The sequence below is a fragment of the Chitinophaga sp. H8 genome (assembly GCF_040567655.1).
Classification (GTDB): Bacteria; Bacteroidota; Bacteroidia; order Chitinophagales; family Chitinophagaceae; genus Chitinophaga; species Chitinophaga defluvii.
Window position 1 is genome coordinate 1 of record NZ_JBEXAC010000004.1, and the last position, 57,671, is coordinate 57,671.

Genomic DNA, 57,671 nt, shown 5'->3' on the forward strand with positions numbered 1-57,671 from the left:
GAGCCGGAAAAGCCTGAATCCAATAAATTCAGGCCTATTTCGGCTCTTTTTATTTATCTATTTGCGGATTTAAGGTATTCAATTGCTAATCTCAGATGCGGTTAATGTTGCAAGTAGGCTAAATTTTAACTGTACGCCTCGTGAGAACTTTCTTGATCTGCCTGTAAGCGGCAAAAAGGTGGCTTTTTCCGAAAAAATGTATTCTACCAGTTTCGTGAGAATAAGATTGAACAAGTATGGTCAGTTATAGATAAAATGGCTATCGAAGCGCAACTTTAGTAAACAGACTAAAATGTATTTGTTCAATAGTCGCTTATCCTTTTAATCATCTGTTGAAGGGTTTCTATCACAATCTCCTTATCCCTCGTTTCCGCTGAATAAGATTTGCTTCTCATGCTATCATACGATATATTTTCCTGGTAAGGGGTTGACAAGTAGGGAACAATATTTTTAAATACACTGTTTAGAGAACGTGCCATAACGATTTTCAGATCGTCTGCTGCCCTTAATATCAGTGCCATTTGATCAACGGAAAGTATAGATAGGAGTTTGATCTTTTCTTTCTGAACAACTTCTTTCGGAGTTGCAACTCCCTTTATGGGCACTATTGAATAATGTATTTGCTTTTCAAGGTAAAATACCTCCTGTGTAAACCAATTGGAAACCTGCTTATGCAAATCCGCATCTTTCCGATTAAATATTATACCTGGTTTTTTGTGGTATTGCTTAAACAGTTTGAGATAGAATAGGAGACTATCCATTTTTGCATCGGGTTGCTCAATATCATTAACATTCGTAGCCAATCTTTCTGTTAAGTTATAGATATAAGTTTTGCTATTGAAGTTCATGTTAATAAGCAATTCATCCAGTTTGGAGTAAGCCGCATTACTATCCACAGGTTCAAGCCGCTCCAATTCTAAACACAGGTCTTTTATATACAGTATTTCCTGAAAAATATAGGTGTGCTTGTCTGAAGGCTGATTGAGAAACTTTTCCAATTCTTGCCTCAATATTGTAAAGCTCGGTTGATAAGCCGCATACCCACGTAGCTTTTTATCAATTACTGACAGCCGCTTACTGAGTTCCTTTTTAACACCATTAAGATAAGTAGCAGGTACTCTTTCCTCTATGCTTAGGTAACTTGTAAATCTGTGCTCAATGAGAGTGAGCAGCTCGTCCAGGCAGGAGACAATGGTACTTAATACCTGTCTTATAGGGCCGTTATCTGCTATAAGCGCCATATCTTCCAATGCCTGATCCAGCAAAGTAATCAGGCTCGAATGATACTTCTTTATCAAGCACTTGATTTTCGCTTCGTCATCAAGGGTGAATACAGTTGACTTAATGGCAGACTGAACCTTGTTTTTTTGAACGATTACCTGATCCTGGATCGTTGCTACATCATCCGTAATAGCAATACTTATTTTGGTTTTCACCGGATTTAATGTAACGGTAACCAAAGTATCCAGCCATTCTAATACATAACCTTCACACATACCCCTTTACTTTAGTTTTCGGCGACTATTCGCCATCAGCAAAGGTAGGTCGGGCTACCACGGAAACCTATACGCTATTTCTACTATTCCCGTACTCAATTAATAGTAAATCAGTTGTTTGTAGCTTATTTACTCAGTTTATTTATAAGCTCTACTTTATTGGAAACCTCAGCTTTCGCAAAAATGTTTTGGATATGCTTCGTTACGGTCTTTTCTGAAATAAACAGCTCTTTTGCTATATCTCTATATGTTTTTCCTTTGACTATTAGCCGGGCTATTTCTATCTCCCTTGTTGTGAGGTGCAACAACTTGCAATTCTGTTCAAACTTTGAAAGTGCAGGCTGAGCCATATTGTCAGTTTCCGGGCCTTTCCCTGCATTCAGGGCTGCAATGGATGTGCTAATGATCGCCTGTTGCTGCCGTAGCATGTTATCAAGTACCGTTTCGATTTTCTGACTTAATTCCTCAAATGAAAATGGTTTAGAAATGAAGTCTATCGCCCCAAGCCTTAAACCCTTCAGACGGTCGGTAGGTGTAGATTTAGCGGTTAAAAAGATGATGGGTATATGGCTGTACTTATCCTGTTCAGAAAGCGTTTTTGCAAAAGCAAACCCATCCATTTTATCCATCATCACGTCAGACAAAATCAGATTTGGCGTTACAACCATTTCAAACAATTTCTTTAACGCTTCAGAGCCATTCCGTGCACAAAAAACATTGTAGGTAAGCCGGAGCTTATTGGAAAGGAAGTTCATCATCGCAATATTGTCCTCTACCAATAAGATCGTTCTCTTTTTCGCATCATAATCTCCGTCGCTTACCTCACCGCGATTAAAACTATAATTTAGCTTGCTTAATTTATCTACAGCCTTTTCAATGGTATCTTTTTCAGTTGGCTCATATCGAGGTAAAGTAACCATGACTTTTGTGCCACGCCTCTGTGACGGATCGCTCTCTATACGGACCGTTCCGCCAATCCCTTCGACAACTTTTTTTACTATTGGCAGTCCAAGCCCCATGCCCTGGAGACTGGTATTTTTATATCCTATTTGGTAATATGGCTCAAAAATCTTCTTTTGCAAATCTTCAGGAATACCTACACCAGTGTCTGTAACAGAAAAAGATATTTCATTGTCCTCCACTGTCAATGAAATAAGCACTTCGCCATCGGGATCTGTGAACTTAATGGCATTCTCAATTATATTATTTACTATGCGGTAAAGGGCATTGGGATCAGCTTTGACAAAAATGTTATCATCTATGCAGGTCGAACATTCGATATTATGCTTGACACAATAATGCTTGAACAAAGGGAGGCTATCTCTAAGAATACCGCTAAAATCAGAAATCTGATTATGCTTATAAGTATCTATTCCCTTTGAGAAGCGTTCAATATCAAAAAGGTTAATAACATCTGCCGTCAGTTTATCTACACCACCTTTGATGACATCCAATTCTTCAACAGTACCATATTTACTGATATACTCATCCAGATAATTTTTTATCAGGGTGAGAGGCGTCTTTGTTTCATGAACAAGGTTGATAAAATTATTCGTTTTCTGTTCATTGATTTTTTCCAGTTCTTTAGTGCGTTTGTTTACCTCATCTTTGAGATCAGCATTCCAGTTCCTTAGTCGTTGTTCGGATTCTATCAATTTTTCATGTTCATTTCTCAGCTCTGTAATATGCCTGCTTACCTGTAAACCAAATAGGAGAAGAAACCCAATATTGGTAATCAATGCCTCTACCGCCTGCCCCAAATTGAAATAAGTAATTACGGGCAGGCCAACCCAGGGTGTTATACTAAAGAGTAATACAACTAATTCCTGCCGGGCCTCTATGGTGGAGAAGTCGTTGTTGTATTTAAACCGGATTGCCTTCGTTAACGAGATGATTACCCAAACTGCATATAGTACCGGAAGTATCAGCAGGTTTTGTGCATCTTTTAAATCCCCGGTGAACCAAAAGACCATAACGAACAAGCAATACGGTAAAATCAGGAAAAGATACACGCCTCTGTAAGCATGAAATTTTAATTTCGTTAAGCCGAATGCTTTATATACATAGTATGGAAAATAACAGGGAGTAATAAAGCCAGTCGCATATGCTATTATATTCTGCAAAAAATTGGAGCCAGGCAATTTCGGATCAGGTAGTAATCCGCCTGTGACGTTGTAGGTAAGTAACAAAAAAATGAGAACAAGATTTAACGTAGCGTTCTTATCATCAGGCCGTGCTAAGCGAAATATCCCCAGGTAGAAAAAGATAACTATTTCTATGCTCACAAAAATAAATGTGACAATGTGCATTTGCGTTCCAAATACTAACATTGCCTATTATTTTACATTCCTCTTGAAAAAATACAAATGGTATGTCAAATCTTGTTCGTTGTAAACTTCAAAGCCGAACTTGTCGTACCAGGGCAAATTCTTAACCGTTGAAGTTTCCAAATAAATAGGTCTGTTATTACTATTACTGTAATCAATAATTTCCTGAAGTAGTTTACTGCCGATTCCACCGCCTTGTGCATCAGGATCAACGCCGATGAACCATAGATAGGCCATCTGTACTTTAGGCTGAATGCTGCTTATGAGCTTTTCTCTTTTTACAGTCTTACTTATATTACCTAAGCCTACTGCTTTTAGGATAAGTTTTATATCCAGCAATGTTGATTTTAAGGTAGCTTTCTTTTTATCGGGATATACGATGAGTGCGCAGGCTTTATTGTCATCTGAAATAAATACATCACCAAAAGCGGTACAGACTTCAAAAGAATAATCCATTAACGCCCTTATTCTTTTTTCTCTTTCAGCGTCTTGCTTAATTATATAGTTGACGCTTAAATTTGTGTCAAAAGACTTGGTGAGTATATCCACCACCAAAGCCTTATCATTTCGTTGTGCCTTTTTCATAGCTTGGATGTTTTATGAATAATAATGCTTCACTCGTTTATTAATACCTTATTTCTCCTGCTTATATACCAATAGTCGCAGCGCATTAAATACAACCAATAAGGTTGAGCCTTCATGAGCAAAAATGGCAGGGCCAATAGATGCTATTCCCAATATTGTTAACGGTATTAATGCTGCAACTACTCCTAAGCTGACTATCAAATTCTGCTTGATAATACTTTTGGCCTTCCGGCTCAACCCTATGGCAAATGGCAGTAATTCCAATTTATCTCCCATCAGGGCAATATCTGCCGTTTCCAAAGCAACATCTGACCCGGCTGCGCCCATTGCAATTCCCACTGTGCTGTTTGCCATTGCCGGAGCATCGTTTACACCATCGCCAACCATCGCCACCCGCTTCTCATCAACACGGAGTTTTTTAATAGCTTCTACCTTCTGTTCCGGTAAAAGGCCACCCCAGGCATCGGTAATACCTATCTCCTGTGCAACTGCCTCAGCCACTTTTTGATTATCCCCCGTTAACATGATCATCCGGCGTATGCCTATACCTTTCAATGCCTGTAACGAAGCCTTCGCCTCCTTTCTTGGTGTGTCCATTACAGCGACGATACCAATGTATTCACTGCCTTTTCTTGCAAGCATGGAAGTATTGCCTTTGCCTTCCAATTCCCGAACCTTTTTTACGATTTCCTCTGAAGGATGGTTACCATCTAATGATTCAAACAAAGCCAGGTTACCCATTAATACTGTTTCGCCATTCAGTTGCGCTTCAATGCCTTTACCTAAAACAGCTTTCATATTGGTTGCAGAAGGAATTTGATCATCTTTCAATCTTTCTTTGCCATCTCTCACAATTGCTTTGGCAATAGGGTGGTCGCTTAGCTGTTCTACAGCTACCACTATTTTCAAAAGTTCAGTTTCATCAATATTTGACAGAGAGACTACTTCTGTTAATTTTGGCTTTCCTTCTGTAAGTGTGCCGGTTTTGTCGAAAGCTAATGCTGTCAATGTGCCGAGATCCTCTAACGGTTTTCCTCCTTTTATCAGCACTCCGGCTTTTGCAGCCCTGGCCACACCACTAAGAACAGCACTTGGCGTAGAAATAGCTAATGCACACGGAGATGCCGCCACTAATACAGACATTGCCCTGTAAAAACTTTTGCTAAATGGCTCATCAATCACCAAAAAAGAAAAACAGAGAAGAGCTGCCAGTATAAGAATAGCCGGAACAAAATATTTTTCAAACTTGTCTGTGAACTGTTGTGTTGGCGATTTTTGCGTTTGTGCCTCATTTACCATCTTTACAAGACGGGACAGGGTGGAATCACTCGCTTCCTTAATAACTTTAATTTCGAGAGAATCATTTCCATTAATCGTACCTGCAAAGACCCTGAATTTCGCATCTAATTTGGCTGCTTCATCCATATTGAAATTGCTATCTGCAATCGCTTCTTTATCAACCGGAATACTTTCACCTGTTATTGGAGCTTGATTTACACTGCTTGTTCCCTTAACAACAATACCGTCTGCGGAAATTTTCGTGTTAGGGCGCACCAGAATTACATCACCTTTTTTCAATTCCTCGATTTTAACTTCTTTTGTCTGGTCACCTTGTTTTAACAAGGCAGTTTTAGGAGCAAGGTCAGTTAATGCAGCAATAGATTTGCGGGCTTTCTCCATTGCAAAATGTTCTAAGGCATGGCCTAAGCTGAATAGAAACAGTAATAAAGCCCCTTCGGCCCAATTCCCTAATATTGCTGCACCGATGGCAGCTACCAGCATCAGAAAATCAATCTCAAACCCACCTTTGCTGATTGTCTGTATAGCTTCTTTGGTAGTATAAAAACCACCAAAGAAATATGCGCCGATATAAAAGCAAATCGGAACAATTTCCGAAATGCCAGCGATGTAAGAAATACCGAAGCCAGCGCCTAAAAACACTCCACAAAGAATGCTGAAGATCAATTCTGTATTTTTCCCGAAAATACCGCCGTGGGAATGCGCCCCATCTTCATCATGCCCCCCATCTTCATGAGAATGGTCGTGTTCACCGTCTTTATGCTCGTGCTGCGAAAGTTTAACGACTTTGGATTGAGAAGGCTTATCGCTTTCAGCAACCTTCAACCCCTCTTTGGTTAGTAAACGGAAGATAGCGTCCTTATCAATGAGTTGCGTGTCAAACTCGATCATTACTACACCACTTGCAGAAGCGGAGACAGCGAGTATCCCTTTTGTCTTATTAAGTAATGTTTCGATTGACCTGGTTTGACGCTGATGCCTTATACCATCCACCTCAACTAAAAGATGATGGTATCTGCTTGTTATGTTAGCTCCGGCTTGTTGAGCTAACTTTTGAATTTTCTCTATTGTAATACTTTCCGGATCGTAGTGAAAGCATAATTGAGCTTGTGAAGCATCGGTTTTATTCACAATATGAACTTCTTCAATTCCGTGCCTTCCGTTCAATTCACTGATAATTCGTTGAACACATTCGTCTTTCTCATCTGGAATATCAGGTAGTACCACATCCAGATTAATTTTAGTTTTCTCCATAATCAACTATTTTTAAATTTTTTCAAAGCTGGTTCATATTTAATGTTCATGCCCACCTGTATTGCTCAATTTGGCATTGATAAAGAAGGCTCCCTTACTAACAATTTTTGCATTGGCTGGTATCTCAGTGACTGGCGTAATAGCAGTATAACCCAGTTCTGACACACCTTTCATTACCTCAATCTTTTCAAAGTTTTGCTGGTTTTTATGTTCCTGATTTTCGCCTCCTTTTTCCTCGTGATTTTCTTCCTTATGTTCTTTGGCTTCCTTATCGGTCAGAATGAAAATGTAAAATTTGCCATCGGCTTCTACAATTGCATCGTTAGGAACCGCTGGTGTTACTACATCATCTATACTCACTAAAGCGGTTATATTCATTCCATCTATCAATCCTGCTTTATTACCTACAACAGTGCAGTGTACAGCAACTGTTTTACTTTCGTTTTCAAATGATGAACCTATATTAAAAACCTTCGCCGTATAGCTCACTTTGGGGTTATTGGTAAGTGTGAAGTACACGGTTTGCCCTACGGTTATATTTGGCAAATCTTTTTCAAACACCTGCAAATCCAGGTGCAATAGGCCGTTATCAACAATTTCCACTACCGGCGAAGAAACATCCACGTAACTGCCAATCTTGGCAAATTCATTACTTACCGTGCCGCTTATTGGGCTTGTGACCACCAAAGCAGATCTCAGATTGGAGGCAGTGATGTTATTGGGATTAATGCCCATCATGCGTATTTGCTGCTGTAAAGAGGCTTTCCTGGCTCTGAGTGAGGTAAGTTCGGCAGTAGCACTTTGCAGGTTTTTCAAAGCACCGGCATTGCCTTCGTTCAGTTCCTTCTGTCGTTGCACTTCTTGCTCTGCCAACGTTATCCTGCTCCCAATAGTCAGGTATTCCTCCTGCAACTGGACGAACTGCGGATTTTCAATTGTTGCAATTACCTGTCCTTTCCGAACGTAGTTGCCTAACTGGACACTCAATGATTTAACTACACCCCCATACGATGATGTTGCGTTAGCTTTTCTATTGTTAGGAACTCTTAGTGCACCATTTACTTTAATAGTAGCAGCAAGATTTTTACGTTCAATATTCCCCAACACAATTCCTGCAGCTTGCATTTGTTCCTGGGTGAGTGAAGCGATAGTAGATGATTGCTCATCGCCATGATCTTCTGTTGCAGATTCTGCTCCCTTTGTTTCTTCGGTTCCATGGTCATGACCATCGCCCTCTTTGTGTTTACCGCCACAGCTATTCAGTAGTGTAATAGCAACTATGGCAAAAACTATTTTATTTATGATTCTCATTTTATCTTATTTGTTATTATAGTAGTAGAATTGAATGGCAGATTGGTTATACGTATTCAGTGCATCTAAATAATTCTGACGGATGCTAATCGCCTGACTTAGAAACTGGCTTAGATCCGCAAAACTGATTTCTCCTGACCTATAACTTAATGTTGCGGCACTGATGATTTCATCGGCCTGCCTCAATCCTGATGATTCATAAAAATTCAACAAAGACATATTCTTCTGTATGTCTGCTAAAGCTGAAGCTCTTTGTGTTTGAAATACTTGCGTTTGATAAGCTAAAGTCCTCTCCTGTACATCTTTCTCGGCCACTGCTGCTTTCACTTTGCTACGGTAAGCCCCCATTCCAAATAGTGGGAAAGCGGCTGTGACTGAAAAGCCGGTAAAGGGATTTTCTGCGCCCCAAAGTCTTTGACTAAACACCCTGCCCGAAAAATCAGGTTTGTTCGTGTTTCTCATTAAAGAAATATTTGCTGAAGCGATATTTACATTTTGCTGTTGCAAGCTCAAAACAGGATGGACGTTAGCAGTGTCCAATAATTCGGCATCCAATTTTCCCAAAGGCTTCGCAATAGGAAGCAACCATTCGTTCTGATTCAGTAACATCATTAACTGTTGTTGTTGAACTATCATCTCTTTTCTATTCTGTTCTATAAATGCCTGTAATTCTCTCAACTTGACTTCCGCAGCAATCTTATCAAGTTTGGGAACATCGCCCGTTCTAACCCGAACATCGGTAGCCTGGAACATTGTGGTATAAATGCTGTCAAGCCTTTGGAACAATATCTGTTTGTCCTGTAAATACCATAGCTGGTAATAGGCAGCTCTAACATCTCGTCTTATGGCTGCATTCAATACCCCTGTATTCAGTTCAGCATATTTCAATTGCTCATTAAGATATTTTCTACGTGCAGCATACAATCCGGGCCACGCTATACTTTGTGAAACCCCTATTTTGAGGATACCTACGTGATCAGATGGCCGTAAGTCTTCGTTCTCGGCAAAGACCCCTGTCTTCGGTATGTCGGTTGCTGTCTTCACATTAAGGCCCGCAGCCCGTATTTCAGCCTCATTTACGCCATATTGTAAGTTGCTTTTTAAAGCTGTTCCTATCGCACTGTCTATACTTACTCTTTGCTGTGCATTTGCCGATGCAATACCACCGATGCTTAGCAGCAAGATGATTATTGTTGTTTTCATTTTGGGTTTGCTCCCTTTCAGATTAAGTTTTGAGTTAAATATGATATATAACAAAGGCAGGACAAACAAGGTGAGGAAAGTTGCAGTCACTAAACCGCCTATCACCACCGTAGCCAAAGGCTTTTGTACTTCTGCTCCTGCGCTGGTACTGATCGCCATCGGCAAGAAACCCAAAGAAGCTACTGTTGCCGTCATTAGAACAGGGCGCAGACGGGTAAGCGTTCCTTCCCTGACACGTTGAAATACGTCCGTAATTCCTTCCTTTTGTAATTGATTGAATGTACCTATTAGTACAATTCCGTTGAGTACGGCCACACCAAACAGTGCAATAAAGCCGATCCCCGCACTGATGCTAAACGGCATTCCTCTAAGCAGTAAGGCAAATATTCCCCCTATGGCACTCATAGGAATAGCCGTAAATATTAGAACGGCCTGCTTGATTGAATGGAACGTGAAGTATAATAATGTAAAGATGAGCAGCAACGAAATCGGTACTGCTATCATAAGCCTTGCACTCGCTTCTTGAAGGTTTTCAAATTGCCCCCCATAAGTAAAGTAGTAGCCTGTTGGTAATTTTACTTTTGCCGCCAGTTGCTGCTGAATGTCTGAAACAACGCTTTGCACGTCACGGCCTGACACGTTGAAACCTATAACTATTCTTCTTTTTCCAGCCTCGCGGCTTATTTGCGCAGGTCCAAGTTTGTAACCTATGTTGGCGATTTGAGACAGCGGGATTTGATTGCCGGTAGAGGTCGGTATCATCAGGTTATTTACGTCTTCTATACTGCTTCTATGCGCACTATCCAACCTGACTACCAAATCAAATCTTCTTTCATTTTCAAAGACAACTCCAGCACTTTTTCCTGCAAAAGCGGTACTTACCACATCATTTACATCCTGAACAGTTAGGCCATAATTAGCTATTCGTGTCCGGTCGTATTCTATGTTAATTTGAGGAAGTCCTGTAACACGTTCCACCTGCGGAGCAGTGGCTCCTTGCACACTTTGAATAACCTCGCTTACCTCTTTGGCATACGCAGCAAGCGTATCAATATTTTCACCGAAAATTTTTACTGCCACGTCCTGCCTGATCCCGGTCATCAATTCATTAAACCGCATTTGAATGGGCTGGTTCTTTTCAAAGAATACGCCCGGAATAACTTCCAGCTTTTCCAATATGGCATCAGCCAATTCATTATAACTTCTGCCAGATGCCCACTCTTTTTCCGGCTTCAATACAATCATAAGATCAGATGCTTCAGGTGGCATTGGATCTGTTGGAACTTCAGCAGCTCCTGTTTTCCCAACTACCATTTTTACCTCATCGAACTGTTTAATGATACGGGATGCCTGCATAGAAGTCTCAATGCTTTGTCGCAAAGAACTCCCTTGAGGTAGAATACAGTGAAAAGCATAATCACCCTCCTGTAACTGAGGAATAAACTCACCTCCCATACCTCTGAATACAAGAAGCGAAATGCCAAAGATTACAACTGTTGCTCCTACAATAACATATTTGAAGCGGATGGCCATTTGCAACAAGGGTTGATAAACACGCTGTAGCTTCTCCATCATTCTATCACTGAAACTTTTTTTGTTGCTTGCTTTTTTCGGCAAGAACAAGGCGCACATCATTGGGATATAAGTGAGCGATAAGACCAACGCACCAAATATTGCAAAACCTACGGTTTGGGCCATAGGACGGAACATTTTACCTTCAACACCTACAAGGGTCAGGATAGGGATATATACAATCAGAATGATAATCTCGCCAAATGCAGCACTTGTCCGTATTTTGGATGCGGATTCAAATACTTCCTCATCCATTTCACCCTGGGTAAGTCTTTTCGTAGATTTCCTTAGCCCCAAATGGTGCATAGTAGCTTCTACGACGATTACCGCTCCGTCAACTATCAATCCAAAGTCAATCGCACCTAAACTCATAAGGTTGGCGCTTACGCCAAATACATTCATCATTCCCAGGGCAAAGAGCATAGCTAACGGTATTGCAGAGGCTACAATAAGACCAGCACGTAGATTACCGAGGAATAACACCAGTACGAAAATGACAATCAAAGCACCCTCTATAAGATTTTTTTCAACGGTGCTTATAGCACGTCCCACCAGATCAGTACGATCTAAGTATGGTTCAATCACTATATCATTGGGTAAAGAATTTTGAATGGTTGGCAGCTTTTCTTTGATGCGCTTAACCACTTCATTACTATTTTCACCTTTCAGCATCATCACCACACCACCAACAGCATCTACTTCTCCATTGTAGGTAAGTGCCCCATAACGAACAGCGTTACCGAAGCGCACTTCTGCTACGTCTTTTATGAAAACAGGGACTAATCCGGTGGTTTTGACTGCGATATTTTGTACATCCTCTAAACTTGTAACCAAACCAATACCCCTTATAAAATAGGCATTTGGCTTTTTATCAATATAAGCGCCGCCGGTATTCTGATTGCTTTTTTCGAGTGCGGTAAAAATTTCAGGAATACTTACACCCATAGCCTTTAACCTGTCCGGGTTTACAGCCACTTCATATTGTTTAAGCTCGCCGCCGAAGCTGTTTACCTCTGCAATACCGGGAGTTCCGTACAGTTGTCTTGCCACGATCCAATCCTGCATCGTGCGCAGGTCTTTCGCACTGTATTTGTTTTCGCTGCCTTTCTTTGGGTGAATGATGTATTGATATACTTCTCCCAATCCGGTACTCACGGGTGCTAATTCAGGCGATCCAATGCCTGGCGGTATCTTGTCAACTGCTTCTTTAAGCCTTTCTCCAATGAGTTGTCGGGCAAAGTAAATACTCACTTCCTCTTTAAATACGACAGTAATAACTGACAATCCAAATCTGGATATACTGCGTATTTCCTCAATATCAGGTATGTTGGCAATGCTTTGCTCTATGGGGAATGTCACTAATTGCTCTACTTCCTGTCCGGCTAATGTGGGGCAAGTAGTAAAGATTTGCACCTGATTATTGGTAATATCAGGTACAGCATCAATGGGGAGTTTCGTAGCACTCCACACCCCCCAAATGATGAGTAACAAAGTCATTATTCCTATAATGATTTTGTTCTTTATACTAAATCGAATAATTCTATCTAACACGATTATTTTTATTAATAATTAATGTAGCTCTATACAGATTATAGAACTGGCTTTTGATGTATAGCGGAAATTACCAATCCATTCTACTGGTTGGCTCTTCATGCTTGTTGAAGAAATATTATGCTACGATCCGGGGTGGCTGCCAGATATTACCGACATAACGGGAAGTAAAATGGAAATCCCGTAATGCAACTTTTTGGCCTGAGAAGGCTGGCAAGGGGATATTAAGTTCAGGAAGGTTGAAGTTATAGGTTGCCATAGACACACTACAGCAATTACAGTGACAAAAAGGAGTACAATTATCATTTTTGTCCTGACTATGGTTATGCGATTCCCTTTGAGAAGTTGGCGTACCTCTTTCACAGCGATTAATTGCATCGCTACACGGCACTAAAAGAAGTGCTGAGAGATAAAATACCAATGTTAACGCAAACCACTTCATAGTTCAATGCAAAGTTATAAACAATGTAATGCAATCCGATTGCAAAGTTCAAAGTAAGGCCATGCTATTCACACCATATCTATCAGTACCGTTTCTTATCCTTTCTACGTTTTTATTCATCTTATGCCTAACAATATTTCTGAATATGAATTTTTTTATGCTGGAAAGCTCCTGTTGATGTTTGGCGTAAAATTCATCCGGGGTATCGAATATGCCGAAGTCCTGATTAATCCCTTTATCCTGAATGAATGTATTATTCAGATTCCACTCTATCGGTGGATTATCAAAATTACTGGTATAGGCGCCGTAACCGCAGAAGGTAGTTTTGCAATCATTGAACTGCTTTTGCAATTCGGTCAAATAGCCCTTATCTAAAATAACCCCCTCTAAGAAATACCATTGTTCATCCACATATACTTCTACCCAACTATGCAAAATATTTCGTGGTGAAAGGCTATACCATAATCCAGTAATAGCACCTTTTTGTAATGCTTTGTCAATAGTAAATCCATGAATCCGGTTTGGAACGCCTGTTGCTCGAAGAAGCGCCATTAACAAAGTGGCTTTGGTATTGCATTGGCCATAGCCGTCTGCCAACACCTGTGATGCTGCAATGTCGTCTGCAAGGTTGTAGCCAAATTTGATTTCATCGCGAACAAAATTGTAGGTGGCTTTTATCCGGGCGACAGTATCCAGTTTTTTCCATTGCCTTTGTTCTATCAATTGTTGAATGGAGGCATTAGAATAATCCAGGATTTTAGTTTCTGTCAAGTAGTTGTTCATATTTTTTATTCATTTGAATAGCTACTATTTGCTTTTGTTTATTCTTCCCATTTCCATCCCCGTAGCTGATAATATTTTTTCCGTGGCGTTGCTTTCAACGGGTGAATGCCATTTTTTTTACACCACACAACATGATAAATAGAACCTGGAATTACAGCCAGCACAGGAACTAAAGCTGCCCAATGCCCTAACCAGTAATAAATCCCGACAGTTATCCCATAGATCACGAACCATTTTATAATTCTGCGAGCGGCGTGTGTTTCTACTTCAAACCGGCCAAACAAGACAAAAGCGAATAGTTGCAGCAAAAGGAGTTCGGCCAATTCTATTTCCAGTCCAGCATTCATGTCTTTAAATTTTAGGTTAAGCAGTTTTAGGGCCCTTTTTAACCAGCCTGTACATACCCCACCATGCTAATGGAGCCAGTACAACAACACTTAGCATACCTGGAAAATAGCCGTATGGATCGTTTGTCATAAGCGGGAAAAAATAATGTGCAAGCTCTGATATCCCCATTGATGCGAAAAGTGTCCAGATAGCGTAATAGCCAAGTTCATGTTTACGTTTAAGAAGCAGGGGTATGACCAGCCAAGCGCCTATGGGTAATATCAACAGGCCGATAACAAGCCCAACACCAAATTCAGGAACTGTGCCGCCAGTTATTTTTTCTGAAACAACCTCGAAAAACTTCATACGGTTTTCTTCTACCTTATGAAGAAACAGAAAGGCAAGCAGCGTCAGCCAGTATGGTGTTTTAAGCAAAGCCCAGGACGTGCGGGATGGGATCAGAATCCAAAGAATAAAACCGCCGAGATATCCTATCAAAAAAATACTTGCATATAAAGTTCCAAGATAATAATACCCAATGATGGGAATAAGGAGAGAAAACAGAAATGCGACTATTATGTTAGTCAGTCCTTTTTTTGTTGCCATAACAATACGTTTTCTTTAAAATTATCAAATCTGTTTGTTTATTAAAACCCACGATCTATCGTTTGACGTGTTTTCTCTGCTTACCACTCGCGAGGCATAACTCACATATCCCTTTAGCGAAAATCTGGATCTCGTCAATTCTAAAATCAGTTTTTACATTCCCAGGAAAGGATATATCCTTTTTACAGGTAGTCTGCTTACATACTTTACAGTAAAAATGTAGGTGATGATCCTTATGTATATGCTCACTGCATCCTTCATCACACAGCCTATACTTTGTAATGTTGTTGTCCTGAATCCTATGTACTATTCCTTTTTCTTCAAAGGTCTTCAACGTTCGATAAATAGTTACTTTATCTGCCTTGTGAAAGTAGGCTTCAATCTCAGTAAGAGACAAAGCGGCAGTCTGGATATTCAGATAGTCGTACACCAAGATCCGCATACTTGTTGGCCTGGTATTCTTGCTTATTAATTTAAGCTCTGTTCCTCTTTCCATGTTACTTGTCATAGATTGGAGTGGATTATTTGTTTCATGGCATTGTCACAGGCAACCTTTTAATGGCTTACATGCGAGTACCAGTGCATAAGACGGTCTATAATCGCTGCAATTAATACTGCGCAACACAGACCTATGAATACGATTCTTAAAACCCTCGCAATAGTGGACTGAGCGGGCTTTCTTTTGCTTACTTTTTTGTTCAACGGAAAAGATTTTGAAGACAGAACACTTCAAAGCGTAGCCCCTTTGGGCCTACTACGCAAACCGATAAGAAAGTAGATTAAGAAATTTTAGGCGGTTGCCAGATAGCGTGTGAAACTTCTTTGCAGAAAGGAGTGGGATAATCAGAATAATTCTTTGTCGCAAATACCTTCTTAGCTATAATGTAGATAGGGATTTTATGGCACGACATAGATATAGAACAGCACGAACAAGTACAAAAAGGAGCGCAATGCTCAATGTCGTGATTATGCTGTTGATGATTTGCAGAGATTGTTGTTGCCCTCTGGTCATTGCACTCCCTGCTGTCACCACAAGGTAAACAGGACAGGATAAGCAACCATACGCCCATTATGAGTGCAAAAAATTTCATTGCCGCAAATATAAGGAAAAATCGAAAATTTTTCGTACATGCGCCGGATGTAATTCCAAATTGATACCTTTGTAACAAGATATTCTTGAAGCGTTTAAGCTTTAAGTCCCGTACTGAAACTTAGGAACTTTCAAATGGCAATGGGACATAAGTGAGAACGCTCATGCTACGGCGTGGGCGCACTTATCGTTGCCGGGTTTCCTAAGACCTCAGTGCGGTGAGCTGTTGCCTGCGCTCTTTTTTGTGCAGGCAACAGTCAGAGGAAACTAACTAAAAAGCAACTGACCATGACTTCAGCCGATCACTACCCCGAATTTCAATACCCTGCGGGACAATTATCGAAGTTTCTTGCTGCAAGCGACTTTTTCACCATTATGCTAAAAAATGGTGACATCGTTCATTTTACCCCTAAAGACATGCCTGCTTTCAAAAAGTGGTTAGAGCAGAATAATATAGCAAATATCAGAGCAGAGCAGGGATGGGTTGTAACTAAGAAAACATAAGACCTGTTACAATATTCCACTGTAACTACGCCCCATTACTTCCCAACTACCATCTATCCAAAATGCCAAGCAAAAATCACCGTACTTATGAAAAGCAAGTTTTTTTTATTGAAAGATTCGTACAAAATACCCCTCATTTTGACCGGTGTGGTACTGCTGTTCACTACAGCTATTTTAATGACGACATATTGCGAAAAGCGGGCAGATATATACCTGCTACCTGAAGGCTTTAATGGCACTGCTACCGTATTCTTTAACGAGCCTGCCGGAGCACCTGAAAACCGAAGTGGTGAAAAACGCACTTTTAAAATTCCCGCGTCTGGAACTTTACACACGCAAAGTAATTATAAAAAGAAGTGGAACAACTATTACTATGTAAAATCAGACGGTAGCTTACGGCAATTGATGTACGGAGACGCACGTATGGCCGGAGGGGTTTCTTATCGCGGTGATTTTGATAGTGCATGGGTTCAGGAAATGAATGTCTCTGAACTCGACACCAATGGCAAAAAGCTAACTGTTGCTACGATTATTGTAAAACGCAATTATTGACATCATTTTTAAATTACAACATAAACAAGCCACTTGGAAGGATGAGCGTTTATATCCTAAACATTCATTCTCTCCAAGTGGCTTTCTGACGTTACCCCTGCCTATTTGGTACTAAGTGCTTTTAGTTTTTCACTTAGTTCGGTTAAGCCTGCTTTTGTAAGATAATCATCAGCAATTACGTGTAATTCCTGCAATGCTTCCTGCGGAATGCTTTCCAGCAACGCAGACGATTTATCATCATCTTTCGCCATCAGCCCACGTTTGAGGACACTGTGCAATAACAATACGTTTTTGCGGGAGATCCTCATGTCAATCTTCACTGTTTCACTCATGCCAGGGATACTGAGAATAGTATCATACACTTTGGCTACATCACTTGTTGTTAGCATAATCACACGATTTTAATTAAACAATACTCACTGCACAAAAGTAAATAACACTACTCTCTGCATCCTCATCAAAATATGATGAGGATAGGTGAATCCCATATCACCTGTTTAACTTCGCTTAGAAGAACTGAATGTGTATTTGATAAATGTGTGGTTATGGATTTCAGTAAAAACAGGCTTTCCATCAGCGAAGCCAAAGAAATTGACATGGTTCATTTCCTTGCGGGCTTAGGTTATGAACCTGCAAAGATCAGGAACAACGATTATTGGTATCACTCCCCTTTACGGGATGAAAAGACACCTTCGTTTAAGGTTAACAGGAGGCTAAACCGTTGGTACGATCATGGTCTTGGCAAAGGCGGCAACCTGGTTGACTTTGCTATTCTCTTTCACGGGTGTACCGTGTCCGAATTACTCCAGAATTTAAGCGGTAATTTTTCCTTTCAAAAGCCGGTTTCCCAACAATCATTTGCGAGAGAAGAACAGGAAAAGCAGATAAAGATTTTAGGCGATTTTGTGCTGTCTTCCAACGCCCTTTTAAGGTATTTGCAACAACGGCGAATACCCGTTGATGTGGCTGATCGTTACTGCCGGGAAGTGCGTTACGAACTTAATGGAAAAGTCTATTACGGTATCGGTTTCAGGAATGATCTGGGAGGCTTTGAAATACGCAATCCTTACTTTAAAGCCAGCAGCTCTCCTAAAGGCATTACGAGCTTTGATAATAATGCCGATGAAGTAATCGTCTTTGAAGGCTTTACCGATTTCCTTTCTTTCAGGGCCATCCATCAACAAGACCCCGAAGACCGCTTTGATTTTGTAGTGCTAAACTCTGTTTCCTTCTTTGAAACTGCACGTCCCTTTATGGAAAAACATAACGCTATCAAGCTCTATCTGGACAGGGATGCAACCGGACAAAATTGCAGTCGCTATGCACTTTCCCTAAGTGCCAAATACAAAGATGAAAGCAGTCTTTATCAAAACCATAAGGACTTCAACGACTGGGTAATAAATTTCGGTAAGGCTGAGAAGAAACATATAAGACAAAAACTGAGATAAGTAATACAGAGGCTGTAAGGCAGGCTTTAGTTCATTTGAAGCTGTTTTCTTACACACTCTGGAAGCCTTTAAAATGTTTTAAAGACGTTCAAAAGGCTGAAAGATTGCAACTTTCCCGCAATCGGCCAGATGAACGGTTGTTAAACAACCGGATCTGGCTGCCCATCACTCGGAACTCGTGGGCAGGGCGTCTGGAAGGTATAAATGAGTTTGAAAACGTGAAAATGATTAGTGATGGAAGGACAAAATTCAAACAGAACACGCATTATCGGCCTGCGTCTAACGCCCGATGAGTATGCGAAAATTGAAAAGAAATGGAAGGCTTCTACCTGTCGTAAGCTAAGCGACTATGTACGCCGCAGCATCTTCGATAAGCCCGTTGTTACGACCTACCGTAACACCTCACAGGATGACTTAATGACAGAACTTACACGGCTTCGCAACGAGCTAAACGCAGTTGGAAACAACTTCAATCAGGCCGTTAAAAAGCTGCACACGCTGAGCCAGATAGCTGAATTTAGGAGCTGGTTGATTGCTTACGAGGTAGAGAAAAAGATCCTTAGCAATAAGGTTGATGAGGTCAGGAATAACGTAAAAAAAATACTGGAAATATGGTTGCAGTGATCAAAGCAGGCCACTCCATGCACCGTATTTTCAACTACAATGAAAACAAGGTAAAAGAAGGTGTAGCGGAGTGCATCGGAGCAGAAAATTTCCCTTTAAACGCAGATGAAATGAGCCTGAAAATTAAGCTGGGCTATCTGCTGAAAAGGACAGAATTGAACGAGAATGTTAAACGAAACAGCGTACACATTTCGCTCAACTTTGACCCTTCTGAAGCTCATTTGAGCAAAGAAAAGCTGATGCAAATTGCCAATGTCTATATGCAAAAAATAGGCTTTGGTGACCAGCCTTATCTTGTTTATCAGCACCACGATGCAGGCCACCCCCATATACACGTAGTTACCACCAATATTCAGCCTGATGGCAAGCGAATTGACCTGCATCACCTGGGTATTCGCAAGTCAGAACCGGCACGTAAGGAGATTGAAAAAATGTTCAGTCTTGTAGTAGCCGATGCACACGCAAGACGGGAAGCATTCAGGTTAAAGCCGGTAGATGTAAAGAAGGTACAGTACGGGCGTACTGAAACTAAAAGAGCCATCACAAATGTGCTGGATGCAGTGCTGGATAAGTACAAATATACCAGCTTGCCGGAACTGAATGCAGTTTTGAAACAGTACAATATAATCGCTGATCGTGGCAGTGAAGAATCAAGAATTTTTCAGGGAGGCGGCCTTGTTTACCGGATACTCGATGAAGATGGAAAACCTATCGGTGTACCTATAAAAGCCAGCGACTTTTACAACAAGCCTACCCTGAAATTTCTGGAAGAAAAATACAGTTCTAATGATACCCAACGCCAGCCGTTCAAAGCCCGTGTACAAACTGAAATAGACAGGTTGTTTGTTGGCAAAACTTCCACGCTTGATGAGTTAGTTGCACAACTTCAAAAGAAAGGCATTCACATTGCTTTGCGCAGTAGCGATACAGGTTTAATCTACGGGATAACTTACGTAGATCACCAGACCAAATGTGTCTTTAATGGTAGCACATTAGGAAAGCAATACAGTGCCAAAGCCATTCAGGAAAGATGCAGTTCCCCGAAACCTATCAAACAGAACCTATTACCAAATGCAGGTCAAAAAACAGGACAATCATCATTGCCTGCCCACAATACTAACACAGGTCTTTCATCCACTTTACACAACAATACTAATCCGGCTGATACAATTCCTAAAGACAACATGCTGGATGCCCTTTTACAACCGGAGCAGGCAGCCGATTACATACCCGGCCAGCTAAAGAAAAAGGGCAGAAAAAAGAAAAGAAGAAAGAACATTTCCAATAACCAATAAAACATAAAGCTATGGCAGTACAGACAGGTGAAAACGAACAGGCTCTGAGGAAAATTCTGGACATGACCAGGTTGATCAGTATCGTTATTTTAGTGATACACTTCTATTATTATTGTTATGCTGCATTCCATGAATGGGGATTGACCAGCAGTTTCAGCGACCGGATTTTAGGTAATATTTCCCGCACAGGCATATTCAGCAACTTCGTTAAAAGCAAGTTGATTTCTTTAGGCTTTTTGGCTATCTCCCTACTCGGAGCAAAAGGGCGCAAAGATGAAAAACTAAGTTATAAAACAGCATTTGCCTATCTCATTACAGGGCTATTGCTATACTTTGCCAGTTATCTTTCTCTGCTGCTTGAGTTACATGCGCAGGAGAAGACATTCGTTTATGCAGGTATAACTTCAATAGGATTTTTGCTGGTGCTTTCAGGCGGTACTTTGCTTTCACGTATTATCAAAAGCAAGTTTAACAACAAGGACATTTTCAACAAGGAAAATGAAACGTTTCCGCAAGAAGAACGCTTTCTGGAGAACGAGTTTTCGATCAATCTCCCGGCACGTTACAGGCTGAAAAATAAGGTGCGCAATAGCTGGATAAATATCATCAATCCCTTCAGGGCGATTATGGTATTGGGTACACCAGGGGCAGGTAAATCTTACTTTGTCATCAGGCACGTCATAACCCAACATATCCGTAAAGGATTTACGATGTTCGTTTACGATTTTAAGTTTGACGACCTTTCCAGGATCGCCTACAATTCATGGTTAAAAAACAAACACAGGTATCCTAAACCACCGAGGTTTTTTGTTATCAATTTTGACGACCTAACAAGAAGCCATCGTTGCAATCCTTTAGAGCCGTCTGCCATGACGGACATAACCGATGCCGCAGAATCCGCACGTACTATTTTAATGGGCTTAAACAGGGAGTGGATAAAACGCCAGGGCGATTTTTTCGTGGAATCGCCAATCAATTTTCTGACTGCGGTAATATGGTATCTGAAGAAATACAAGGACGGTGAATTTTGCACACTGCCTCACGTTATCGAGCTGATGCAAGCTGATTATGACAGCCTTTTCACGCTGTTTAGAACAGAAGCCGCTAAAGAATGCGAGGTATTGATTAATCCGTTTTTGAATGCCTACCTGAACGATGTAATGGAACAGCTTGAAGGCCAGATAGCATCCGCTAAAGTGGCTATGGCAAGGCTTTCTTCCCCTCAATTATACTATGTTTTATCAGGCAACGATTTCAACCTCGATGTAAATAATCCCGATGATCCCAAAATCGTGTGCATGGGTAATAATCCGCAGAAAATACAGATCTACGGAGCGGTACTTTCTTTATATGTAACCCGTTTGGTAAAACAGGTCAATAAAAAGGGAAAATTGAAAAGCAGTTTGGTGTTTGACGAGTTTCCTACAATCTATCTGAACAATATGGATAGCCTGATTGCTACGGCGAGAAGTAATAAAGTTTCTACGTGCTTAGGTATTCAGGATTTCAGCCAGCTCCGTAAGGATTATGGCAGAGAACAGGCCGATGTGATTATGAATATTACAGGCAATATTGTATCCGGACAAGTAACGGGAGATACAGCAAAACAGCTTTCAGAACGCTTTGGCAAAATCATGCAGGACAGGGAAAGCTATTCAATCAATAGTGGTGACACATCTATTAGCCGTTCAAAGCAACTGGAAACTGCTATACCTCCCTCAAAAATATCTGCACTGAGTTCCGGTGAGTTTGTGGGAATGGTAGCTGACGACCCGGACAACAAAATTGAACTAAAAGCCTTCCATTGTGAAATCATCAACGATCATGAAGCACTAAAAAGGGAGGAAGAAGGCTATAAGGATATAGAAGTTATCCGTAAACTCGATACCAGTATGGTACAGCGTAATTACTTTCAAATAAAGCAGGATATACAGGATATTATTCAGTCAGAAATGGAACGGTTACTAAACGATCCGGGCTTAGCACATTTGGTTGTACGGAAAGGCTAACGTCTCTTTGAAATAGATTGTTTTTATTTTCATATATTGCATATACAGAAGTCTTTTCCAAACAAGCTATCGTAGAAGATATCGTTTTAGTGTGCTTATATAGCCTTTTTTAGCCGATAAAATAACTGTGTAATGAAATTCAGAATAGTCATCGTCAATACCATATTATTTTTTTGTTCACTAAACCTATATGCTCAATCGGTTACGATTGGAAAACATGAGCTGCAAGCAATAAGTGTTTTGACCGTTAAAGAAAAAATAGGGAATAAAGAGATAGTTAAAGTAGTAAAAGACCCCTCAGTTAAAGAATTTGATGAACCGACTTTTGCCAGGCTGAAAAACGTTAGTTTCATTAATGGCGTGATTGAATTAGAAATGATGAGCAAGCTGCTTTCCGATGCTCCTGAATTTGCTCGTGGTTTTATTGGTATAGCTTTCCGAATCAATGAAACTAATGATAAGTATGAAAGTATATATCTGCGTCCTACCAATGCACGGGCAAATGATCAAATCAGACGAAATCACACCATTCAATACTATGCGTATCCAGACTATAAATTTGATCGGTTACGTAAAGAATCACCTGAAAAATATGAATCCTATTCAGACATGGCAATGAACGAATGGATTAAAGTACGCATTGAGATCAAGGACAGTACGGCAAAGTTGTTTCTTAATAACAACAGGCAACCTTCATTGATTGTAAACGACCTAAAACATGGTATAGGAGTAAGGGGTAGTATAGGCTTATGGGTTGATATAGGCACTGAAGGCTATTTCAGAAATATTAAGATTACCCAACAGTAATCAGAAATAAGTTGAGATGCCAAATTGAAATCCTCCTAATCTTGAAGGAGGATTACCTAAAATATCCTTCTGCCAGTTATAACGATAATTAAATCTTATAACGGTTTGCGCGGTAGGCCGCCAACTGATAGCCGGTACAATTGAGAAAACCTCATCCGATATATTGCTTCCTGTTGATTTGAACTTTCCCTTATTCCAATCAACATATTCCAACCGTAATGCTGCATTCAACACCGCACTTTCAAAACCGAACATCGGCCTCTTTAATAACGGCTGAACAAAATCTATAAAACCGCCTTGTTGTTTTCGGCCAAATTGTTCAGTGTAGGTATCAGGAATATCTACATTTATCCATGCCCATTCAGCATTGATATAAGTTTTCAGTTCTGGAATTGTAGTATTAAAATCCACAGCTACAACATTAACAGCTCGCTTCTTATCCAGGATTATTCCGTCTTCCTGAAATTTGTTGTATATCCCTCCCATAAAGGACAATCCCAATTCACCGATTTTTCTGTTCCGCACTGCTACTTTTGCTGTGAGTAGAGGACTTCCATTAAAACTTTCCTCGAAGCGATCTTTATTTTCTTTCGTCGCTGGCAGAAAGGTTCTATTCTGCGTATTGGCAATTATTTTGTCATCGAAACCATTTGTCAGATAGGCTTCGTAAGCATACACCCAATCCGTGTTGTACTTTTTACCATATATCCCAAAACCTACATTGCTCCAGGTGGCTGGCAACATTTGCGTAGCAGAAATAGGCCGGTCAACAAATTCCCACTTTGGCCCGTCATGATTTTGATTAAATGCGCCTATGGGATTCATAACTATTCCGCCACGAAAATTCAATAAGGGAGCGAACTCAAAGTCAACTGAGGCAAACTCTATATTTATCTCTTTAGTCCCATCTTCAAATTCAATTTCAGTAAGGAATTTTATTCTTTTTGATATAGATGATGCTACAAACAAAGTCAATCGCTGCATTTTAAATTGATGCCCCTCTGATATTCCGTTCTCACCCAAATACTGGTAGTTGGCTTCTACATATCCTCCTAATGCAACCGGGGTCTTTCCAATTTGTAAGAATGGACGATCATAGACTGCATCCATGTTTAACGACAAAGAATCGGCTTTTGCAGGGACACGCCGTAACAATTCAGGATCAATTTGCGCAAAAGCTACCTGAACAAGTAGAACATAAAAGACAAGAAGAGCTATTATGCGTTTCATACTTTCCTAAGATCAATGAATATTTGGTTGTTTATAACGGACACCGGAAAGCTGCGTAAATTCGTTGTGGCAGGCCCATTGGTTACCTGTCCTCTGTTATTGTATTCACTTCCATGTGCAGGACACTGCAAGTAACTTCCTGCAACCTGTACTTCAGCTCCCTGGTGTGCACACTGCATCCATAGTGCTGAATAATCGTTTTCACTGAAACGATAGATACAGATTGGAAACTTCAATTCTTCGTTGCGTATGATGATGTATGAGCGCCATGATGATTTTCCTCGCTTTCTTTCTTTGAAATCGTCTATGTCCACTAAGATGCCATCACGGTTTAGGTTTCCTGAAATGTAATGGATTGCGCCACATGAGGGCAATAAGCTGGCAAAAGCTCCAGCTAAACAGGCATTGCAACTACTTTTAATAAATTCTCTTCTTTGCATTATCCATTTTATTAAAGGGATTCAAGAAATTTTATCAGTTTGGCTTTTTCTGTAGCAGTGAGTTCCTGGTAACTGATCTTACTATTTTGCGCTTCGCCTCCATGCAAGAGAATAGCTTCTTCAATACTTCTTGCTCTACCATCATGCAATAAAAAATATTGACCACCTTGTGATTTTTTTGACAACCCGATCCCCCATAACGGTGGAGTTCTCCATTCCGAAGAAACAGCAGTTCCCTCTGTATAACCATCATCAAGGCCAGGCCCCATGTCGTGTAATAACATATCGGTATAGGGCGCAAAGGTTTTAAAGGATAAAGCACTGATAGTAGATGCTCCTGTTTTCATTTCTGGTACGTGGCATTTCCCGCAACTGATTTGCGTGAAAATGTTTTTACCTGCCACTACATCAGGATTGCCGGCATTTCGTTGTATAGGAGCTTTCAGTGTCTTCAGATAGAAAACCACATCTATTATTGTTTGGTTGCTAACCTCGGGATCAATTAACTGTCCGTGGTACGTATCGTATGGCTCATAAGTGGAAGCAATGCCAATATCCTGACTATATGCTGTTGCCGTTTGCTGTAACAAGTCATACGTAGAGGCTTTTTTGCCAAACCTGCCGATGTATTTTCCATTCCGAATAATACTGTTAGGTCTGGTAGTTGCATATAGAGGCAAAGCAACCCAGTTAGGTCGTCCCGATATTCCATCACCATCTATATCATCGGGATCTGCAAGCAATAACAAATCTGTATCTGTGACTGCATCCAGCAAACCTAAGCCGGTATTGGCAGGCGGCGTAAACTTTGAGAATGTTGCACCTGCGGGAATGTTTTCAGGAAGGTAGTTGTAAATAGCTCTGTTTTGAAGCTGTGGACCTCCTAAGTGCAAAAATTGATTACCAATACTATCACGCTGACCAAACCTTGTTAATGTTGTGAAAGGATGACCTTTGCCGTCACCAGCATGACAAGTACCACACGATGTTGCAACAAAAAGAGGCCCAAGCCCTGTTTCCGGTGTGAAAATTTCATCGTTGAAAGCCACATCACCACGCAGAAACTGAACAGATTGTTCAGGTGTAAGCCCCTCAATAGGCCCGTCAAGGACACTATCATCAGCCGGTGCACTTGGAAGTAGCTTTTCACACGCAACTAATCCGAAGATAATAACCACCATCATCCCCAAGACAATTAAATGCTTTCTACCCATAACGAACTACAAATGTTTAAACAAATCTAAATAAAAAATTAGGCTTGTCTAACAATTATTTTTAGTCTTTCTTAATTTAGTCTAAAAATTGAATGGTTACAAGGCGGTGAAGAGCATAAGGGAGACACTTTTTGTCAGAAAAAAGGGGTCATAGCATACGCTACAACCACTAATCCAATTATTAGCGGAACTGTTGTTAATAGTTCAACGAAAGTCCAATGCCAAATCCCATATCACTATCATAATGTGTACGGATGCTTATATTCTTGGTAAAGATGTAGCCAAGCTCTGCCATATATTCTTTATCGGTATTTACCATAAACCCTGCACGCAACCTTTTTGATATAGGAATGTCCTCTCTCATTAACTGTAACCGCACTATTCCATCGTGGTACATTTCTGCCTGAAAGTTTATCAGCATCGGAAGCGTATAAACAAATCCCAAACTGAATTGTCTTCTGTTGTCTTTCTCATTTTTTTGCCCAAACAAATTCTTCTCTTGTTCATCAATTCCCATTCTGCGGTAACGCCAGTCAAAACCAATAAACGGCATAAACCATTGCATTTTTCCAATGTATCTTCCCAAATGAGTTTCAACCTCATACCCGTGCATATCGTTGTAGCCCAAACGCCATTCCGTGCCTAAGCTCCATCTCGTATTTTGAAGCATTGCTTCCCCATCATTTCCATTGGTAGCAAAATCATTTTGAGCCATGAAATGTGGCATATTGCTTTCCCTTTGTAATGCTTTGTAGGCTTTTGCCTTATCCGGCAGATAAGGATTTTGATAATCACCTACGGCAAACACACGGTTCATACCTGACATCATGTGGTACAGGATATGGCAGTGAAAAAACCAATCGCCCTCGGTGTTTGCTGCAAATTCTATCGTATCAGTTTCCATTGGCATAATATCAATGATATTCTTTAAAGGTGCGTTTTCGCCCTTGCCGTTTAATACCCTGAAATCAAATCCGTGCAGGTGCATGGGGTGGCGCATCATAGAGTTATTGTAAATGGTAATCCGCAGTATTTCTCCTTTCTTCACGGGTATTTTATCCGTTTCCGAAAGCACCTTGTTGTCCATGCTCCATACATAGCGGTTCATATTTCCGGTAAGGGTAAATTTGATGTCTTTTACCGGAGCATCTTTTGGCAGTGTTGTGTTATATGGAGATTTGAGCATGGCATAGTTCAGCGTAACAATATCTCCCAAAGCGTTTGCATTGTAACGATTGGGGTCATTGTCCATATTCATACCGTGCTGACTATGGTCTTGCTTTTTCTTTGCCTCACCTGTAATTTCGGGGTACATAACTACATTCATATCCATTTGGTTCAGGCTCATCTTCATTCCCATATCGTCCAAGTCGCCGTTCATTTTCATCATGTCATTCATCATCTTCATACCCTCGAAGTATTTAAGCGTTGGAAGTGGTGAGATAAGCTGTTTGATACCATTGCCAATGAAATAGCTTGCTGATTGAGTTCTGTCTTCGGTAGTGGCAAGGAACTCATAGGATAGTCCATCATCTGGAATAGTAACCACTATGTCATAGGTTTCCGATACGGCTATAATTAGCCTGTCCACTTCAACGGGTTCTACATCATTACCGTCACTTGCCACTACGGTCATTTTACCGCCTGCATACCGAAGCCAAAAGTAAGATGATGCACCACCGTTGGATATACGCAACCTTACTTTATCGCCTGCCTTTAAGGTCTTACCCTCAACCGATTTCAGGTCGGTAGTATGGTTTCCGTTTATGAGGATTTTATCATAATACACATCACTCACGTCCATTGCCAGCATCCGTTTCCATTCGTTGGTAACTTTGGTTTTAAATTTTCCCTCACGTATAGCCTCTGCATAAGATTGTGTCGCATTCTTTTTAATGGCAGCCCAATCATTTGCATTGTGCAGCATCCGGTTGATGTTATTGGGATTAAGATTTGTCCATTCACTTAAAATGATAGGCACAGTCGGCAAATCATCAATTCCCTTTCTAAAGGTTTTATCATCGTCCCGCTTTTTCATTATGAAACTACCGTACATTCCGATTTGTTCCTGTAACCCTGAATGGGAATGATACCAGTGTGTACCATGTTGAATAATTGGGAAACGATAGGTATAGGTAGTGCCAGGTTCAATCGGCTGTTGCGTTAAGTGAGGTACTCCGTCTTCCTTGTTGGGCAGGAATACACCGTGCCAGTGCAGGGACGTACTTTCTTTTAGCTGATTGTGAACTACAATTTCGGCAGTATCGCCCTCTGTAAAGGTAAGGGTAGGCATAGGAATTTGCCCGTTTACGGCAATAGCCCTTTTTGATTTGCCTGCATAGTTTACGATAGTGTCTTTGACGTATAAATCGTAATGCACTACTTTTTGAGCAAATAAAGTTTGCGTGCAGAGCGTTATCAGAACGACTTGCAGCATCTTTATTATTATTTTCTTGTGTCTGTTCATTATTCTATAATTTTATTTTAAACTGTCAGCCATTGCATCAAACCATTTCATTAAAACCTGTTTTTCTTCTTGGGTTAATACTGCATTGCGGTGAATAAGCGTATATGATGACAATGGCATTTTCCCGTCCCTTATCTGATTGGACATAGCCCGGAATTTATTGCGCTGTTTGCGGGTAGAGTACGTTCCAAAGTCGCTAAAGTTTAGTTCCTCTTTGCCCTCCTTAATATGCCCTGCCATATACCATGCTCCCGGTTGGATACGGCTGTACCACGGATAACGGGTGTTGTTGCTATGGCAGTCGTAACAAGAGATTTGCAATATCGCTTTAACGTTTTGGGGTACTGCATATACCTTTTCAATGTGCATATCTGTTACCTCACCCGATTGATTTCGCAATGGCTGAAAAAACTGAATGCCGATTAAGACAACGATTAAGCCTAATATAATTTTTTTCTTTAGCGACATATTAATTAATAGCTAATTGATTGTCAGCAACACTTTACCGATGTAATAAGGCGAGAAAGTGGTGTCCCGTTCAAAATTGAAATTGGATTTTAATTATTTTTCTTTTTCAAATTCTTTAAGTTTTCGCTTCATAAGCTCAATTTCATCAGATTGGGATTGGATAATGTCTTTTTGCAATTGCATCAGTTCAGGGTCGGTCAACTTAGCATTTTCCGACATCTGTAATGCCGCTGCGTGATGCGGTATCATACCCTTTACAAACTGTTTGTCCCCAACACCTATTTGTTGCCTAATCCCAAACCATGAGAATATGCCGACAGCTACCGAAAGTGTTGCGATACCCCAATTGATTTTCTTGTTAGTGTACATACCTTTCATTATCAACAATTCGATAAGTAGCATTGCCGAGGTCATCAGCAAGGTCATGTACAGGTTATTAATATTGGGTATAAGGTTGGCTAATTTGTCTATCATGGCGTACATGATAAAATACATTGCACTAAACATAACGATAGCCATAACAGCAAAACGTTTGTACATGGCTAATGAATGTTTTGAGTTATCAGCACCATTTTTTGAACTATGCTGCATTCCGTGTTTATTCTGCATATTTTCCATAACAATGAGCTTTTATTTATTATCAATGGTTTTCTCTACCTTGCCGCAGCTAATCATTTTTGAGCCATAGTAAGGGTTTTTGATTTCCTTATTTTCGCTTAACCAAATGGCTCCCTTACCATCGTTGAACATCGGGCAATGGTCTTGATATAGTTTTTGTGGAGTGCCGAACAATTTTATCAGGTCAGTAATATCTTCGCTCAATGATGCCAAATGCTCCCTTTGGTGGTCTATTTTGCCCGCATTGTTGCCAATATGCTCCGCATTTTCCTTTGCATCATCCGCAATGTCCATATACTCCTTATGCTTGTCGGCAGGAATAGCTTTCATGTCCACTTTATTTAAGGTAGCCAACAACTTCTTACCCGCACTGGCGGCAGCCTTATCATCATCCGATACAAGAGCATTCTTTAAGGTCAGGTAATCGGTGATTATGGGAGCAATGGAGAATTTATTTGTTTCGCCTGCCGCTGTTTTTGCTTCCTGTCCGTTTGCGGTATCGCTAACCGGGGGTGCAACCACCGTATCATTTTCTTTTGCCGGAGCAGATGCCTGTTGCGCTGAAACGGCTACTGTATCATTTGCGGATTGTTCGTTTTTGCTTGTAGATTGGTTGCAGGATACAGTTATAAATGCCATAGTAATTGCAACGATTGATAATGTTATATTTTTCATTTTTATTTATTTTTTGATTTTTAAAAAACTTGCATTGATAGCTACTACAATTGTGCTTACGCTCATTAGCACAGCACCCATTGCAGGGCTTAAAATAAATTTTGGATAGAGTATGCCTGCCGCAAGGGGAATTGCGACTACGTTGTAGCCAACTGCCCATATTAGGTTTTGCACCATTTTTTTATAGGTGCTTTTAGCGAAGCCAATCAGCTTTACTACATCTCTTGGGTCGCTGTCCACCAGAATAATATCAGCAGTTTCGGCAGCCACGTCAGTGCCGGAACCTACGGCTATACCTACGTCAGCCTGTGCTAATGCAGGCGCATCGTTTACGCCGTCGCCAGTCATGGCAACGGTTTCACCTTTTGCCTGAAGCTCCTTTACTTTCTCCTGCTTGTTGTGCGGAAGCACATTTGCTAAAAAGCCATCCATTCCTAATTTCTCTGCTACGGCAGCCGCAATCTTTTCATTGTCCCCGGTGAGCAGAAAGGATTTGATGTTCATTTTTTTGAGTGCATCAACTGCCTCGCCTGAACCCTCACGGATGCTGTCTGCCAAAGTGATTATCCCCACTACTTTATCTCCGATTAGAACAAAGTTTACTGTTTCGGCTTCCTGATTGATTTCCTTTGGAATTTCCGGTAATGAAAGGTGGTTTTCGCTGAAATAGTTTTTCCCGGCTGCTATAACACCTTTCCCGTTGACGATACCTTTTACACCGATGCCCTGCATATAGCTGAAGTTTTCCGATTTCCATAAGGCAAGGCTTTTTTCCTTTAAGGTTGCCATAATGCCTTTTGCGATATGATGTTCAGAATTTTGCTGCACGGCGGCGGCATACTGGATAAGCTCATTGGCATTATATTCATCCGTTAATGGGATAATTTTTTCAACAGTATGGGAACCTTTGGTGAGGGTTCCAGTTTTGTCAAAAATGACGGTTGATATATTCCTTGTTGTTTCAAATGCGTTCCGGTTGCGGATAAGCAGACCGTTGGTCGCTGAAAGCGTTGTGGAAATTGCGACTACCAATGGGATAGCTACGCCCAAAGCGTGCGGACAGGCTGTTACCATTACCGTTACCATTCTTTCCAAAGCAAAGGCGGTATCCCCACTGCTAACAAACCAGTAAATGAATGTGCCTATGCCTACGGCAATAGCAATAAAGGTCAGCCATTTTGCTACCTTGTCCGCAAGGTTCTGTGTATTGGATTTGGTAGCCTGTGCATCTTGCACCAGGTTAATGACCCTGTTCAGGTAGCTGTCTTTCCCAACGGCTGTTACCTTTACTTTCAACGCTCCATCGCCATTGATAGACCCTGCGATAACCTTACTGTCTTTTTCCTTTTTTACGGGAACGCTTTCCCCGGTCAGCATACTTTCGTTGATGTACGACCCTCCCTCTACGACTAATCCATCGGCAGGGATTTTTTCGCCCGGTTTTATAATTGCCGTTTCACCGCTTTGCAGGTCTTCGAGCTTTATCCTTACGGCTTCACCGTTCCGTTCCACGGTAACATCATTCGGCAGCAACGCTACCAATGACTGTAATGCCCTCGATGCTGCCATTTGGGAACGCATTTCGAGCCAATGCCCCAATAGCATAATATCAATAAGGGTTGCCAGTTCCCAAAAGAAATCCATACCCTGCAAGCCGAAAACAACGGCTACCGAATAGATATAGGCAACGGATATGGCTATGGCAACAAGGGTCATCATACCTATGGCTTTGGCTTTTATTTCACCTGCCATTCCTTTTAAGAATGGCAAGCCACCATAGATATAGATAGCTGTTCCCAATGTCAGCAACACATATTTATCGCCCGTAAATGCAATGCTGAACCCAAGCCATTGCTGTATCATGTGCGATAGGAGCAGGATAGGTACTGTAATGACGAGGCTTGTCCAAAAACGTTTCAGGAAATCACCTGTATGGTGTCCGGCGTGTTTATTGAAGCTCTCTTTTGAATGGTCATGATTGGTATGCTCCCCATGTCCGTGAGCTGTCCCATGTTCATGGGAAGCTGAGGGATTACCTATGGGAACCAGTGCCATACCACAAAGCGGGCATTTGCCCGGCTCGTCCTTTAGCACCTGTGGGTGCATGGGACACGTGTATTTTTGCATAACAAAGGGGTTAAAAGTTATTTTTACTTAATTTTTCTGCCATTTCATGCGTCATTTCTTCGGCATAAGTACCATAAGCATCAACAAGAACACCTTTATTCTCACCATTTTTGGATGAGATAACATAAATGACGGCATTGTTGTCGGGACTGCTGTCGAGGCTTTCAAACCTGTGTGTTTCTACAACCGTAAAATCTTCCGGCTTTAGCTTTAGGCTTTGTGAGGCACAGTATAAACAATCTGGAAGCAGACTGAAATCCATGCCATATCCTCTGTGTTTAAGGTCTTGTAGTGCCTGTACCATGTTATTATACTGTACCATAACTTTATGACCTATTGTTTAATGGTTTCAACGGTACTGCCACAGGTAAGCATCTGCGAACCGTAATACGGGTTTTTAACCGCATTTTCTTTGCTCAACCAATTTGCTCCTTTGCCTCCGTTGTACATCGGGCAATGCTGATAGTAAACAGGAGCATTCTGCTTAGACACTTTTGCCAATTCATAAAGATTAGTCGAAAGAGTAGCAAAGGCTTCTCTTTGTTTGGCAACGTCTTTTGATTTTTCAATGCTTTCCGCATTGGTTGATATGTTTTTCATTACTTTCATCCAAACGGTATGTTCTTCTGTGGATAGCTTGCTCATATCCACTACGCCAACGGATTTAACTAATGCAGCAGCCTTGTCAGAAGCATTAGCAGCATCGGTTTTTATCAAGGCATCCTTTATGGAAAAGTAATTGTCAAATACGGCTGTTAGCTGTGAGGCATTTTGTACCGGAGCATTTTCGGATGTAACCATTTTACTATGGTCATGACCACCGTGTTCGCTACTCATATCCATGTCAGCCTCTTTGTTTTTGGCAACGGGCTTTAATGTTCTTTCGTACTGGCAGCAACCCGGCAGCTTAGCATATATGTCATCCGGTGCTAAGAATTTTTCACTGTCATAACCTGCCAAAGCAATGCGTTTGAGTATTTCGTCCTGATTGGTTTTGTCGCTGTCATAGGTTAGGGTACCCATTTTGGTGTCTTTGTTCCATTCCACACTGGCTACTTTTTTTACGTTTCCGGCTTTTTCGATAGTGGCTTTGCACATATCGCAGTTACCATCAACCTTTACGGTTTCTGTTTTCGCATTTTTTATTTGTGCGAAACTGTTTATTGATGATAGCAATACGACGATTACCATCAATAATTTTGCTATTGATTTCATATTAGAATACATTTTAGAGGAATGGGGCATACAGTCCAATCCTGTTAGAATTTTGATTAAATAGTACAAATAGGGAATTTTCAAAAGCTGGATGCAGCTTTCGACAAGGCGTACCTATGGCTGTAAAGCCATAGTTTTAGCTTATTTTAGGCGGTAGCCAAATGGAGAAAAAGCCCGAAGAATAGTAGGCTTGTTTAAAACCGAATTTTTGTTTTTTAGTACTGGCAATTGGATATTTTGCCCTTAATTCGATTATTGTAGGCACATTTAACGAGTTAGCACAGGTAGTGCCGCACCTGCAAGAACTCCCGTTACAGCCTCCACAACCATTGCTATGGTTGCATTTTTTGCAAGATTTACCTTTGCAACTGTGCTGCTTATGTTCTGATTTTTTTGATTGTTTTTTGGAACAAGAGGACTTCTCTGTTTTAGTAGCAGTTTTGGAGCAAGCATAGCTTTGATTGGGTATCAGAAAGAAACCCAAACAGAATAAAGATAACAGGGTAATATGTTTGCCTAAACTTTTCAACGCTACAAAGTTATAAATAAAATTACATTGTTAACCACTTTGTCCTTTATTTTTGACCTCTACCATATTTTTAAAGCTGTTGTTTTTAGGAGTAAATGCCCCTTTCTTACCCAACGTATTCATTAAGAGCAAAAAGGAGCATTTACATTCAACTTTAAGCGGTTAGCGGTTCTATTTTAAAACCTTTGCTTTTGACAATGGCTACTACTTCATCTTCGGTAATACCCTCTGATTTTACGGTAAGGATTTTGTCTGCATTGTTCGTATCTACATTCCAGTGGCAGATACCCTCTGCATTGTCTAAATCGGATTGAACTTTTGATACACATCCACCACAATTAAGATTGGTCTTAAACTGAAATTCTTTGTTATTTTCCATTATTACTTAAATTTTATTGTTAATTGATATTGCAAAGTTGCTTATTCTTCCAAAAGCATCTGTTGTGATATTTTGGATTTGATTTATGATATTTACTGTTTACTTTTTCCACCTCAACCGTAAGCTGTTGCTTACCACGCTTACGCTGCTCAATGCCATTGCCGCACCTGCAATCATCGGGTTAAGCAGGAAGCCATTAATAGGATATAAAATACCTGCCGCAACCGGAATGCCAATTACATTATAGATAAATGCCCAAAACAGATTTTGCTTAATAGTGGCTACGGTTTGTTTTGACAGCCGGATAGCCTGTGGTATCTTGGTAAGGTCTGATGATATAATCGTCATTTTGGCAACGTCCATTGCAATATCGGAGCCTTTGCCCATTGCGATGCTTACATCTGCTGTTGCCAAAGCCGTACTGTCATTGATGCCGTCCCCAACCATTGCAACGGTTTTGCCTTGCTGTTGCAGTTCTTTCACAAAGTCTGCTTTATGCTGCGGCAATACTTCAGCTTTGTAATGTTTGATACCTGTCTGCCCGGCAATGGCTTTGGCAGTAGCTTCGTTATCTCCTGTCAGCATATATAGGTCAATGCCCATATCCTGCATTTCCGTGATAGCCTGTACCGATGTTTCTTTTATTTCATCTGAAATTGCAATAACGGAAAGGGCTTGTTTGCTGTTTGCAAACCAAATAACGGTTTTGGATAACTTACTCCATTCATCGGCTTGCTGTTGCAGTTTTTCGGGAATATTGATATTATTTTCTGCCAATAGTTTTTTATTCCCTACAAAATAGGTTTCACTATTGTGGTTGGCTTTTGCTCCTTTACCTGTGATACTGTCAAAACCGGACAATGCAGTTGCAGCCACGCCGTCCAAATGTTTTACTACGGCTTCGGCTAAAGGGTGTTCTGATTGCTTTTCGATGCTTAGTAAAATGCTTTTACACGTATCGTCATTGTTCAGCCATTCGATGCCTGTAACCTGTGGTCTGCCCTCGGTAATGGTTCCGGTCTTATCCAGGACAATAGCGTTTACTTTCTTAGCCAATTCAAGGCTTTCCGCATCTTTTATCAGGATGCCTTTTTCAGCACCTCTACCCACTCCAACCATTATTGCCGTAGGCGTAGCCAATCCCAAAGCACAGGGACACGCAATAACCAAGACTGTAACGGCTGCCAGTAATCCTTGTACTACTCCGTTATTGCCACCTAAAACAAACCATAGGATAAATGTAAAGATGGCAATACCGATTACAGTTGGTACAAAAATTCCTGCAATCTTATCTACCAATTTCTGCACGGGTGCTTTACTGCCCTGCGCATCCTGCACCATTTTGATGATGTGGGCGAGCATTGTTTCCTTACCCACTTTTACGGCTCTGAATTGGAAACTTCCTTTTTGGTTAATGGTTCCTGCAAATACTTTTTCGTTTTCTTTCTTCAATACAGGTACGGGTTCACCACTTAACATACTTTCATCCACGTAGGAACTGCCGGAAATAACCATACCGTCCACCGCAATTTTTTCACCCGGCTTCACAAGGATAATATCGCCTGCGATTACTTCTTCAATAGGGGTTTGCTTTTCCGTTCCGTTTGCTTGCACTACGATAACTGTTTTGGGTTGTAATCCCATTAGTTTTTTAATTGCTGAAGATGTATTGCCTTTGGCTTTTTCTTCCAACAGTTTCCCTAAAAGAATGAATGCAATAATGACGGCTGCCGCTTCAAAATAAACGTGGGCGTGTAAACCTCTTTGATGCCAAAAATCTGCAAACAACATATTGAACACACTGAACACATAAGCGATACCTGTACTCAATGCTACCAACGTATCCATATTGGCGGAGCGATGCTTTGCCTGCTTCCACGCATTGATAAAGAAGCCCCTGCCTAACCACAATACAACAGGTGTAGAGAATGCCCACATAATCAGGTTTGCATAAGGCATATCCATAAAGAACATTCCTATTACTACGACAGGTAAGGACAGTATAATTGCCCAAATGGTTTTGGTCTTTAATTGTTTGAATTTCTTCTCGTGGATAGCTTCGAGTGTTTCCTGCTGTTTGGTTTCATCTTCAATTAGTAAATCATAACCAACTCCTTGTACCGCTTTTTGCAGTTTTTCAGCATTGGTTATATCAGACAGGTATTCAACGGTAAGATTTCCCGTTGCGAAGTTTACGGAAGCATTCACAACGCCCTCCTGATGCTGTACGATACTTTCGGCACTTCCCGCACAAGCCGCACAGGTCATTCCCAAAACAGGGAATGTCTGCATAATGGTATTTTTATCTTTTACTGCCATATCTCGATTGTTTTTTTAACAATGCAAATTTGGCAATAATATGAATGGCGGCTATTGTGGAATTTTGGAAATGGCTTGTAAAATTTACTTATACTTCGTCCAAAGGCTTTCTTCTGTCTTCACGTATCTGCTTAAAATGGCTCGGTGTCAGCCCAGTTACTTTTTTGAATTGGTTGCTTAAATAAGCTACACTCGAATAGTTTAGGCGATAAGCGATTTCACTCAAAGACAATTCATCATAAACTAATAGTTCTTTTACCTTTTCTATCTTTTGAGCAATAAAATATTTTTCAATGGTCGTACCCTCTACTTCCGAAAAAAGATTTGATAAATAGTTATAGTCATGATGAAGTTTATCACTTAATACATCCGACAGGGTGGTCTTGTTGTCATTTTCCTGATAATGTACCACCTCAATGATTACATTCTTTATTTTTTCAATAATACGGCTTTTCTTATCATCAATAATTTCAAACCCTAAAGGAATTAGAACTTTAGCCAAAATTGCTTTTTCTTCGGGTGTAGGTTCTTTGCCAAGCATAACCTCTCCAAGTTTGATGTCTTTTACATCCAAACCTATTTTGTCCAATTCATTTTGCACCACCAAAATACAGCGGTTGCAAACCATGTTTTTAATATAAAGTGTACTCATAAGAATGTCCGTTAATATCTTTTTACTATCTGCCGAATACACAAATTTAAAATCTTTTTTCCCCATCTAATATTCAAAGCAGCGTTTGACCGATTTCAACGCTTTTACAGGTTGCTTCTACCGTATCTAATTTTGCATGGGCATGTCCCTTCGGGCCGGTTCATTCCAGGGTACGTTTCACTTCCGTCACTCTTTCATCGTGACCACCTCGTTCCTCGCCGCCTTACATCCCCCTCATGCTTCATGGTTAACGCTGTTATCAAGGCTAAATTGGCTAAGACTGCCATCCAGCCTGGCTATGGCATTTTCCAACGAAACGGGTAAAAAGGCAGCTAAGGTAGTTACGCCTTCGTTACTACGAGCGCATAATACTGCGCTACGCTTGCACCCTTCGGGACTTATAGCTCTTCGTGCCTCCGTCTCCACTCTGTCGCTGCTTTCTTTTTTCCCGTTTTTTCTTTTGGAAAAATGCTTTTAGGGCAGGCGGGTGAAAAAAAAGTAAACAAAATGGTTTCACAATTAAAATTAAAAATCATGAACATCATTGGCAGATTAACGAGGGACGCACAAATCAGCACCTTACCGAGCGACAAACAGGTAGTGAACTTCTCCGTAGCGGTAAACGACAGCTTCCGTAACAAACAGGGCGAACGGGTGGAACACACCGAGTATTTCAACTGTGCCTATTGGCTTTCAACGAACGTAGCTAAGGTTCTTACTAAAGGAACATTGGTAGAACTCTCAGGCAGAGTAAGTGCAAGGGCATGGATCGGAGGCGATGGCGAAGCACATGCAGCACTCAATTTTCACACTTCCCAAATCAAATTGTACGGAGGTGGTAAGCGACCTGAAACCGTAGCAGGTGGTATCAGTAACAATTCCGCAGTACCTGCTGACAATGGCAAAGACGATTTGCCTTTCTAACAAACAACTTTCATTTATCAACTTTTAAAAATTACAATCATGGCACATAATCTTAATTATAACGAAGGAACAGGCAAATACAGCTTCTTTAGTGTACAGCAAAAGGCATGGCACAACTTAGGACAGGTAGTAGAACAATATCCCACAAGTGCCGAGGCTATTAAATATGCAGGACTTGATTTCGAGGTAGTCAAATCACCCTTATATACTCGTGGTACAGGTATCAGCATAGGCGATGATGGTGAAATTAAAGAAGGTGGCAACATCTTACTGCCTGACAATTTTGCAACCATGCGTACCGATACCAATACAGTTTTTGGCGTAGTAGGTAAGGATTATCAGATAGTACAGAACGCAGATGCCTTTGCATTTTTCGATGCTATTGTAGGTGGTGGGGACGGTATCCTGTACGAAACAGCAGGAGCATTAGGAAACGGAGAAAGGATATTTATAACCGCTAAACTTCCTGACTATATCCGTGTGGGCAACGGTGATGATATTACAGAGAAATACATCTTTCTGACAACTTCCCACGATGGTACGGGAAGCATTACCGCAGCCTTTACACCTGTACGCATTGTATGCCAAAACACCCTTAACGCAGCATTGGGTAATATGTCCAACGTGGTACGCATCCGCCATACATCCGGTGCAAAACAGCGTTTGGAAAATGCTCATAAGGTAATGGGACTGGCTAATCAGCTTAGTACCCAACTGGAGGGAATATTTAACCAATGGACACAGGTGCGTATCTGTGATGCAGAAGTAAAGAAACTTATTCAACTGGCACTCTGCCCCAATAAGGAAACATTGGATGCACTTAAAAAGGGTGCAGAAGATGAACTGTCAACCGTATTCAAAAACACCGTTGAAGATGCTTTTGCCTACGCAATGATGTCAGATACACAACAGTTGAATACTACCAAAGGAACTGTGTTCGGAGCATACAATGCGGTAACAGGCTATTATCAGAATGTACGCAATTACAAGGATGATGAAAGCAAACTGCAATCCATTGTAATGGGTGGTACAGCACAGGCTAAAGCACAAAGGGCATTTGAACTATGTAATCAGTTTGCAAAGGATGGTGCAGACGTGCTTATGCTGAATTAACAACCAAAGGACAGGCGGCAATGTCTGCCTGTCCTTATTACTCACTTTAAACTCAGGTATTATGAAACCTTTAGAGAATTTGATAAATGTAGAGAAAGCGAGGTTACTGCATGAACTGTTTCCGCAGGAAATTCCCGCCTTATTGGAATATGTTAACGGTATGTGCCTTACCATACAGGAGGATGAACAGTTAACACGAAACCAATGGGAAAACGGCTTGCTAACCGTAGAAGCATGGCTATCCTTTGTCGAAGAAGTCAGGAATAAGATAGAGAGGTACGGAAAGCGAATGCACAAGCAGAGCAGATTATTTGCCGACCAGTTGTTTGATGGTTATGTCGCTATATACATGGTGCATTGCATGACCTTGTACACCACTATACGGAAGCATCCTAATCATAAGTTTTCGTTAGCCATTGACTTACTTTTTAACCCATAAATACAAGGTTATGGAAGCATTAATGAAATTATTGCAGGCTATGCCTTTCCCAACCATGTTCTTTGTTGGTTTGGCAATAAAGCTATTTGTCGGTATGCGACAATTCAACCGCAGGGGCTTAGGTGGCTTACAGCATTTCGATAACTACTTCGTGGGATTGATTACACTTTTCATTGAATGGATATTGAAGTGGACAGCTTTTGCCTTGATGCTGTGGGGACTGTGGGGATGGCTCTTTAAATGAAACGGTACAGGACTGTACAGAAATTATTTAATCAAAAATATTGAACAATGGAAACAACAAATTTTTTCAGCAATGTGGCCGCATTGAACATAACAGGCGACTTGCAACTGACGATACGCAAGGGAGCGGAAAATAATTGGATAGTATCGGTCATGCTCAATAATGAACAATGTGGTGATGATGCAAGAAAACTGATACCGCCACTTAATCTGCGAGGTACTACCGATGAACTGGATAACGGTTTCTTTGAACGAATTGCAACGCCTATGCAGATTGCTTCAGGTTTAATGGTGGATATGGAAGGTTTTATGAAACAAGTGGAAGAAGCAAAGAAACAATCTGCTATGGAAAAAGAAAAGGCAGACAGGGAACGAAAGGAAAAAGAAGCGAAGGAAAAAAAGTACAAAGAGGCAATGCAAAAGGTTGATGAATTGGAGAAGGAGGGGAAATATAGGGACGCTTGGATGAAAGTGCCTGACCCGACTGAATATCCTGAACAGGCTGAAGCTATCCGCAAAAGAAAATCTGCATTATCGGCAAAGTTTGCACCTGATTTATTCGGTGGTACTTCAACGGCAGTTGCGAATGAAGAACCACAAAGGGAAGATATAGATGCGGAGCAGGAAACAGACCCTGAAGAAGTGCCTGAATTATCCGAAGACGACAATTAACTCAATTATTAATCTGTAAAACGAAAGGTCATGTTAATAGCAAAGCAATTAGACAGGGTTTTCCTGCTCACAGAAAACGGAACGGATTTAAGACTAACAGACCCCGAACCGTCATGGAGTGTTGAAGCGGTAATGAACTTCTATGCCAATACTTATCCTATACTCACTACCGCCAAAGTATTAGCGCCACGCATAGAGGAAGATACCGTACAGTATCGTTTTGAAAGTGTAATGGGAACCAAAGGTTAATCTTAAAACGTAAAGCAATGGAATATGCAGCACAATATTATATCGGGCATCATTCAAATGCCACAAAAGCAAAGACAAAGGAAACTGTACAGACAATTAAGCGAGTTCATAGCATTGATACAACGCACAAAAGATGCACACGAAATAGGCAAAGACAAACAGAAGTCCGTGCCGGTGCAAATGTTGCCAATGCTTTTCTGAAAACAACTTTCCTGCCTAAACTGGAGATAATAAAGTCTGTACAATCACCTATGGAAGTGGAGAAAATAGAAACAGACTTTTATCACTCCCTTTTTGAAGTAGCCAGGCATTATAATGGTTTCGAGCCTTTGGATACGAGAACTTTCGGCTACCCCTACAATTTAGCCTTATCTGTTTGGGAAGTGGAAAACCATTTGAAGCGAAACGTCAGGAACTGGAACAGCTTGCGACTGGTACAGGATGATAAGGGAAAAACTTTCTTTATTAGTGAGGAACAATACTGTACAGGAGCGACCTTATACTATATCCCTGTCGTACCATTGTATAAGATGCTTAGGAATAAGCAAGAAAGAAATGCAGCCCTGTTACTGCTCTCTGTTTTCGCATACCTCTACCATATAGCGGATATACCTTATTACAGGCAGGAAGATGCTTACATCTATTGGCAGTATGAAATGATTACCGATTGGATAGAGCAGGATGATGAAACCGACTTAGATAGCCGTAAGGAAGAATTAAAAGTAGCGAAATGGTGCGGTGATAAGATAGAACAGAAAATATTTAACCGCAAAAGCCTTAATGTCTTTGCGGATCGGATAAAGGCATTTAAACCGAAGAACGACTTTGAACATGAGTGCCTGAATGTAGCGAAAGGATTTTTCACCCTATATACTGACTATCCTGCAACATCTGTTTTCCAAAATGCCAAGTGCGTTGAGGATGAGGCAGAACAAGAGGATGAGGTAATTGCTATGAACAAGTATATCTCCTTTATAGCAGATGCTAATGGATGGCTTTACGAAACACTTGCTGAAAGTGTCAATAATGAGTTTAATGAATATGGAACAACCGAAGAGCCAACGGTAGTGAAGATATTTAGCGGAGAAAATATTACTGATTGCAATCTTGATTTTGAGAACAGGTTATTTCCCCTGATAGATGATTTGTGCTACCTGTTGAATAATCATTAAATGAATTACTATGAAAGATGTAATGGAAAATATCGGCACACTTTATCATCCCAAAACGGCTTTGGTTTTTTACGAAGCTAAAGGAACGACTGCGGAGGTTTATGTAGAGTATTTTGATATGGATAGGAATGGTAATCCAATTAATGCACATCCTTTGACTGTTAAGGAAGCACAGTATTTATCAAAAGCATTGGACACCACAAAGGAAAGGAATAAGGCATTCTTAAAGCCTAAAAGCATTATAGCAGGAAATATCCTTTATACAGACCCATCTGAAAATGGCTTTGCAATGTGGTTTACAAAGGCAACAAGCAAAAATCTTTTCTTTATTGATGGCTTGGATATTCCCAATGGTATAGCAGGTGTACCCGCCCTGCTTTGGATAGCCAGTAAGCAGAAGTTACATATCTACGCTCTGAAAAGTGACAGGAAGCCGACTGAAGAAACACCGCTTTATCATGCTCCCTTTTTTAATGTGTATGCGGACGGAAATGTATGTATGGGTTCGGTAGATGTAAATATCAGAAAGTCTTCTTCATTAGAAGAATTTACAGCCGCATGGGAAACCTATTTCTTTAACAGCTATTTCAGCCACCTGATGCAAAACCATAATCCCGTACAAGGTAACTGTGTTAGCCTATGGAAGAAGCTGCGTAAAACAGGTGAGCCATTCCCAAAAGATGTATTGAAGAAAACTGACAGGACGGTCAAAAATATACTAATATGAAAACGGATAAAATAAAAGTACACTTCACAGACAATGACCTGATCGCTCCCACCAACCCCATTGAAGTAAATCTTATAGGAGCTGGTGGAACAGGTTCAAAAGTGCTGACCGCATTAGTGGAAATGAATTATAGCCTGAATGAATTAGGACATGCAGGGTTATCTGTCAGGCTTTGGGATGACGACATAGTAACCGATGCCAATTTAGGCAGACAACGATTTGCCGAGTGCGAGATTGGGCTATATAAATCGGTCGCCCTGATAAACCGTGCTAACCGGTGGGCAGGTACAAACTGGAAAGCCGAGACCCTGAAATTTGGGAAAGACAGTTTAGGCAGGTTGCCCGAACATACACAGGCAGCTATTTACATTTCCTGCGTGGACAGTGTGAGGGCAAGGTTTGAGATTGCAGAAATCCTTAACGGACTGGATGATAACAGGGCATTCCGAAACCGAGCCAAATACTGGATGGATTATGGTAACAGCCAATCCACAGGGCAGGTGCTATTGTCCACCATTGGCAACATCAAACAACCGAAGTCTGAAAAATATGAGGCAGTCGCCAACCTGCCCTTTATAACCGATGTATATGGCGAACTGCTGAAGCAATCCGAAGAAACAGATAATACTCCAAGCTGTTCATTGGCTGAAGCATTAGAAAAGCAAGACCTGTACATTAATTCCTCCCTTGCCCAAATGGGTTGCTCTTTACTCTGGAACCTTTTCCGTCAGGGAATGACCGAAAATAAAGGCTTCTTTCATAACCTTGACAACTTCACTACCCAACCGATAAAGGTCGCTTAAAGCCCTCCCAGGGCGGCGCATCGGCATTCCTTTCGCCGTAGGCGGAACGCCGCTGCGCGTGGAAGCGGTGCAGCCACTTGCCCAAACCGGAATCCCCACCCACAATATTCCAATAATCCGCTTTGGACAACAGGCTACGGCATTATTAACGTATCCCACAGAATAACCTAACACATCCAAGTAACTGGAAGGTAGCTGGTTCAAGTATAACGCAGCGTCCACCACGTAAGAAAGTTGCAGATATATTTCACTTAATTATAAAGTGATTTATATCTTTACACCGTAATCTCGGTCAAGAGCTTTAAATCCGCTAAAAAGTGGTTCGAGTTTTGTACCACAGGGTTCACAAAGGCGCGATTATTCACGCCTTTTTTTTGTTTAAACATATCACTGGTAGCGTAAAACACAACAGTAATCTTTTTGTTCTGTCAATTTTATAGTTGCTTTCCGCCACCCGTTAGCAGCATCTCTTCAGCGTTATTTTTTCAATATGTTTTTATAAATCTTTCCGTCCTTTATAATAACAACAAAGTTTTTTGCAGGGTTAGCCAATAGTTTTAGGTCCTTTAGCGGATCTCCGTCAACAAGTAAGATATCTGCCATAGCACCCTCTTCGATTATGCCGAGCTTGCCCGGGTATGGGCTTCTTAAACCAGAAAGTTGCAACAGTGACGCATTGTCTTGGGTTACCATCTTTAATATTTCAGCATTGGTAAACCATTTTTGTAAGCGCAGGATGAACTCATTTTGCTTTTCGTTGAGCGCTGGTTCAAAAAGAAAGTCTGTTCCCCAGGCTAATTTAACGTTATACTTTTTTGCGAGCGGCCATACTTTTTCTTGCCCCTCAATAACAGGTTTGCGCTTTGCTATTCGCTGTGCATCCATATCAGGTGTATTATCAACCAGATTTTGCAGGCTGAGCCAGATACCTTTTTCAGCGATTAATTTCAATGTTTCTTCATCCAGTAACTGCCCATGTTCCACACATTTTACACCCGCTTCAATAGCCCTTCTGATCGCTCTGGGTGTATATGCATGTACAGTTACGTATGTGCCCCAGTCTTCCGCAGCTTCAACTGCAGCCTTCATTTCATCCAATGTGTATTGTGTGACATCTACAGGATCATAGGCTGATGATGTGCCACCTCCTGCCATCAGTTTGATTTGACTTGCACCAAAACGCAGGTTTTCTCTTACCGCTGTTAATACTTCATCACGCCCATCCGCAATGAAGGTGGCCCCGTATTTTTCAGCGCGTGATGCGACACCGAAAAAACGACGGGATTTTTCATCTGGCGTTCTGAAATCACCATGACCAGCTGTTTGACTTATGGTGGCTCCAGAAGGCCAGATTCTCGGCCCCGGAATCTTGCCGGCATCAATCGCAGCCTTTAGCGGGAATATTGGCCCTCCAACATCCCGCACACTTGTAAAGCCACGCATGAGCGTATTATTGGCAGACTGACCAACGGTCTTAAGCAGAAATTCTTCCGATAGATCGCCTGTCATCATTTGAGACATCGTCAATGCGCCGAACACCATATGCACATGCACATCTATTAAGCCTGGCATTAAGGTCTTCCCTGCTCCATTGATTTTTATGACATCCGTGCCGCTCACCTTAATGGGTGATGCACTGATTGTTTTAATCGTATTACCGGTTATCAATACATACCCAGGAGGGGTAAGGGATTGTTTTTTTGCATCCAGTATCCGAACGTTTTCTAACAAAATCTGACTTTGTTGTGCCTGAGCTGGATAAATAGCAGTTGCACTAAGAAGTAAAGTGCATAAATAGAGTAATCGCATATGCAGGTGTTGTTAGGTGTTTATTAAGATACAAATATTTAATTTTCTTTTGTAAACAAGTTCACCTTTTCAGATGCTCAAGAAAAATAACACCTTCCTACAACGCTGATAATTTTAAACCTGGCGAATTGTCGTAATCCCCCCCTAATATTGTCTATTCTACCCGCTACGAGGACTTACATAAAAGGTACTTTGGCGGAACTGGTCATTAACACGATCGTCACACACGGTAATATGTGGTGCTGCTGATGGATTGCTGAAGTTTAAGGACGGGGATAAGGATTATAATCAGGCCTACGAAATAGCTAATCTTTTCTTAAAAGGGGTTGGGTACTGCATCGGAACGAGCCTCCAAAACTTCTGCTGATCTGGAAATCAATATACTCCACATGTATGCCATATGCGGCTAATTGTTCGCCAATACTGGTAAAAACCGGGTCTGTAATATATACTTCCGAAGAAATAGGTAATCCGTTAGTGGCTAGCATAGTGGCCTCTTCCATACTTACATGGATCTTCTTCCAGTCCTTGAATATTGCAGGAATACCATCAGGAAAGGCATCTTCACATGCCACCATTAATCCGTTCCTGATAAGCCCCAACGCACAATCCAGATGGAGGATATTAGGGTCCAGGCGTACCATTTCTACCCGATAACCGAATTTACCCAAGAATTTTCTCAACCATTCAGCACCAGCCGTATTGGAGGCGAGGCCAGAATTACCCACCAGAATAGTATCTCCCAGCACCATGACATCACCACCTTCCAAAAATGGCCCAGCACCTAGTGTAGGGTCATCAGGAGATGTAACTTCCGGGCTTGGAGTGGCCAGGTAAAAACAATCTGCCGGATATACTTCTTCTCTCATAATTTTGCGGACAGGAAACACTTCTCTTCTGCGGTGCAGAAAGCGCATCGAACCCTCTATTACACAGTTACCAATTGTAAAAAAAGGGTCCCGTACAAAGAAATTCGAATAACCATCGTCTCCGGCAGCCTCCTTTTCTACATCTGTCAGTTTTCTGGGACGCAAGACCTGTACTCCATATTTTTCAAGTACCTGTTGCAGGTCATTTCGTTCCTGCTCCCATCGCTTTTGCAGCTCCGGATGTGCCTCTCGAAAGTCCTTTCCCTTATGCTCCTCAATATCTTTAATGGAAACCTCCTGCAAAAAACGGAGATCATCCTGCCGCACCTTTTTGGCATACCCAAACTCAGATACTGCCAGCACCACCTTTCTTAAAGTCGCATATTCATTCTCAACATAGATCATAAATACATTTTTATTACTTCTTGAAGGCCCACCGCGATTAAAACATGCTTCGACTTAACAGCGAAGCATGCCACGAAATCCCCTCGCAGCATAATAAGATTCTGCACCGTTGTGATATGTAAAAACATGATCATAGCGGCGATCACAAAAGAGCGCCCCTCCTAGTTTTCTTATAGCAGGTGGGGTTACTATCCAGCTCGACGTTTTCATATCAAAGTTTCCAAGTTGCTGCAGATTCCGGTATTCTTCTTCTGTTAACAGCTCAACGCCCATATCAGCGGCCATCTGTACCGCACTATTTTCAGGTTTGTGTTCTTTTCTTGATTCCAGTGCTTCATGGTCGTAACAAATACTTCTACGCCCTTTGGGGCTTTCCGCAGAACAATCGCAAAAAAGATATTCGTCTGTCTTTTTATCATAGCCCAATACATCCGGTTCACCACCAGTTATTTCCATTTCATCAAGCGACCGCAGTTTTTCCGGGTTCGCTTCCAGCTTTGCTTGTATTTTAGTCCATTCCAGCCCTTTATGACGTTGCTGGTTTTTCTCAAAACGGGTTTTCAGCACACTGAGCAGTTCCAGGAACTGCTCCGGAGAAACCTTCTTTTTATTGCTTTTCATGTCATTGTTGCTTTTACCAGAAAGGTATGCAAAATTTTAATTACTCATTTAGCATACATAACAAGACATCTCTTTGCCGGAAATATGTTAAAAATCAGGCCAGCAGCTCACATCAAACCAGTGCAGCATATTCTGTGCTTCACTTGCTTTCATATGTTTGTAATAGTACTCATTCATACAGGGATCATAATAATATTCCTTTTCCCATGCTGATATGTTAGACAAGGTCATTTCAATGGCATCCATTATAAAATTAATTTCACTATCAGTCATCGTAGGATGAATAGATAACCTTACCCAACCAGGTTTATGCGATAGGTCTCCTGAATGAATCGCGTCCAGTATTGCATAAGAAGCAGGCTTATCAACACCAAGCAACATATGACCATATGTTCCGGCACACGAACATCCTCCCCGCAGCTGAATCCCGAATTTGTCATTAAGCAGCTTGACGATCAGATTGTAATGTACCCCTGCTACCAGGAAAGAAACTACCCCCAGACGCACTTTCACTTCTCGTTCAAGTATCTGTATCTGTGGCATTCCGGACAACCTGGAAAAAATGATTTTCAACAGTTCCTCTTCCCGCTGCAACATGTTATCCACCCCCATTTCTTCTTTCAGCCGGATGCACATGGCTGCTTTTATTGCCTGCAGGAATGGAGGAGTGCCACCATCTTCCCGCTGTTCAATATCAGTTACATATTCGCGCCCCTTCCAGGGATTACTGTAATTTACAGTCCCACCCCCCGGATGATCAGGGATTTTATTCCTGTAAACCTTCCTGTTAAAGATCAATATACCCGGTGTGCCCGGACCTCCCAAAAATTTATGCGCAGAGAAGTAAATAGCATCCAGATCCGCGTCTGTATCAACCGGATGCATATTGATATTACAATACGGGGCCGCACAGGCAAAATCTACAAAGCATAATCCTCCATACTGGTGTATTAGCTTGGCGATGTCATGATAGGGCGTTTGTATACCAGTAACGTTGGAACAGGCGGTTACTGCCGCAATTTTATTGGGATAGTGCTTATACTGCTCCAATAGCGCACAGAAATGTAGCATATCCACATTTCCGTTTTCATCACTACCAATTATCTCTACTGTAGCAATTGTTTCCAGCCAGCTGAGATGATTACTATGATGCTCCATATGTGTTACAAAAACAACAGGTTGCCGCATTTCGGCATGCTGGGAGAACCCAACATAAGCTGCGACATGCTCCGGAATCCTTAACCCCAGTATTCTTTGTAGCTTGTTTACAGCAGCAGTCATACCACTACCGCAAAAAAGCAATATATCTTCTTTATTGGCATTGACATGTGTTTTCACGATCGCCCTGGCTGCTTCATAGGCTGCTGACATGCATGTACCCGTAACAGTGGTGCCTGTATGCGTATTTCCCAGAAATGGAAGCACTTGCTGGCGAATACAGCCTTCAATAGGCCCATAGGCGCGTCCGGTAGCAGTCCAATCGGCATAGATGATCTGCTTTCTTCCAAAAGGAGACTCAAAAAATTGCTGATGACCGATAATGTTATTACGGTAAACGGAAAAATATTTTTCCAACCCACTTTTACATGGCATAGAAAGGCTTGACATATCTATTTGGGTTTAACCGTAGTGGAAGATCTAAAGAAATCGTGAGGCCGCTTACTGAATTGTTCATTGAACAAACGGGGGGCAAGGAAAAGGAAAGCAATAAATAAACCCAGTATAACCAGTTGTGCTGCTGATACTTTCTGAATGGCCTGCCTGTCCTTGGTTTCGCATACTTCCCCCGGACAATGCTGTGCTCTATTCTTGAAAAACAAGGGATAAACCAGACACCCCAAACAAATTCCGAACGATGCCTCAAAAAACAGGAACAATAAACATATCAGGCAAACGGAGCCTGTTATGGGACTGTAAGCATTTTCAATCAGAAAGAAATAGAACATGGTAGCCGAGAGGACTACCCCAATACTCCATGCAAATCTTTTCTGTCCGGCCCCAACATACTCAGGTCGCTGATTACGAACTATCAACCGCCCGATGATCAATACAGGAGAAAACCGGGGATTGATAAATACTCTGATCAGTAAGTCGGCCAGAAAAATGGTGATAACATATTTGATCGGTACAAAATTGCCATCAAAAAGGATAAACATTAATGAAGTGTAGGTGGCCAGGAAGAGTATCCCGGCGGAGGCCCGGATCTCTCTTTCATTCAACACAGGGATATCATAACCTGCTACTTTTTCGCCGAATTGTATAAAGTTGTTCATGTTTTGTTTAATATTAAGCGTAAATGTTTGATGCTATTAGTGCCGGCAGTATGAAATTAGCCAATGGGGCTTGTTATCGCCAGGGTGTATCAACAAACAACAGGTCATCGTATACGAACAACAGAATCGGGTCAAGCACCGGGAACAATTAGGAGAAAGACAAGGATTTATCGACATTTACCCCGTCAAACATCAACATGAAAAAGCTATCTGGCATAAAGCATTTTAAGCTGTACGTATGGCTGATACCTGCTTATTTGTTGCTCCACCTGTTAGCAGATATACTGGAAGGGGCTGGCAACTTCCCCGAAAGAGCGGTGAATCAAACCTGGTTGGCAGTGTATCTATCAGTGGTTAATTACTGGTTATTAGAATATACGCTGCCAGGCCTAAGCTGGAAAAAATTACTCAGCGCCATCTTCTTACTGCTACTATACTGCTTTCTTCTTTCCATTGGATTCTTTATATGGCGGCAACTTGGTGTAACATTGCATATTTTTACACCTTTAGGTAAGCCTGTTTCTATCTCAGAAAGAATTGGCATACTCACAGGAAGCAGCATAGGGGCTGTTTTCTTTTTTGGCGTTATCAGACATGTCTATAATTATGTAAACCTGAAACAGGCAGCGCAACAATTACGCATTGAACGTCAGCAAGCAGAGTTAAACTACCTGAAATCACAGACCAACCCTCATTTTTTGTTTAACACCCTGAACAATATTTATTCGCTGGCCAGAGATAAATCAGATCTTGCCCCGGAGTCCATCCTCCGTTTATCCAAGATACTGCGGTATATGTTGTATGAAACCAGTGGGCCATACATCGCTATCGAGCAGGACCTTAAAATTATGGACGACTATATAGCACTTGAAAAACTACGTTACGATGATGCCCTCCGTATCAATTTCAATCATGATCTGGAGAACATGAAACAGTCCTTACCCCCTCTCCTGCTTATCCCATTAGTTGAAAACGCCTTCAAACATGGGGTATCAGAAACACGGGACCGTCCCTTTATTGATATTCATCTCTCTATTAAAAACAGGCAGCTGGTGTTTATAGTTAAAAACTCTACCGGTGATCCTGCCGGTGACTACAAAACAAAAGAAAATATCGGCCTTTCCAACCTCAGGCGCCAACTGGAGCTACTTTACACCGACTATACCCTGGATGTACAACAAGAAGACTTTGAATTCACAGCTACGCTGAAAATAAATCTTGAAAGCCATGTCTAAAATAAAGTGCATTATTATAGAAGACGAGCCGCTGGCAGCGAAAGTATTAAGTGACTATATATCGGAAGTACCATTCCTGGAATTACAAAAGGTATTTAAAGATGCTATGCTGGCCTCAGAATTTTTGCTGCATCAGCATATAGACCTCATGTTCCTGGATATTCATCTGCCTAAACTGAAAGGAATGGCTTTCCTGAAAACATTATCCAACCCTCCTGCGGTCATTGTTACTACTGCATACCATCAATATGCCATAGAGGGGTTTAACCTGAATGTGACCGACTATCTGCTCAAGCCTTTTGAATTTGAGCGTTTTTTAACTGCTGTTAATAAGGTCAGGGCAGCACAGAAAACAACCTCAAATGAAGTCAGGGATTTTATTTTCGTGAATGTACAAAAACGTAAAGTCCGTATCCCGTTTTCAGAGATCCTATATATAGAAAGTCAGCGTGAGTATATTAAAATTGTTACCACCAGGAATGAGTACCTTTCCAAGATGAGCACTAATGAAATCGAAGAAATGTTGCCCACGGATATTTTCAAGCGCATACACCGGTCTTTCATCATCTCCGTGAATAAGATTGAATCCTACAATGCCGAAATGATAGAGATAAATGGTATATCGATACCAATAGGGAGAGGATATAAAGATGTAATAGATAAATTATAATATTGGCAGATCTTACAGCTATCCACTGTAAGATCTGCCTTATAATACTGTATTTTAGAAAATAAAATTAGTACTGAGGAAATCGGAACTACGCTCGTTCAAAATATCTTCCAGCAGCTTTTTGTTGGTATCATTTATCTTGGTAGCCACCAGCGACCGTATAGAGAATGAACGCAACGCATCATGCACGGATAAGGTACCTTCTGCACTGTCTTTCCGGCCGGTAAACGGAAATGCGTCCGGCCCACGCTGGCACTGGCTGTTGATATTCACCCGGCTTACCTGATTTACCAATGGATCTATCAGGGAGGCTACTTCTTCCGGGTTATTGCTGAAGATACTCACCTGCTGCCCATGCGGAGACTCGATCAGGTAATCTATTGTCTCTTCTATTTTATCGTAAGGTACTACAGGCATTACCGGTCCAAACTGTTCTTCTCTGAAGAGTTTCATTTTATCGTTCACCGGAAATACTACAGCCGGGAATACAAATGACTCCTGGGTAACACCACCGTTTTCATTAACAATGGCAGCTCCATGAGCAATCGCATCATCCAGTACTTCCCGGATATAAGCAGGCTTGCCAGGTTCTGCTACAGGTGTAAGTTGTACGCCTTTCTCCCATGGCATACCACATTTCATTTTGCTGATAGATTCACTGAGGCGGACATTAAACTCATCAGCAATAGAACGGTGCACAAACAAAATCTTGATGGCAGTACAACGTTGTCCATTATAAGATAAAGCACCCAGGATACATTCATTCACCGCTACCTGTATATCCGCATGCTGCGTAATAATAGCTGCATTCTTGGCATCCAGGCTCAATACTGCCCGCAGACGGTTCAGCTTAGGATGGTGTTTACGTAATTCATTGGCTACTTTACTGGAACCAATAAAGGCCAATACATTGATCTTACCGGTAGCCATAATGCCTGGTATCACTGCTGCTCCACGGCCATACACCGTATTCACCACCCCTTTCGGGAATGATTCCATAAACGCACGCAACAACGGATAATGTAACAACGTACCATGCTTTGGTGGCTTAAAAAGGATCGTGTTACCCATCAGCAATGCAGGGATCAACGTAGTAAAGGTTTCATTCAGCGGATAGTTGAAGGGCCCCATACAAAGCACCACCCCTAATGGTGAACGCCGGATCTGTGCAATAGCGCCTTCCTTGATTTCAAAACGGGAGGAACTGCGGTCTATTTCCTTAAGCGCGTCTATCGTCGCATTAATATATTCTATGGTACGATCAAATTCCTTAATGGAGTCTGCATAGGACTTCCCAATTTCCCACATGATCAGCTTTACGATCAGGGTACGCTGCTCAGTCATCTTGCGGGCAAATACGGAAAGGCAATTTATACGCCCATCCAGCCGCATAGTAGGCCATTCTCCGCGGCCATTATCATAGGCAGCAAGGGCTGCATCCAGGGCTTCAAAGGCTTCCTTTTCGGTGCCCAGCGGATAAGTGCCTATCAGCTTACGCTTCAGGCCATCGGCAGTTGGAATGTTGATGGGTGAGTATACTTCACTCACCGGCCCATTCCATTGTTTCATTTCCCCGTTTACCAGGTACTCTCTTTGATGAATTTCAGCAATACGGAACTCCTCCGGTATTTCATTCTCTTCAACAAAGAATTTCTTTAGCTCATCTTGAAAACTCATGTTTTATAACTTTATGCGTACAAAATACACAAAATAGATTTAATATACACATAGAATATTTCGATCTGGTTACAGTAGAAATTTATGACCCTGTTTCAGAGGGGAAAAACAACTATTGAAATGCTGATAGCTGCTCGCTAACTTTTTTATTTTCAACGATTCCCCTTAATTTCGCGGGACGTTCATAAAACGTCTTGCGCATGCCCGTGACTAAAGTTTTGATTACCGTTAAAAGTTACCCCACCCTGTCTTCTCATTATGATGAACAGCTTAGTATTGCAGGCTTCAGAGAAGATGGCAGCTTTATCAGGATATACCCCATCCCCTTCTCAAAAAAAACTTACGAAACACAATACCAGCTCTATGACTGGGTAGAACTGGACCTCACGCGGAATACCAGGGATTTCAGACTGGAAAGCTTCAGACCTGTAACCATAGATGCTCCGATAAAGAAAACAGGACATGTGGGTACGGACGATCATTGGAGTGAACGAAAAACCATTGTGCTGAAAAATGTATACCGTAGCCTGGCTACATTAATAATAGAAGCAAAGCACGAAGCGTTTTACACTTCGCTGGCTGTATTCAAACCTGCCCGGATACTGGATTTTGTAGTGGAGGAAACAGAACGGGAATGGAATAGCGACCGGTTGGAAAAATTACAGGAAGAAAAAAACAGCGGCCGGGTATTTGAGCAACCGGAAGATCCGTTTACCGTGCTGAAAAAGCTGCCTTATAAATTTTCTTTCCGCTTTACAGACGATAAAAACGAAACAATTACACTGCCGGTTGAAGATTGGGAACTGGCATCCCTGTATTGGAAATGCCTCAAAAAGTACAATGGTCCGGATAAAGAACTAAAGGCCATTAATGAAGTGAGAAAAAAATATCTGCAGGAGTATGCCAAAAATAGTGATCTCCATTTCTTCCTTGGTACCACACAAAATATACATGCGGCTTCAAAGCAGCCATTTACTATTGTTGGCTTATTTCAACCTGCAACGCCCCCTGCCGTGGTGCAGGGAAGTTTATTTTAGCACTGCTGTTTTGCCGGAATAATGCTCCCTGGCATCTGATGCTGCATTTCATGTCCGAATTCATTACTTTTAGGCACGACTAACCGAACCAGTGCCAAAACAATGACAACATCTAAAATCTATCGCGAAAAATCTCCCCTATCTGAAAAGGATTGCTTTGTAGTATTTGACCGCCGCAAATCGTCCTTTACATTCCCTGTACATGTACATCCGGAGTACGAGCTTAATTTTGTGGATGGTGCGCCGGGGGCGCAGCGTATTATAGGCGACTCCGTGGAATACATCGGGGAAAAGGATCTGGTGCTGATCGCCAGTCCGGTGTTAAAACATGCCTGGAAAAACGGCAACTGTACCGCTACCAATATCCACGAAATCACCATTCAGTTCCATCCTTCTCTTATCGAACAATGTCTGGATAAGAATCAGTTCAAAAGCATACAACGCCTCTTTTCCCACGCGGCCAAAGGCGTTTGCTTCGGCCCAGCTACTACAGAACGGGTACTGCCTCTCCTCCGCATCCTCACGATGGAAACCGATGGCTTTTACGCTGTGATGCGCCTCTTTATCCTGCTGTATGAGTTATCAAAAAGCGATGACTTCCGCGAACTATCCAGTACGGTGGCCCCGAAAATGACAGGTCCCACCCTCCTGCTGAACACACTTCAAAATCATATCAACCATCATATCAACCGCATGATTCCTATGGCTGAAGCAGCTGCAGTACTTAATATGAGCCGCTCCACCTTCGCCAGATTTATTAAGCTGCATACCGGCATGAATTTTACAGACTACCTGCTTGATTTCCGGATCAATAAGGCTATCCGTGAACTGAAAGCCACCTCTTCTATCCCGGATGTGGTAACACAATGTGGCTTCAACAGCATATCATACTTCTACCGCGTATTTAAGAAGGCGCAAGGCATCACACCTGCCGAATTCCGGGATAACTTCAAAAAACAACAGGTAATCATCTAAGCATATTTGAGCAAATAGTTCAACCTATTTGAATAAATCGTACAATTTTCGCCATTCATAAGTGAATAATAACGGCTTCAGGACAGGATGCCAGCAATACGGATAAACTTACGTAACACTACTTCCTGCACACTTCCAGCCTTCAGTACATACACGGAAACAGCGCTCCGTAAAAAGACCGGATAGTTCAATCAGTTTGAGCTTAACGGACAAAGCCTCCTATTGCATTTCCACTAGCTTTATCCCCTGAAAACGCCGGTAATCAACCGAAATAACATTCACCCTTAAATTAGTTTCTACGTATGAAAAAAATGATACTCATACTGTTGGCCGGAGCCATCAGCCTGTCTGCCTGGGCACAACAGGCCCGCCAGGTCAAAGGTACGGTAACCGACAAGGAGAATAATCGCATACCAGGCGCCACCGTTAGGATCAAAGGCACCAACAAAGGCACTACGACAGATCAGAACGGCAATTTTACACTGGATGTTACACGTGGCCAGGTACTCGAATTTTCTTCTGTTGGTATGCAAAAAACAGAAATAGCAGTAGGAGAAACTGCCAGCTTCGCTGTGTCACTGGAGTCTGATAGCCGGCTGGAAGAAGTGATAATAGTGGGTTATGGCCGCGTTAAAAGAAAAGATCTTACTGGTGCTATCGCCTCCGTAACAGGTAAGGACCTTCAGGCAGATATGGCCAAGAGCGCCAGCGGTGCGCTACAGGGCCGTATAGCGGGTGTAAGTGTATCCAACATGGGTGGACAGCCCGGCGCTGGCATGAGCATTAACATCCGTGGACTTAGTTCTCTCGGTTCCAACACACCGCTATACGTGATCGACGGTGTGTACGGTGATATCAACATGGTAGACCCCGCCGATATTGCTTCCCTCGAAGTACTGAAAGATGCTTCTGCTGCCGCTATTTATGGCTCCAGGGCTGCCAATGGCGTTGTACTGATCACTACTAAAGGTGGGAAAAAAGATACACCTCCTACGGTTAGCATTAATGCCTATACGGGGGTACAGACCATCACCCGTAAACTGGATGTGCTCGATGCGCAGCAGTGGAAAAATGTGATGAAACAATCCGGATACCTGCCCCAGGAAGCCATCGGATTTGAAGGCCCCGGCACCAACTGGCAGGACGAAGTATACCGCACAGCGCCGGTTTCCAAGATTAATATAGCGGTAACAGGTGGCTCCAAAAATACCACCTACAACCTGTCGGCCGGCTATCTCGACCAGCAGGGTATCCTCATCAATTCCGGATATAAAGCCTATAACCTCCGTTCTAAAAATACCTTCTCTTTTGCCGACGACCACATCCGTCTGGGCAACACCTTCATGCTGCGGTCTTCTCAAAAAGATATCAACCGCCTCACCATTACAGATCCCCTGCGTCAAAACCCGCTCATGCCGGTACATGACCCTAAAAAACCTGGTGGTTATGCAGGGATCGCTCCCTGGATGAAGAACATGGACAACCCGGTGGGTGCTTCTATGCTGTTTGAAAATCAGGTACCACAAACGGATATCCTCATCAACGCTTATGCAGAAGCCGACCTCTGGCTGAAAGGATTAACGTATAAATTTAACCTGGGTATCAACAGAACCAACGGCCGTAACTATAACTACAACGCTCCTTATGACTTCGGCTCAGGTGCTGTACAATCCAAACTGTCTGAATCCGCATTTTTCAACAACCAATGGCTTGCTGAAAATACACTGCACTACGATAACACTTTCAAAAAGCACAATATCTCTGCACTCGTGGGGTACTCTGCCCAAAAGAATTCCAACCGCGGTTTTGGAGCCAGCCGTACTGACATCCCATTTGGTACCAACTCTATAGATGCCGGTGCCACTACACAGCAAACCACCTCAGGCAGCCTGCAGGAATATGCATTGGTGTCACTTTTTTCCAGATTGATGTATAGCTACGATTCCCGCTATCTCTTCTCTGCTTCTGTACGCAGGGATGGTTCCTCCCGCTTTGCCAACGGTCATCGCTACGGGGTATTCCCCTCTGTATCTGTAGGCTGGAATATTATGAACGAAGCCTTTTTTGAGAATGCCAAAAGCGTAGTGGAAGAACTCAAATTACGTGGCAGTTACGGCGTGCTCGGTAACCAGGAAATCGGTAACTACACCACCCAGAGCATCAGCTCCAGCGGTATCAATTACCTGCAGGGCGGCACCTGGTGGATGGGCACCAACACCGGTGTAGTATGGGTATCTCCGCGTAACCTCACCTGGGAAGAAACAAAAACCAGCAACTTCGGACTGGACGCTGGATTCTTCCGTGGTAAACTCTCCCTGACTGCAGAATACTATGTACAGG

The 57,671-nt window shown here is 41.7% G+C and carries 53 protein-coding genes and 2 pseudogenes (1 of these 55 running past the window's edge); 23 read left to right on the forward strand and 32 right to left on the reverse strand.

Going from position 1 to position 57,671, the window contains the following annotated elements; translation table 11 throughout:
• Positions 1 to 82 precede the first annotated feature (82 nt).
• Both ABR189_RS30075 and ABR189_RS28935 read left to right on the forward strand, forming a co-directional pair.
• Positions 83 to 172, forward strand: a pseudogene (locus ABR189_RS30075) (hypothetical protein); the annotation flags it as partial.
• A gap of 26 nt (positions 173 to 198) precedes the next feature.
• Positions 199 to 279 (forward strand): annotated as a pseudogene (locus ABR189_RS28935) (ester cyclase); the annotation flags it as partial.
• Positions 280 to 302: 23 nt separating this feature from the next.
• Here the strand turns inward: ABR189_RS28935 and ABR189_RS28940 are convergent.
• The 12 genes from ABR189_RS28940 to ABR189_RS28995 form a co-directional block, all read right to left on the reverse strand.
• On the reverse strand, positions 303 to 1,496 hold the full coding sequence (locus ABR189_RS28940; protein ID WP_354664014.1) for a hypothetical protein: 1,194 nt from the start codon (positions 1,494 to 1,496) through the stop codon (positions 303 to 305).
• Between the two features lie 125 nt (positions 1,497 to 1,621).
• The gene (locus ABR189_RS28945; RefSeq protein ID WP_354664015.1) at positions 1,622 to 3,826 is read right to left on the reverse strand and encodes an ATP-binding response regulator; all 2,205 of its coding nucleotides are present in this window, start codon (positions 3,824 to 3,826) and stop codon (positions 1,622 to 1,624) included.
• Between the two features lie 6 nt (positions 3,827 to 3,832).
• A complete protein-coding gene (locus ABR189_RS28950) occupies positions 3,833 to 4,408 on the reverse strand; it encodes a GNAT family N-acetyltransferase (RefSeq protein ID WP_354664016.1) in 576 nt (191 codons plus the stop codon).
• A gap of 48 nt (positions 4,409 to 4,456) precedes the next feature.
• Positions 4,457 to 6,961, reverse strand: a complete 2,505-nt coding sequence (locus ABR189_RS28955) for a heavy metal translocating P-type ATPase (protein ID WP_354664017.1) — start codon at positions 6,959 to 6,961, stop codon at positions 4,457 to 4,459.
• A 39-nt stretch (positions 6,962 to 7,000) separates the two neighbouring features.
• Positions 7,001 to 8,272, reverse strand: a complete 1,272-nt coding sequence (locus ABR189_RS28960) for an efflux RND transporter periplasmic adaptor subunit (protein WP_354664018.1) — start codon at positions 8,270 to 8,272, stop codon at positions 7,001 to 7,003.
• 6 nt (positions 8,273 to 8,278) lie between these two features.
• Complete coding sequence (locus tag ABR189_RS28965) at positions 8,279 to 12,598, reverse strand: CusA/CzcA family heavy metal efflux RND transporter (protein WP_354664019.1); 4,320 nt, start codon at positions 12,596 to 12,598, stop codon at positions 8,279 to 8,281.
• Positions 12,599 to 12,716: 118 nt separating this feature from the next.
• Positions 12,717 to 13,040, reverse strand: a complete 324-nt coding sequence (locus tag ABR189_RS28970; RefSeq protein ID WP_354664020.1) for a DUF6660 family protein — start codon at positions 13,038 to 13,040, stop codon at positions 12,717 to 12,719.
• A 48-nt stretch (positions 13,041 to 13,088) separates the two neighbouring features.
• The gene (locus tag ABR189_RS28975; protein ID WP_354664021.1) at positions 13,089 to 13,823 is read right to left on the reverse strand and encodes a transglutaminase-like domain-containing protein; all 735 of its coding nucleotides are present in this window, start codon (positions 13,821 to 13,823) and stop codon (positions 13,089 to 13,091) included.
• Positions 13,824 to 13,861: 38 nt separating this feature from the next.
• On the reverse strand, positions 13,862 to 14,170 hold the full coding sequence (locus ABR189_RS28980) for a hypothetical protein (protein WP_354664022.1): 309 nt from the start codon (positions 14,168 to 14,170) through the stop codon (positions 13,862 to 13,864).
• A gap of 16 nt (positions 14,171 to 14,186) precedes the next feature.
• A complete protein-coding gene (locus ABR189_RS28985) occupies positions 14,187 to 14,756 on the reverse strand; it encodes a hypothetical protein (protein WP_354664023.1) in 570 nt (189 codons plus the stop codon).
• A gap of 55 nt (positions 14,757 to 14,811) precedes the next feature.
• Positions 14,812 to 15,264: a Fur family transcriptional regulator gene (locus ABR189_RS28990; protein WP_354664024.1), complete on the reverse strand. Its 453-nt coding sequence runs from the start codon at positions 15,262 to 15,264 to the stop codon at positions 14,812 to 14,814.
• A gap of 271 nt (positions 15,265 to 15,535) precedes the next feature.
• Positions 15,536 to 15,847, reverse strand: a complete 312-nt coding sequence (locus tag ABR189_RS28995; protein ID WP_354664025.1) for a DUF6660 family protein — start codon at positions 15,845 to 15,847, stop codon at positions 15,536 to 15,538.
• Between the two features lie 287 nt (positions 15,848 to 16,134).
• Here ABR189_RS28995 and ABR189_RS29000 point away from each other — a divergent pair, with 287 nt between their 5' ends.
• Both ABR189_RS29000 and ABR189_RS29005 read left to right on the forward strand, forming a co-directional pair.
• Positions 16,135 to 16,350, forward strand: a complete 216-nt coding sequence (locus ABR189_RS29000) for a hypothetical protein (protein WP_354664026.1) — start codon at positions 16,135 to 16,137, stop codon at positions 16,348 to 16,350.
• Between the two features lie 87 nt (positions 16,351 to 16,437).
• A complete protein-coding gene (locus tag ABR189_RS29005; RefSeq protein ID WP_354664027.1) occupies positions 16,438 to 16,902 on the forward strand; it encodes a DUF6843 domain-containing protein in 465 nt (154 codons plus the stop codon).
• Positions 16,903 to 17,003: 101 nt separating this feature from the next.
• Here ABR189_RS29005 and ABR189_RS29010 read toward each other — a convergent pair whose 3' ends face one another.
• Complete coding sequence (locus ABR189_RS29010; RefSeq protein ID WP_354664028.1) at positions 17,004 to 17,291, reverse strand: hypothetical protein; 288 nt, start codon at positions 17,289 to 17,291, stop codon at positions 17,004 to 17,006.
• A 156-nt stretch (positions 17,292 to 17,447) separates the two neighbouring features.
• Here ABR189_RS29010 and ABR189_RS29015 point away from each other — a divergent pair, with 156 nt between their 5' ends.
• The 5 genes from ABR189_RS29015 (at position 17,448) to ABR189_RS29035 (ending at position 23,085) form a co-directional block, all read left to right on the forward strand.
• A complete protein-coding gene (locus ABR189_RS29015) occupies positions 17,448 to 18,350 on the forward strand; it encodes a DUF8464 domain-containing protein (protein ID WP_354664029.1) in 903 nt (300 codons plus the stop codon).
• Positions 18,351 to 18,584: 234 nt separating this feature from the next.
• Positions 18,585 to 18,974 carry a plasmid mobilization protein gene (locus ABR189_RS29020; RefSeq protein WP_354664030.1) on the forward strand — a complete coding sequence of 130 codons (390 nt, stop codon included), beginning with the start codon at positions 18,585 to 18,587 and terminating at the stop codon, positions 18,972 to 18,974.
• Positions 18,962 to 20,269 carry a relaxase/mobilization nuclease domain-containing protein gene (locus ABR189_RS29025; RefSeq protein WP_354664031.1) on the forward strand — a complete coding sequence of 436 codons (1,308 nt, stop codon included), beginning with the start codon at positions 18,962 to 18,964 and terminating at the stop codon, positions 20,267 to 20,269. The genes ABR189_RS29020 and ABR189_RS29025 overlap by 13 nt, the downstream gene beginning before the upstream one ends.
• An 11-nt stretch (positions 20,270 to 20,280) precedes the next feature.
• Complete coding sequence (gene mobC, locus ABR189_RS29030; protein ID WP_354664032.1) at positions 20,281 to 22,278, forward strand: conjugal transfer protein MobC; 1,998 nt, start codon at positions 20,281 to 20,283, stop codon at positions 22,276 to 22,278.
• Positions 22,279 to 22,410: 132 nt separating this feature from the next.
• Positions 22,411 to 23,085: a hypothetical protein gene (locus tag ABR189_RS29035; protein ID WP_354664033.1), complete on the forward strand. Its 675-nt coding sequence runs from the start codon at positions 22,411 to 22,413 to the stop codon at positions 23,083 to 23,085.
• On the opposite strand, the gene ABR189_RS29040 is transcribed toward ABR189_RS29035, so the two are convergent.
• The 13 genes from ABR189_RS29040 to ABR189_RS29100 all read right to left on the reverse strand — a co-directional run bounded on the left by ABR189_RS29040 (position 23,086) and on the right by ABR189_RS29100 (position 37,418).
• Entirely contained in the window at positions 23,086 to 24,315 is a 1,230-nt protein-coding gene (locus ABR189_RS29040; RefSeq protein ID WP_354664034.1) for a hypothetical protein, read from the reverse strand.
• Positions 24,312 to 24,755, reverse strand: a complete 444-nt coding sequence (locus tag ABR189_RS29045; protein ID WP_354664035.1) for a QcrA and Rieske domain-containing protein — start codon at positions 24,753 to 24,755, stop codon at positions 24,312 to 24,314. Before ABR189_RS29045 ends, ABR189_RS29040 begins: the two co-directional genes overlap by 4 nt.
• Before the next feature lie 11 nt (positions 24,756 to 24,766).
• Positions 24,767 to 25,969, reverse strand: coding sequence for a di-heme oxidoredictase family protein (locus ABR189_RS29050; protein ID WP_354664036.1), 1,203 nt, complete (start codon positions 25,967 to 25,969; stop codon positions 24,767 to 24,769).
• A gap of 196 nt (positions 25,970 to 26,165) precedes the next feature.
• Positions 26,166 to 28,406, reverse strand: a complete 2,241-nt coding sequence (locus tag ABR189_RS29055) for a multicopper oxidase family protein (protein WP_354664037.1) — start codon at positions 28,404 to 28,406, stop codon at positions 26,166 to 26,168.
• 42 nt (positions 28,407 to 28,448) lie between these two features.
• A complete protein-coding gene (locus ABR189_RS29060; protein ID WP_354664038.1) occupies positions 28,449 to 28,904 on the reverse strand; it encodes a heme-binding domain-containing protein in 456 nt (151 codons plus the stop codon).
• Positions 28,905 to 28,997: 93 nt separating this feature from the next.
• On the reverse strand, positions 28,998 to 29,522 hold the full coding sequence (locus ABR189_RS29065; RefSeq protein WP_354664039.1) for a DUF305 domain-containing protein: 525 nt from the start codon (positions 29,520 to 29,522) through the stop codon (positions 28,998 to 29,000).
• A gap of 12 nt (positions 29,523 to 29,534) precedes the next feature.
• Positions 29,535 to 30,197 (reverse strand): DUF3347 domain-containing protein, encoded by a 663-nt coding sequence (locus tag ABR189_RS29070; RefSeq protein ID WP_354664040.1) that lies wholly within the window; start codon positions 30,195 to 30,197, stop codon positions 29,535 to 29,537.
• 6 nt (positions 30,198 to 30,203) lie between these two features.
• Complete coding sequence (locus ABR189_RS29075) at positions 30,204 to 32,324, reverse strand: heavy metal translocating P-type ATPase (protein ID WP_354664041.1); 2,121 nt, start codon at positions 32,322 to 32,324, stop codon at positions 30,204 to 30,206.
• Positions 32,325 to 32,334: 10 nt separating this feature from the next.
• Positions 32,335 to 32,586 carry a phosphoribosylpyrophosphate synthetase gene (locus ABR189_RS29080; protein WP_354664042.1) on the reverse strand — a complete coding sequence of 84 codons (252 nt, stop codon included), beginning with the start codon at positions 32,584 to 32,586 and terminating at the stop codon, positions 32,335 to 32,337.
• Between the two features lie 71 nt (positions 32,587 to 32,657).
• Positions 32,658 to 33,539 (reverse strand): DUF3347 domain-containing protein, encoded by an 882-nt coding sequence (locus ABR189_RS29085; protein WP_354664043.1) that lies wholly within the window; start codon positions 33,537 to 33,539, stop codon positions 32,658 to 32,660.
• A gap of 683 nt (positions 33,540 to 34,222) precedes the next feature.
• Positions 34,223 to 34,447 (reverse strand): heavy-metal-associated domain-containing protein, encoded by a 225-nt coding sequence (locus tag ABR189_RS29090; protein WP_354664044.1) that lies wholly within the window; start codon positions 34,445 to 34,447, stop codon positions 34,223 to 34,225.
• A 99-nt stretch (positions 34,448 to 34,546) separates the two neighbouring features.
• Positions 34,547 to 36,766 (reverse strand): heavy metal translocating P-type ATPase, encoded by a 2,220-nt coding sequence (locus ABR189_RS29095; RefSeq protein ID WP_354664045.1) that lies wholly within the window; start codon positions 36,764 to 36,766, stop codon positions 34,547 to 34,549.
• Positions 36,767 to 36,854: 88 nt separating this feature from the next.
• Positions 36,855 to 37,418, reverse strand: a complete 564-nt coding sequence (locus ABR189_RS29100) for a helix-turn-helix domain-containing protein (RefSeq protein ID WP_354664046.1) — start codon at positions 37,416 to 37,418, stop codon at positions 36,855 to 36,857.
• Positions 37,419 to 37,952: 534 nt separating this feature from the next.
• On the opposite strand from ABR189_RS29100, the gene ABR189_RS29105 reads away from it, so the two are divergent.
• From ABR189_RS29105 to ABR189_RS29145, 9 genes are all read left to right on the forward strand, one after another.
• On the forward strand, positions 37,953 to 38,342 hold the full coding sequence (locus ABR189_RS29105) for a single-stranded DNA-binding protein (protein ID WP_354664047.1): 390 nt from the start codon (positions 37,953 to 37,955) through the stop codon (positions 38,340 to 38,342).
• Between the two features lie 39 nt (positions 38,343 to 38,381).
• Positions 38,382 to 39,455, forward strand: coding sequence for a DUF932 domain-containing protein (locus ABR189_RS29110; RefSeq protein ID WP_354664048.1), 1,074 nt, complete (start codon positions 38,382 to 38,384; stop codon positions 39,453 to 39,455).
• A gap of 61 nt (positions 39,456 to 39,516) precedes the next feature.
• A complete protein-coding gene (locus ABR189_RS29115) occupies positions 39,517 to 39,894 on the forward strand; it encodes a hypothetical protein (protein WP_354664049.1) in 378 nt (125 codons plus the stop codon).
• Between the two features lie 10 nt (positions 39,895 to 39,904).
• Positions 39,905 to 40,138: a hypothetical protein gene (locus tag ABR189_RS29120; RefSeq protein ID WP_354664050.1), complete on the forward strand. Its 234-nt coding sequence runs from the start codon at positions 39,905 to 39,907 to the stop codon at positions 40,136 to 40,138.
• Between the two features lie 47 nt (positions 40,139 to 40,185).
• Positions 40,186 to 40,809, forward strand: coding sequence for a PRTRC system protein E (locus ABR189_RS29125; protein ID WP_354664051.1), 624 nt, complete (start codon positions 40,186 to 40,188; stop codon positions 40,807 to 40,809).
• 30 nt (positions 40,810 to 40,839) lie between these two features.
• Entirely contained in the window at positions 40,840 to 41,058 is a 219-nt protein-coding gene (locus ABR189_RS29130) for a PRTRC system protein C (protein WP_354664052.1), read from the forward strand.
• Positions 41,059 to 41,075: 17 nt separating this feature from the next.
• A complete protein-coding gene (locus ABR189_RS29135; RefSeq protein WP_354664053.1) occupies positions 41,076 to 42,230 on the forward strand; it encodes a hypothetical protein in 1,155 nt (384 codons plus the stop codon).
• A 10-nt stretch (positions 42,231 to 42,240) separates the two neighbouring features.
• On the forward strand, positions 42,241 to 42,957 hold the full coding sequence (locus tag ABR189_RS29140) for a PRTRC system protein B (RefSeq protein ID WP_354664054.1): 717 nt from the start codon (positions 42,241 to 42,243) through the stop codon (positions 42,955 to 42,957).
• Complete coding sequence (locus tag ABR189_RS29145; RefSeq protein WP_354664055.1) at positions 42,954 to 43,760, forward strand: PRTRC system ThiF family protein; 807 nt, start codon at positions 42,954 to 42,956, stop codon at positions 43,758 to 43,760. Before ABR189_RS29140 ends, ABR189_RS29145 begins: the two co-directional genes overlap by 4 nt.
• A gap of 477 nt (positions 43,761 to 44,237) precedes the next feature.
• Here the strand turns inward: ABR189_RS29145 and ABR189_RS29150 are convergent, their stop codons facing one another.
• The 5 genes from ABR189_RS29150 to ABR189_RS29170 form a co-directional block, all read right to left on the reverse strand.
• Positions 44,238 to 45,569, reverse strand: coding sequence for a metal-dependent hydrolase family protein (locus ABR189_RS29150; RefSeq protein ID WP_354664056.1), 1,332 nt, complete (start codon positions 45,567 to 45,569; stop codon positions 44,238 to 44,240).
• Between the two features lie 305 nt (positions 45,570 to 45,874).
• Positions 45,875 to 46,843: a dimethylarginine dimethylaminohydrolase family protein gene (locus tag ABR189_RS29155; protein ID WP_354664057.1), complete on the reverse strand. Its 969-nt coding sequence runs from the start codon at positions 46,841 to 46,843 to the stop codon at positions 45,875 to 45,877.
• A 54-nt stretch (positions 46,844 to 46,897) separates the two neighbouring features.
• On the reverse strand, positions 46,898 to 47,464 hold the full coding sequence (locus ABR189_RS29160; protein ID WP_354664058.1) for a DUF4256 domain-containing protein: 567 nt from the start codon (positions 47,462 to 47,464) through the stop codon (positions 46,898 to 46,900).
• A gap of 87 nt (positions 47,465 to 47,551) precedes the next feature.
• Positions 47,552 to 49,072 carry an aminotransferase class V-fold PLP-dependent enzyme gene (locus ABR189_RS29165; protein ID WP_354664059.1) on the reverse strand — a complete coding sequence of 507 codons (1,521 nt, stop codon included), beginning with the start codon at positions 49,070 to 49,072 and terminating at the stop codon, positions 47,552 to 47,554.
• Between the two features lie 2 nt (positions 49,073 to 49,074).
• A complete protein-coding gene (locus tag ABR189_RS29170; protein ID WP_354664060.1) occupies positions 49,075 to 49,737 on the reverse strand; it encodes a DUF4395 domain-containing protein in 663 nt (220 codons plus the stop codon).
• A 197-nt stretch (positions 49,738 to 49,934) separates the two neighbouring features.
• Between ABR189_RS29170 and ABR189_RS29175 the strand changes: the two genes are divergently transcribed.
• Positions 49,935 to 50,972, forward strand: coding sequence for a sensor histidine kinase (locus tag ABR189_RS29175; RefSeq protein WP_354664061.1), 1,038 nt, complete (start codon positions 49,935 to 49,937; stop codon positions 50,970 to 50,972).
• Positions 50,965 to 51,642 (forward strand): LytR/AlgR family response regulator transcription factor, encoded by a 678-nt coding sequence (locus ABR189_RS29180; RefSeq protein WP_354664062.1) that lies wholly within the window; start codon positions 50,965 to 50,967, stop codon positions 51,640 to 51,642. Before ABR189_RS29175 ends, ABR189_RS29180 begins: the two co-directional genes overlap by 8 nt.
• A 54-nt stretch (positions 51,643 to 51,696) precedes the next feature.
• Here ABR189_RS29180 and ABR189_RS29185 read toward each other — a convergent pair whose 3' ends face one another.
• Positions 51,697 to 53,319, reverse strand: coding sequence for an NADP-dependent glyceraldehyde-3-phosphate dehydrogenase (locus ABR189_RS29185; protein WP_354664063.1), 1,623 nt, complete (start codon positions 53,317 to 53,319; stop codon positions 51,697 to 51,699).
• A gap of 200 nt (positions 53,320 to 53,519) precedes the next feature.
• On the opposite strand from ABR189_RS29185, the gene ABR189_RS29190 reads away from it, so the two are divergent.
• From ABR189_RS29190 to ABR189_RS29200, 3 genes are all read left to right on the forward strand, one after another.
• On the forward strand, positions 53,520 to 54,356 hold the full coding sequence (locus ABR189_RS29190; RefSeq protein WP_354664064.1) for a DUF8758 domain-containing protein: 837 nt from the start codon (positions 53,520 to 53,522) through the stop codon (positions 54,354 to 54,356).
• Positions 54,357 to 54,458: 102 nt separating this feature from the next.
• A complete protein-coding gene (locus tag ABR189_RS29195; RefSeq protein WP_354664065.1) occupies positions 54,459 to 55,331 on the forward strand; it encodes an AraC family transcriptional regulator in 873 nt (290 codons plus the stop codon).
• 302 nt (positions 55,332 to 55,633) lie between these two features.
• Positions 55,634 to 57,671: the 5' portion of a SusC/RagA family TonB-linked outer membrane protein gene (locus ABR189_RS29200; RefSeq protein ID WP_354664066.1), read on the forward strand. The gene runs 980 nt beyond the window's last position; only the first 2,038 of its 3,018 coding nucleotides appear in the window; it begins with the start codon at positions 55,634 to 55,636; its stop codon lies off the right edge, out of view.

Coding starts and splice junctions, on each gene's coding strand:
- ABR189_RS28940 (WP_354664014.1), bottom strand. CDS start 1,496: ATGTGTGAAGGTTATGTATTAGAATGGCTGGATACTTTGGTTACCGTT.
- ABR189_RS28945 (WP_354664015.1), bottom strand. CDS start 3,826: ATGTTAGTATTTGGAACGCAAATGCACATTGTCACATTTATTTTTGTG.
- ABR189_RS28950 (WP_354664016.1), bottom strand. CDS start 4,408: ATGAAAAAGGCACAACGAAATGATAAGGCTTTGGTGGTGGATATACTC.
- ABR189_RS28955 (WP_354664017.1), bottom strand. CDS start 6,961: ATGGAGAAAACTAAAATTAATCTGGATGTGGTACTACCTGATATTCCA.
- ABR189_RS28960 (WP_354664018.1), bottom strand. CDS start 8,272: ATGAGAATCATAAATAAAATAGTTTTTGCCATAGTTGCTATTACACTA.
- ABR189_RS28970 (WP_354664020.1), bottom strand. CDS start 13,040: ATGAAGTGGTTTGCGTTAACATTGGTATTTTATCTCTCAGCACTTCTT.
- ABR189_RS28975 (WP_354664021.1), bottom strand. CDS start 13,823: ATGAACAACTACTTGACAGAAACTAAAATCCTGGATTATTCTAATGCC.
- ABR189_RS28980 (WP_354664022.1), bottom strand. CDS start 14,170: ATGAATGCTGGACTGGAAATAGAATTGGCCGAACTCCTTTTGCTGCAA.
- ABR189_RS28985 (WP_354664023.1), bottom strand. CDS start 14,756: ATGGCAACAAAAAAAGGACTGACTAACATAATAGTCGCATTTCTGTTT.
- ABR189_RS28990 (WP_354664024.1), bottom strand. CDS start 15,264: ATGACAAGTAACATGGAAAGAGGAACAGAGCTTAAATTAATAAGCAAG.
- ABR189_RS28995 (WP_354664025.1), bottom strand. CDS start 15,847: ATGAAATTTTTTGCACTCATAATGGGCGTATGGTTGCTTATCCTGTCC.
- ABR189_RS29000 (WP_354664026.1), top strand. CDS start 16,135: ATGACTTCAGCCGATCACTACCCCGAATTTCAATACCCTGCGGGACAA.
- ABR189_RS29005 (WP_354664027.1), top strand. CDS start 16,438: ATGAAAAGCAAGTTTTTTTTATTGAAAGATTCGTACAAAATACCCCTC.
- ABR189_RS29010 (WP_354664028.1), bottom strand. CDS start 17,291: ATGCTAACAACAAGTGATGTAGCCAAAGTGTATGATACTATTCTCAGT.
- ABR189_RS29015 (WP_354664029.1), top strand. CDS start 17,448: ATGGATTTCAGTAAAAACAGGCTTTCCATCAGCGAAGCCAAAGAAATT.
- ABR189_RS29020 (WP_354664030.1), top strand. CDS start 18,585: ATGGAAGGACAAAATTCAAACAGAACACGCATTATCGGCCTGCGTCTA.
- ABR189_RS29025 (WP_354664031.1), top strand. CDS start 18,962: ATGGTTGCAGTGATCAAAGCAGGCCACTCCATGCACCGTATTTTCAAC.
- mobC (WP_354664032.1), top strand. CDS start 20,281: ATGGCAGTACAGACAGGTGAAAACGAACAGGCTCTGAGGAAAATTCTG.
- ABR189_RS29035 (WP_354664033.1), top strand. CDS start 22,411: ATGAAATTCAGAATAGTCATCGTCAATACCATATTATTTTTTTGTTCA.
- ABR189_RS29040 (WP_354664034.1), bottom strand. CDS start 24,315: ATGAAACGCATAATAGCTCTTCTTGTCTTTTATGTTCTACTTGTTCAG.
- ABR189_RS29045 (WP_354664035.1), bottom strand. CDS start 24,755: ATGCAAAGAAGAGAATTTATTAAAAGTAGTTGCAATGCCTGTTTAGCT.
- ABR189_RS29050 (WP_354664036.1), bottom strand. CDS start 25,969: ATGGGTAGAAAGCATTTAATTGTCTTGGGGATGATGGTGGTTATTATC.
- ABR189_RS29055 (WP_354664037.1), bottom strand. CDS start 28,406: ATGCTGCAAGTCGTTCTGATAACGCTCTGCACGCAAACTTTATTTGCT.
- ABR189_RS29060 (WP_354664038.1), bottom strand. CDS start 28,904: ATGTCGCTAAAGAAAAAAATTATATTAGGCTTAATCGTTGTCTTAATC.
- ABR189_RS29065 (WP_354664039.1), bottom strand. CDS start 29,522: ATGGAAAATATGCAGAATAAACACGGAATGCAGCATAGTTCAAAAAAT.
- ABR189_RS29070 (WP_354664040.1), bottom strand. CDS start 30,197: ATGAAAAATATAACATTATCAATCGTTGCAATTACTATGGCATTTATA.
- ABR189_RS29075 (WP_354664041.1), bottom strand. CDS start 32,324: ATGCAAAAATACACGTGTCCCATGCACCCACAGGTGCTAAAGGACGAG.
- ABR189_RS29080 (WP_354664042.1), bottom strand. CDS start 32,586: ATGGATTTCAGTCTGCTTCCAGATTGTTTATACTGTGCCTCACAAAGC.
- ABR189_RS29085 (WP_354664043.1), bottom strand. CDS start 33,539: ATGAAATCAATAGCAAAATTATTGATGGTAATCGTCGTATTGCTATCA.
- ABR189_RS29090 (WP_354664044.1), bottom strand. CDS start 34,447: ATGGAAAATAACAAAGAATTTCAGTTTAAGACCAATCTTAATTGTGGT.
- ABR189_RS29095 (WP_354664045.1), bottom strand. CDS start 36,766: ATGGCAGTAAAAGATAAAAATACCATTATGCAGACATTCCCTGTTTTG.
- ABR189_RS29100 (WP_354664046.1), bottom strand. CDS start 37,418: ATGAGTACACTTTATATTAAAAACATGGTTTGCAACCGCTGTATTTTG.
- ABR189_RS29105 (WP_354664047.1), top strand. CDS start 37,953: ATGAACATCATTGGCAGATTAACGAGGGACGCACAAATCAGCACCTTA.
- ABR189_RS29110 (WP_354664048.1), top strand. CDS start 38,382: ATGGCACATAATCTTAATTATAACGAAGGAACAGGCAAATACAGCTTC.
- ABR189_RS29115 (WP_354664049.1), top strand. CDS start 39,517: ATGAAACCTTTAGAGAATTTGATAAATGTAGAGAAAGCGAGGTTACTG.
- ABR189_RS29120 (WP_354664050.1), top strand. CDS start 39,905: ATGGAAGCATTAATGAAATTATTGCAGGCTATGCCTTTCCCAACCATG.
- ABR189_RS29125 (WP_354664051.1), top strand. CDS start 40,186: ATGGAAACAACAAATTTTTTCAGCAATGTGGCCGCATTGAACATAACA.
- ABR189_RS29130 (WP_354664052.1), top strand. CDS start 40,840: ATGTTAATAGCAAAGCAATTAGACAGGGTTTTCCTGCTCACAGAAAAC.
- ABR189_RS29135 (WP_354664053.1), top strand. CDS start 41,076: ATGGAATATGCAGCACAATATTATATCGGGCATCATTCAAATGCCACA.
- ABR189_RS29140 (WP_354664054.1), top strand. CDS start 42,241: ATGAAAGATGTAATGGAAAATATCGGCACACTTTATCATCCCAAAACG.
- ABR189_RS29145 (WP_354664055.1), top strand. CDS start 42,954: ATGAAAACGGATAAAATAAAAGTACACTTCACAGACAATGACCTGATC.
- ABR189_RS29150 (WP_354664056.1), bottom strand. CDS start 45,569: ATGCGATTACTCTATTTATGCACTTTACTTCTTAGTGCAACTGCTATT.
- ABR189_RS29155 (WP_354664057.1), bottom strand. CDS start 46,843: ATGATCTATGTTGAGAATGAATATGCGACTTTAAGAAAGGTGGTGCTG.
- ABR189_RS29160 (WP_354664058.1), bottom strand. CDS start 47,464: ATGAAAAGCAATAAAAAGAAGGTTTCTCCGGAGCAGTTCCTGGAACTG.
- ABR189_RS29165 (WP_354664059.1), bottom strand. CDS start 49,072: ATGTCAAGCCTTTCTATGCCATGTAAAAGTGGGTTGGAAAAATATTTT.
- ABR189_RS29170 (WP_354664060.1), bottom strand. CDS start 49,737: ATGAACAACTTTATACAATTCGGCGAAAAAGTAGCAGGTTATGATATC.
- ABR189_RS29175 (WP_354664061.1), top strand. CDS start 49,935: ATGAAAAAGCTATCTGGCATAAAGCATTTTAAGCTGTACGTATGGCTG.
- ABR189_RS29180 (WP_354664062.1), top strand. CDS start 50,965: ATGTCTAAAATAAAGTGCATTATTATAGAAGACGAGCCGCTGGCAGCG.
- ABR189_RS29185 (WP_354664063.1), bottom strand. CDS start 53,319: ATGAGTTTTCAAGATGAGCTAAAGAAATTCTTTGTTGAAGAGAATGAA.
- ABR189_RS29190 (WP_354664064.1), top strand. CDS start 53,520: ATGCCCGTGACTAAAGTTTTGATTACCGTTAAAAGTTACCCCACCCTG.
- ABR189_RS29195 (WP_354664065.1), top strand. CDS start 54,459: ATGACAACATCTAAAATCTATCGCGAAAAATCTCCCCTATCTGAAAAG.